Raw genomic sequence first — 57,671 nt, 5'->3', positions numbered from 1 at the left:
CGATAATAATCTTTTTTAGATATATAGTGGTAAAAGCTCCATTTTAATTTAGTTAAAGCTGTAAAATTTTTACTAAGTGGGCCTAAATAGTCTAGTTCAATAGATTCATCTATTAAGTGTTTTGATATATGGTAGCCTGCGGCACAAACTCCTTGAACATCTTTTGACCAAGAGTTTTGATTTAAAATATCATTTACAGTGGTGTAAGCAATTTTCATAATTTATTGTATAAGTTTTATTTAAATTTATAAACTCTTTTCACTTCATTTCTGTTTTGATATAACCAAAAAAAGTACTAACATCAGATATTTTGGGAAATTTATCAAGCAATAGTTTAGCTATTTGCTTAGGCAATATACTCATAATTATTAGTTTAATGATAGCTTTATAAATAATCATTTTTTTTAGAATAGTGCTGTCATTGATGATAATCATCCATAAAAAACGAGCAGTATGAAAAGTTTTTTGTTGTCCTGGCTCTACTGTAAGAGCTTTGTAGCTAAGATATTTATAAAGGTTAGCAACTCTATAAGGCTTTAACTGCTTGAATGTATGAGGTACATTATTAAATACTTTGTTAATAATTCTTAAATTTGATGCTTCAGAGCCTAAAATATTGGAAGACTTAGAGTTAGTAGATATTCGATAAAGAATTTGAACTTTTTTGATAGGAATAAAATTATAATTAGCAGCTAATCTTAACCACATATCAGTGTCTTCTGCATTAGTTAGTAATTCATCAAATTCACCAACTTCTCTAAAAGCTTGTCTACGCACCATCACATTAGAACCGCTACCAATAAAGTCATCTAGTAATAGTTGTGCATAAACGTTACCTATCCAAGTGGCGTGGCTGCATTTCCGTAAAAAATTATCATTTTCATCAATTGCATCAGTAAAACTATAAGCCACAGTAGCATCGTTATTTTCTTGTAATGCCTGATATTGTGACTTCAGTTTATCTGGTTTCCATAGATCATCAGCATCTAAAAAGCTAACAAATTCAGTAGTAGTATGTAATAATCCACGGTTACGATTTACAGCCGCGTTCGCTTGAGGATAGGTAAAGAATTTGATGCGAGAGTCATGAAAACTAGAAATCTGATTTAATGTTGAGTCGGAGGAAGAAGAATTAATTATAATTAATTCAAAATCAGGTAAACTTTGCTCTAAAACAGATTTAATGGTTTTTTGAATTGTTTTCTCAGCATTATAAACAGGAATTATGACAGATACTAGTGGCATAATATGAGCTAGTAATTTGGATATATTTACTTGTTTTTGACATTGACAATAACTTTCTGCATTTTTAGTCTCCAGATATAAACAGGACTAATTAGAGTACTCATGAGTCTTTCCATTTCACAAGCTGCGACAATATCAGTAGATATAATTTGTCGATAAAAGATGAAATGCAATATTACTTTACGGGTATCGTTCAACAAATATGCAAAAAAAGCAAAAGGTCTTTGCCAAGTTTGAAGTAACAACATTCTTAAGTAATATCGAGTTAAACCAATTCCACGCATAAGCGATAAAAGGTAGCCTTTTTCTAAGCGCCAAGCAGGAATGATATGATCTACTTCCATTGCTGGGTTATACCAAATTTCCCAACCGGCTTTTTGAATATAAAATAAGGCTTCAGCATCTTCACCACCTAACATAGATGAACCAATTCTTCCGACCAGGAAAAGTTGCTGAGGAACATTTTCTTTCCACGCATTTCTTCTAACTACTAAGCCGGCTGTGGGAGGGAAACCTTGACGATGAGGATAATACTGATGAGATGTTTCACCTCTTTCAGTAATTGCTAAGTAAAATAAGATTGGTTTAAGATGTTCTGGTGGTTTTACTTCAAAACAACCATGAATTTGACTAGCGTAAGCTCCAGCTTGCTGATGAGTTTGTGCAAATTTATAAGCTTCTATAATCCAGTTAGCATCTGGTAAATTATCATCATCTAAAAAACCGACAAGTTCACTTTTGGCTTCAATAATTGCTCTATTTCTAGCAAAAGCTGCTCCTTGTTCGGCTTCAAATGTATATCTTAAAGGAAATGGTTGTTGCCAGTTTTGTTGATAATTATAAATTAGTTTTGCTGTACAATCCTTACTATTATTATCAATAATAATAATTTCCCAAGTAAGATTTTCAATACCAACCTGATTTTGTAATCTCTCTAATACTTGAGGTAAACGTCTCTCGCCATTGTAAGTAGGAATGGCTACAGTAAAATCAATAGACATAGCGAAACAAGTCTTAAATTAATACATCTGATATCAAAAGAATTGACGACAGGTGTGATACAGACAAATCATTTTTTGAAAGTTTTTGCCGTAATTTATAATCAATTCAGAAATTAATTTTCATGAATAAGTTTTTGCTAAGGCATAAAATTTCATGCTCCTAGTCTCACTTGTTTATTACATTCTTTTTTGCAACTAACAAAATTTATATAGTTGTGTTAATTGTCAATTTGAATCACAACAATTTAACATATTAGATATTAGAGAAATAAGCAGTGAAATTACCTAAATCTAGTTCTCTTAATAGATATTTATGCAGTGGGCAATTTTATCTCAAACATAACCCCTAACCCTTTCCTTACAAGGGAAGGGAAGAATTAAAGCCTCTAACGCCACTTTCTACAACGTGACGGCACTTCCTTCAACGGGGGAAACCGCACAACACGGTGGCTCATCCTGGTAGGGGAGAGGCTTAGAGAGAGGTTTTAAGAATAAGTCGCATATCGTGTTATTTAAATTAACTGAATAAATTTTCATTCATTCTTTGTTCTAGTAAATCCAACAAACCATCGACATCTTTACCAATTTGGGCAAAACAATCAGGTGGTGATGGTTCTGGTGCAAACTGAATTAACTTAACTTCCCCTTTGCCAATTCCAATCATCAACACTTCTACTTCTGGTTGATGATGTTCAATGATTCCCAGAATTTCTTGCAGGCGATTTTCAACGTTATCATTTAATTTTTCTATCGCTTCTTGTGGACAATATACAAAGTGGGGAGTTGGTTGTAAATCGATGCCGATAGTACCCTGGCTATTGCCATGTTCTAACCATAATGCCCAAGATAGCGCTGCCAGTTCTGGTTGATTTGCTTTAACAAATTTATCTAACTGACTACGCCACTTACTATCTGCTGATTCCGGCTGGGTACTACCAAACATCATAATTAATTCGTAATTCGTAATTCGTAATTCGTAATTAAGGCACGAATGTCTCTCCGCGCCTTTGCGCCTACTCTACCCTTCGGGAACGGCTTCGCCGAACGAGAAGCCGCTACCGCGTCTATGCGTGAGGCTACCTCAAACCCGACTGCACGCGCCATAAACTAGCGTAAACTCCATTTTTCTCCAGCAATTCCTCATGGGTTCCCGATTCTACTAATTGTCCATATTCCATGACATAAATACAATCGGCATTGCGGATAGTGGAAAGACGATGAGCGATCGCAATTGTGGTTCTATTTACTGTAATCTTTTCTAGCGATCGCTGGATAGCAGCTTCGGTTTCATTATCTACGGCTGAGGTAGCTTCATCTAAAATCAAAATAGGAGGATTTTTTAACACTGCACGCGCGATCGCAATTCTTTGGCGTTGTCCACCAGATAGCTTTTGTCCGCGTTCTCCGACAATTGTCTCATAACCTTGGGGCAGATTTTCAATAAATTCATGGGCTTCTGCCACTTTAGCCGCTGTAATGATTTCTTCTTGTGTAGCAGCAAAAGTCCCATAAGCAATATTTTCTGCTACAGTGCCGTGAAAGAGAAATACATCCTGGCTAACTAAGCCTATACAACGGCGCAAATCACGCAAATTTAAGTCTTGGATATTAATTCCATCTACTGTAATTTTGCCAGTTTCCACCTCATAAAACCGTAATAATAGCTTGACGAGGGTGCTTTTACCGGAACCTGTAGAACCGACAATGGCGATCGTTTTGCCAGCGGGAATTTGCAAAGATAGATTTGTAATTACCGCAAATCTATCTTTATAAGCAAAGGTGACATTTTTAAATTCCACTTCACCGCGTACTTTATCCACAGGTAAGGCTACATTTCCTGGATGAATTGTAAGTGGTGTATCCAATAAATTCATTACTCGTTTAGTAGAAGCCATCGCCCGCTGGTATTGGTCAAAAGTATCTCCTAATCTAGTTAAAGGCCATAATAACCGTTGGATTAAAAACACCAACACACTGTATGTACCGACCGTCATTTTTCCCGCAACAGCAGCCATTCCACCATATAATAATAATGCAGTAAACCCAACTAAAATCAGCATCCGAATTAGGGGAACAAATGCAGCCGAAAGTTTAATTGCTTTAGAGTTACTTTTTTTATAAGCTTCGCTATCTTGGGCTAAACGGTAACTTTCATAATCTTCGGCGGTAAAACTTTTAATCGTAGTAATACCGCTTAAATTATTTACCAGTCGCCCATTTAAATAGCCGACTTTTTCTCTGACATCAGCATAACGTGGTGCAAGCAGCTTTTGAAAAGCAAAGGAACCCCAGAGAATAAAGGGCATCGGCGACATCGCCATCCACGCTACACTAGGAGCCAATATAAAGAAAGCTCCACCGATAATGATTACCGTCGTGGCAACCTGGATAATGTCATTTGCTCCCACATCCAAAAAACGCTCTAGTTGGTTGATATCATCACTGAGGATGGACATCAAACCACCAGTGCTGCGTTCTTCAAAATAAGCTAATTCCAAATCTTGTAGATGGTTGTAAGCATCCAGTCGCAGGTTATGCTGAATATTCTGCGCTAAATTGCGCCACAGTTTAGAGTATGCGTACTCAAAAACCGACTCTAGTATCCAAATGATGGCAGTGAGTAGAGAAAGAATTAAAAATTGTCCAAAGACATCTTTTACACCCAACTGAGCAATGATAGAATCCTGCTGCTTTACTACTACGTCTACCGCCACACCAATTAATCCCGGTGGTGCTAAATCAAAAAGTTTGTTGAGAATCGAACAACCAATTGCTAACCAAATTTGCTTACGATACTGGTGTCCGTAGTCAAGCAGGCGGTGGAGGGGATGCACTGAATGTCTACGCTTGTTTAATATCTGACGAGAATTAAATGCTATAGCCACAGTCGTTTACAATTGTGTGCATTTGATAATAACACGGAGAGGAAGTATCTGACTTTTGTAGATTTGAGCCAGCCTCAGCAGGCAAATGACCAATAATCTATTGATGGTACAATCCCCCAGAGCTACTTGTGGTATCAAGCGAAAATCTCCAGCCCCTAAATTTATTTATGAAGCTAATTCAAAATCCAAAATCCAAAATTTAAAATTGCTTGACGTGTCACCATAATACAGGAGTTGCCGGAAAAGCTAAAAGGAGATACAACCTTGAAAAGTCAGCAATTGGGAAATTGGCAAACTACAGTTTTAGGAATTTTGTTAGGACTACTGGTGATTGTCGGACTAAATGCCTTTATTATTATCAACCCAGGACAAGCAGCGGTGATTAGCATTTTAGGTAAAGCTAGAGATGGTGCTTTATTGGAGGGTATTCACTTGAAACCGCCCTTTATTTCCGTGATAGATGTGTATGATTTAACAGTGCAGAAATTTGAAGTGCCAGCAGAAAGTTCGACAAAGGATCTGCAAAATTTATCGGCAAGATTTGCGATTAACTTTCGTCTTGATGCCTCACAAGTAGTTCAGGTGAGAAGAAAACAAGGAACCTTAGAAAATATAGTATCAAAAATCATTGCTCCCCAAACCCAAGAAGCATTTAAAATAGCAGCTGCTAGAAGAACAGTAGAAGAGGCCATTACCAAACGCAGTGAATTAAAAGAAGACTTTGATAATGCTTTAGGCGATCGCTTAGACAAATACGGAATAATTGTGTTAGATACTAGTGTGGTTGATTTAACTTTCTCACCCGAATTTGCTAGAGCAGTAGAAGAAAAACAAATTGCTGAACAACGCGCCCAAAGAGCAGTTTATGTAGCACGAGAAGCTGAACAAGAAGCCCAGGCAGAAATTAATCGTGCTAAAGGTAAAGCCGAAGCACAAAGGCTTTTAGCTGAGACTCTCAAAGCCCAAGGCGGGCAGTTAGTTCTGCAAAAAGAAGCAATTGAAGCATGGAAAACAGGTGGCGCGCAAATGCCTAAAGTTTTGGTTATGGGTGATAAATCACAAAGTACTGTACCTTTTATTTTCAACCTGGGGAATGTTCCCAACCAACAATAATTCAGGTAAATTAATCAAGTAAATTTGACCTTGCCAATTTTAGATTTTTTGTTCATACGGGAAACTTATCTACCCCAATTGTTTCTTTTTAGAGACAGGATCAGTCCAAAATATAAAATTAATTGGCTGTGTTCACCTTACACACAAAGCAAATCCTAGAAAACCATGATTAAATCTATGCCAAATTCCAATCAACTTCCTCTGACTGTCGCTGAAGCTAGAAAATTCCTCAACAAATTCAACTGTTTAGATATTGCACCAGTCCTTGATGCTTCCGAAAAAGCCTTGGTACGCCAAGCTTTAATCCTAGTTACTAAACTTTCTGATTATCAAATATTGGGAATTTGTGCCGACACAGCCGAAGAAGCACTACTAGCAATGAAAACTTATTCGCGGGCTTTGGGTTATGGAGTACCAACTGATTTACCCGCAACTGATGGCCCAGTTTATATCAAATTAAACGGCAAAAATGGTCTATGCTATCTTGATTCCTACGCCGGACATCATCGCGGTGTATTAGTATCTTGCCAATCTTATGATGAAAGAGGAATCAACGAAATGTATGGACATCTACCCCTCGATTTATTTGCTTAAAACTGGGAAAATGTAGGTGAGGCAATAACCTGACCTACTAACTCTCACAAATAATAAGTCACCATATATCATGAGTATTATTACACTCCAATCTATTAAAAAAGATTTTGGCATCAAAGAAATATTAAAAGACGCTAATTTTAGCATTGATGCTAATGATAAAGTTGGTTTAATTGGTACTAATGGTTCTGGTAAATCAACTCTATTAAAAATGATTGCCGGACTAGAACCAGTTGATAGTGGGCAAATTATCACTAGCTCTGGTGCTAAAATCATCTACTTACCTCAGCAACCCGATTTAGATGAAAATCGCACAGTTTTAGAGCAAGTTTTTGCTGATAGTGGCGAACAAATGAAACTTGTGCGTGAGTATGAAGAATTATCAGATCAACTCGCTCATGATCCCGAAGATACTCAGTTAATGTCTCGTCTATCTACAATTATGCAACGGATGGACGCAACAGGCGCATGGGAACTCGAAACCAACGCTAAAATAATTCTCACAAAATTGGGAATTGCCGATTTTGATGCACCCATAGCCACTTTATCTGGAGGATACCGCAAACGCATTGCCTTAGCAACAGCATTACTATCAGAACCAGATGTTTTGCTCATGGATGAGCCGACAAACCATCTTGATGCGCTATCTGTAGAATGGTTGCAAAGTTATTTAAATCGCTTTCGCGGCGCATTATTATTAATTACTCACGATCGCTATTTCTTAGATAAAGTCACCAATCGCATCATCGAAATTGACAGAGGTGACATCTATACCTATACAGGTAACTACTCATATTACCTCGAAAAGAAAGCCTTAGCTGAAGAATCTGCCGCCAGTACTCAACGCAAACATCAAGGAGTATTGCGACGAGAATTAGAATGGTTAAAGCGTGGCCCTAAAGCCAGAAGTACAAAACAAAAAGCCAGAATTCAGCGTGTCCAAGCTATGCGCGAAACTGAGTTTAAACAAGGTTTAGGCAAAGTAGATATTTCGACAGTCAGCCGTCGCATTGGTAAAAAGGTAATTGACTTGAAGAATATCTCTAAAGCTTATAATGACAAAACTCTGATTAAAGATTTTACTTACGAATTCAGTCCAGAAGACCGCATTGGTATTATTGGCGGTAACGGTGCTGGTAAGTCCACCTTAATGAATATTATTACCGGGCGAGTACAACCGGATGCAGGTAACGTAGAGATTGGTGGTACGATTCACATTGGTTATTTTGACCAACATTCTGAAGAATTACTCACGGCTTTGAATGAAGATCAGCGTGTGATTGACTACATCAAAGAAGAAGGTGAATTTGTACAAATTGCTGATGGGACGAAAATAACTGCTTCACAAATGTTAGAGAGGTTTTTATTCCCTGGAAACCAGCAGTATGCACCAATTCATAAACTTTCTGGGGGAGAAAAACGCCGTTTATTTTTGCTACGCATATTAATAAGTGCGCCCAATGTCCTAATTTTAGACGAACCTACCAATGATTTAGATGTGCAGACATTGGCAGTGTTAGAAGATTATTTAGAAGATTTCTCTGGGAGTGTAATAGCAGTTTCTCACGATCGCTACTTTTTAGATCGCACTGTTGACACAATTTTTGCTTTAGAGGAAGGTGGTAATCTTCGTCAATATCCTGGTAATTATTCTGTTTATCTCGACTATAAAAAAGCTGAAGAAGCAGCACAACAAGAAACAGTTAAAAATAACGATAAACCGAAAAACTCTGAAGTTCAATCAGCCACACAACCTAAAGATTTTGAAAGCAAAAAACGCCGCCGACTATCTAATTGGGAAAAGCGTGAATTTGAACAATTAGAAGCTAAAATTTCTCAATTAGAAGCTGAAAAATTTGAAGCAGAAACAGCTATGAATAAAGTTTCTCCCGGAAATTATAGCCAAGTACAAAAACTTTATGAGCAGGTAGAAACTCTCAAAAAAGCAATTGATACAGCTACCGAACGTTGGTTAGAATTAGCCGAAATGGAATCTTGAAATTAATGAAGCTTTGTTGAAGTTTCTCCAATTCTCTGTTGTGGAGAGCGTAACCCCTTGCCCTTTGGTAAGGGCATTTTTATGATTAGATTAGAATTCCGCTATCCAGAGATTGTTTACTTACAATGTTGAGTCAATAATTTATCTTATGCTTCAGCGAGTAAGCCTTAAACTATTGTGTCTTCCATGCCAATTAGTTGAATTGTTTCGATACAGTCAAATCAAAATGACTTTTTCCCTAAGTGCTTGGTGATAGTTTACAGCCTATCTTACCGTTCAACCTAGCTCAATACCATGTTAAGTTCTCCAGTTGTTCTGTCTTTGATTGTCACCCTGATTGCTCTGGGTGCTGGAATCATGGGACTATCTATTCTTAGAACACGAAAAATTCTCACATTTTTCAAGACAGAACCAGATAAACTCAGTTGGCGAATTATGTTTTCGCTCATGGTTTTTTTTCTGGGTGGTTATTCGTTATGTATTTATTTAACAATTACGAGACTGTTTGAATGGATACCATTACTGACTGGTATGGTTTTCTTTTTTGGCGCATTATTTGTTTTGTTTAGCGTTACTATTTACTACCAAACACTAAAAAGATTGTTTCTAGTACAGGAGCAATATCGTATAGCCAAAGAAAACGCAGAATCAGCTTTATCTCAATTAAAAGCAACTCAACAATCTCAAATGCAATTAATTCAACGCGAGACTATGTTAGCTTTGGGAAAAATGGTAGCTGGAGTTGCTCATGAAATTAATAATCCAGTCAGTTTTATTCATGGCAATTTAGGATATCTTCGTCAATATACTAATGACTTACTCAATCTTTTAACAACTTATGCTTCTGTATATCCGAATCCAGATATCAAAATCGTCAAAGCTCTTGCTAAAAGCGACCTGAATTTTATCCATCTCGATTTGCCAAAGCTGCTGGAATCAATGGAGAATGGTACAAATCGAATTAGTGAAATTGTAGAATCACTTTCTAGTTTCTCACGTTTGAATGAATCTGACTATAAAAAAGCTGACATTCATCAATGTATTGATAGCACACTTGTCATTTTGCAGCATAGGCTTAACCGTTATGTGAGTCATAGTGAACCTATTTCAGTAATTAAAGATTATGGCAAAATACCTCAGATTTATTGTAATCCTCGCCTTTTAAATCAAGTATTTCTCAATATAATTAATAATGCGCTTGATGCTTTAATTCAAAAAGAAGCTAATCTTGATAAAAATAAAGCTGAAACATTAACTATTTGGATTCGGACAATTCAATCTCAGGATAATCAAATTACAGTTTCATTCACTGATAATGGTTGTGGTATGAATGAAAATATTTGCCAAAGTATTTTTCAACCTTTTTTTACTACTAAGCCTGTTGGTCAAGGAACAGGTTTAGGCTTATCTATTTGCCATCAAATTATTGTCGAGCAACATGGTGGCTCAATTAAATGTGTTTCTTTGATTAACCAAGGTACTACAATCGATATAATACTGCCGATAAAAAGATAAGTAGGTCGTCGTGAATATTTATCGTCAAGATAAGGCAGGAGGTAGAAGGCAGGAGTGAAGAGGTTTTTAGCTTAGTTAATCTTTCGTAACATAGTTAAATTTTTTCTCACCGACTTACTTATTCATCACTATTGATATTAGATATAATGATTAACTTAACAACTCAAGAATTACAAAAAACTGCAATTCAGTTTTTAGAACAAAATCCTAAACAACGGCTACAAACTCTCAAATTGTTAGGAATATGTCGTTATAAATTTTTGACTAAAGTTAAATTGAATGAAGCAAATATAGTTTGTATAATGAGATTTTTTCAAAATCCTCAACAGCTAAAATTTCCTAATTTAGTTGGTGCTGATTTGTCTGATTTGGTATTAGATGAGGTAAATTTCATTAGAGCTAATTTAACTTATGCTAATCTACAATGTAGCAGTTTAGTTAATGCTGACTTGCTCTTTGCTAATTTTACTAAAGCTGACTTACGCAATGCTGATTTAACAGGTGCAACACTGAATGAAACAATTTGGCTAGATGCTTTAGTGGAAGGTTGTCAATTTGGTCAAGGTATCGGTTTAACTCAGCTACAGTCTCAAGATTTAAAACTACGGGGAGCTAAGTTTACTCATCCAAATAATGAGAATTGAAATCCGAAAAATTATAAGATGATGATACTGAAATTTTTCTGGATAAATTGATGAGTAATTCTATTAAGTTACCTAAAAAACTGATGCTGTTGGGTTCAGGCGAACTCGGCAAGGAATTTGTAATTGCTGCTCAACGTCTAGGTAACTATGTAATTGCTGTTGACCGTTATGTTAATGCTCCGGCTATGCAGGTTGCTGATTGTGCAGAAGTCATTTCAATGCTGAGTGCTGATGATTTAGAAGCGGTAGTTACAAAATATCAGCCTGATTTGATAATACCAGAAATTGAAGCAATTAGAACAGAAAAACTGCTGGAATTTGAGCAACGGGGAATTACAATTATTCCCACTGCGGCGGCGACTAACTACACAATGAACCGCGACAGAATTCGAGAACTAGCACACAAAGACTTAGGCATTAGAACAGCTAAATATGGTTATGCTGTAACGCTGGAAGAATTCATATCAATTTCTGATAAAATTGGCTTTCCAAATGTTGTAAAACCTGTGATGTCATCTTCAGGAAAAGGACAATCTGTAGTAGCAAATAAAGATGAAGTTGAAAAGGCTTGGAATTATGCGATCGCTAATTCCAGAGGTGACAGTCAAAAAGTCATTGTTGAGGAATTTATTAACTTTGAAATCGAGATTACATTACTGACAATTAAGCAATGGAATGACCAGACAATTTTCTGTTCGCCTATTGGTCATCGCCAAGAAAGAGGCGATTATCAAGAGTCTTGGCAACCAGCAAACATATCTGAAGACAAAATATTACAATCTCAAGCAATAGCTAAAAAAGTCACTGATGCTTTAGGCGGTGCAGGCATTTTCGGCGTGGAATTTTTCATCACCAAAGATGAAGTAATTTTTTCTGAACTTTCACCTCGACCCCATGACACGGGTATGGTGACATTAATTTCCCAAAACCTAAATGAATTTGAATTACATTTAAGGGCTGTTTTAGGCTTACCAATTCCTCATATTGAACAACTTGGCCCTTCAGCTAGTGCAGTAATTTTAGCTTCTGAAAAATCAGATTCAATTTCTTTTATCGGAGTTGCTGAAGCTTTAGCTGAAAAAGATGTCGATATTAAATTATTTGGTAAACCTTCGGCTCATCCTTATCGACGGATGGGTGTGGCCTTAGCAAAAGCTGAGACAGTTCAACAAGCAAGAGATAAAGCGATAACAGCCGCTAATAAAGTGCGAATAATCTCGACTTAAAGAATAGAGAATACTTCAGTGATAGGGTTTATATATTGAGTCATATTTGATTTCTCAAAATTGGCGAATCAGATCCCTGGCTTTTCAAATAAGTCAGGGATTTTTTATTTACGAATATTTTTCACAAAATATGTAAATTTATTAAATTACTATAATAAACTCATTTCAACGTAGTTTTTTGTTAGTTTTCCAAATTTTTAGGGAATTCTGGATCTCAAGTAGATTTGTGGATGACCCCAGTCCAGTTCCCAATATAAAACCACACATTAAAGAGTGGATTCCCCTCAGAAAACTTGCAAGAGAATAAGTAATCAAAAAGCATGAGCGAAATATCAGAGCAAACCAACCCCCAAAACGCTCAACCTTATCAGGGGATTGGAGCAGAAACTGAGAGAAATTCCAATCTATTAGAACAAGCTCTACATCAATCAATTGAATATGCCCCGATAGGAATTGTCATATTTGATTGCGATATGCGTTATCTAGCTGTAAGTCATAAATGGCTAGAAGACTATAACTTAAGCAAAGATATTATTGGACACTCCCATTACGAGATTTTTCCTGATGTCCCCCCAGAATGGAAACAAATTCACCAGCAGTGTTTAGCAGGTGCGATCGCTCAACGTGAACAAGACCCCTATCCCCGCGCTGATGGTTCTGTAGAATGGGTAAGCTGGTCAATTCGTCCTTGGCATCTCGCCAACGGTGAAATTGGCGGCATTATCATGTTTACCCAAAACATCACTCAGCGCAAACAAACTGAAATCGCACTCCAACACAGTGAAGAACGCTATCGATATCTCAGCACTGCCACTTCTGAGATGATTTGGACAGTTCCATTAGATGGTGTTACAACCTACGAAAATCAAGCTTGGAATAAATTTACTGGTCAAACCGCTGCTGAATCTCAAGATTGGGGATGGTTAGATGCGATTCATCCTGATGATCGCCCAACGACAACACAAGCATGGGAAAGTGCGATGAAAACACGCACTATCTATCAACAAGAATTTCGACTGCGTCGGCATGATGGCGAGTATCGTTACATCTTGACGCGAGGTGTTCCCATATTAGCGGCTGATGGTAGTGTCCGAGAATGGATTGGCACTTGCAGTGATATTCATGACCGCAAACAAGCCGAAGAAGAGTTGCGCGAAAGCAACATACTACTGAATTCGATTTTAGAAAGCACTCCCGATTTTATCGTTGTCAAAGATTGCCAAGGTCGTCATGTCGCTCTTAACACTAATTTAGCCAATTACATAGGTAGACCAATTGAGGAGATTATTGGCAAAGACGATACGGAAGTTTTGCCATTAGATGCGGCCCTAGCCATCATGGCAAAAGACCGTGAGATTATTGCTACAGGCAAACCACAGAGTTATGAGGAAGAGATTGTTAAAGATGGAATCTTCAGCACATTCCTCACCTCTAAAGCTCCGTGGCGAGATGCTCACGGGAATATTCTCGGCATTATTGCCACAACACGCAATATTAGCGATGTCTACGACGAGCTTCGCTTACGCAAACAAGCAGAAGAAGACTTGCACGAAAGCAATATACTACTGCGCTCAATTTTAGAAAGCACACCTGACTTTATTGTTGTCAAAGATGATCGGGGAATTTATTTTACCCTCAACTCTAGTTCTGCAAATTTTCTGGGTAGAACTGTTGAAGAAGTCATTGGTAAAGACGATACGGCAGTTTTTCCCCCTGAAGTTGCTTGTGAAATCATGGCAAAAGACCGCCAGATTATTGAAACAGGTATTGGTACAACTTACGAAGAAGAACTATCGAATGGGAAAAGTGGAGGAACTTATTTAACATCCAAGGCTCCTTGGCGGGATGATCAGGGCAACATCCTTGGTATCATTGCCATAACACGCAATATTAGCGATCGCAAACAAGCTGAAATCGCCCTTGCTCAAGCTAAAGAAGCCGCAGAAGCCGCCAGCTATGCTAAAAGCGAATTCCTCGCCAACATGAGCCACGAGTTACGCACACCGCTGAACGGTATTCTTGGCTATGCCCAAATATTACAGCGTGCCAAACATCTCAACGAAGAAGAGCGATCGCGCATTGATGTCATTTATCAGTGCGGTTCTCATTTGCTCACCTTAATCAACGACATTCTTGATTTGTCCAAAATCGAAGCCCAAAAAGTGGAATTGATGAGTAGTGATTTCCACTTTCCCGCCTTCTTGCAAGGTGTCGCCGAAATGTGTCGTATTCGTGCAGAACTCAAAGGGATTCAATTTAGTTATCAATTTGCTAGTGAATTACCAATTGGTATCCGTGCTGATGAAAAACGGCTGCGACAAGTATTAATTAACCTTCTGAGCAATGCCATCAAATTTACCGATGCAGGTCAAGTCACCTTTACCATCAGCTATGCTTTTGAAGGCAAAATCCGCTTTGAAGTCCGCGACAGTGGAATTGGTATCCCGCCAGAAAAACTCCAAACCATTTTTCTACCCTTTGAGCAAGCAGGCGACAGGCGGCGACAAATCGAAGGTACAGGATTAGGATTAGCCATTAGCCAAAGAATTGCTGAATTAATGGACAGCACCATTCACGTTCAAAGCGAGATTGGAGTTGGCAGTATTTTCTGGTTTGATGTTGACTTACCAGAAGCTCAAGAGTGGGTAAAAACTTCTCAAGCTGATGATTATGGGCAAATTATTGGTATTAAAGACCGTCAGCCCAAGATTTTAGTTGTTGATGATAAATGGGAAAATCGCTCCGTAATTCATAATTTGCTCAGTCCCATCGGTTTTGAAGTGACGGAAGCCAATGATGGTGAAGAAGGTTGGCAAAAAATCACAGAATTTCAGCCAGATTTAGTCATTACTGACTTGCTGATGCCAAAACTTGATGGTTTTGAGTTAATTCACCGCATTCGTCAGTCAGCAGCTTTTAAACACATCATCATTATTGTTTCTTCAGCCAGCGTGTTTGAAAGCGATCAACATCGCAGCATCGAAGCTGGCGGGAATGATTTTCTGCCTAAACCTATACAGGCGATCGCGCTATTTCAAAAATTGCGGAAATATCTCGATTTAGAGTGGCTGTATGAAGAGCAAACAAGCGAAAACCATTTAATTATAGATAATGCTGAACTAGTCTTACCACCTCAAAATGAGATAGAAACTCTCTATGAGTTAGTAATGAAAGGTAATTTTAAGGGAATCATAAAACAAGCAGCCTTAATATCACAAATTGATCAAAAATATATTCCCTTTACCAAACAGCTGCATCAACTGGCACAAGGTTTTCAAGACCAAGAAATTCTGGCATTAATTCACTCTCACAAGTAAGCGTTATGAGCTTTAAAGTCGAACAAACGGCAACAGTTTTAATTGTTGATGATAATTCTGCTAATTTAGGTGTCTTATCTGATGCTTTAGATCAAGCAGGTCTGGAAGTATGGGTAGCAAAATCGGGAAAAGTCGCCCTAGAGCGAGTCAAATATGCTCTACCCAATTTAATTTTGTTGGATGTCATGATGCCAGAAATAGATGGATTTGAAACCTGTCGTCTATTAAAAGCAGACCCAAAAACTCAAGATATTCCCGTTATCTTTATGACGGCACTATCTGATACAACCAACAAAATCACAGGTTTTAAAGTTGGTGCAGTAGACTATATCACCAAACCTTTTCAACAAGAAGAAGTCTTATCACGAGTAAAACTGCACTTACAATTGCATGATTTAGCTGTAAAATTAGAACATAAAAATGTCTTATTAGAGCAGAAAGTTACTGAAGTTAGTCAAGCTTATGATGAACTGAAAAAAGTCCAAATTCAGTTAATTCAAAGTGAGAAACTCTCTAGCTTAGGACAGATGGTAGCGGGAATTGCCCATGAGATTAATAACCCTGTAAACTTCATTTATGGCAATCTCGTTCATGCCAATGAATATACTCAAGAAGTTCTCAACATCCTACATTTATATCAATCTGAATATCCTAATCCTACACCTCGCATTCAAGCAGAATTAGAATTAACAGACTTAGAATTTCTCGAAAGTGATTTGTTAAAGTTGCTCAACTCAATGAATTTTGGCGCACGGCGAATTCGAGAAATTGTCAAATCTATGCGAATTTTCTCGCGTACAGACGATGCTACCCTCACTGAGACAGATATTCATGAATGTCTTGATGGCACGCTAACAATTTTAAATTATCGTCTGAAACAAAAAACAGACAGTTTCAAAATCGAAGTAATTAAAGATTATGGTCTGTTACCACCGGTGGAATGCTATGCGGTGCAAATTAACCAAGTTTTTATGAATCTTTTATCTAACGCTATTGATGCCTTAGATGAATACGACCAACAGCGTTCTTTGGCAGAAATTCACCAAAAACCCAGCCGCATTGAAATTCATACAAACATGATTAGTGATGAATGGGTTGCTATTCATATTACTGACAACGGCCCAGGAATTTCGCCAGAAGTTCAAGCAAAATTATTTGAACCTTTCTTTACAACTAAACCTACGGGTAAAGGCACGGGATTAGGTTTGTCTATCAGCCACCAAATTGTTGTAGACAAGCACGGCGGTAATATTACCTGCAAATCCATTCCTGGAAATGGCACAGAATTTATAGTCAAAATTCCCATCCAACAACGTGTGTCTCAAGTTGCCTGAGTTTAGAGTGCTGTTAGCGGTAGCGGGGCGTTCAGCCCGTGCTGAGTCAGAATATAGCAGGTGAGAGTGAACAGGCAACAAATGACCATTGACCATTGACTATTAAGCAATTCCCAAATCTACAGCGATGCGATGAGCGCAAGCAAAACCAGAAAAAGCGACAGCATTCAACCCTTGACCAGGAAAAGTGCTATCACCAACACAATAAAGTCCCTGAATAGCTGTGCGATTAAATGGCATTCCTAACAATCCCCACAATTTACGCCGGGGAATTGGCCCATAAGTGCCATCTTCTCGTCCTAAGAAACGACGATGAGTGCGGGGTGTGCCTACGGCTAGATAATCTAACCCTGCATCTAACCCAGGAAAAATATTTTCTAGTCGCTCAATAATTCGCCAAGCTGCGGCTTCTTTCTTCGCTTCATATCTATTTGCCGACAGACCTAGCCAACCATCAATCCAGTGAGGTGTAAAGGCATGAATGATATGATGTCCCTCTGGTGCTAAATCTGGGTCAAGTAATGTGGGAATTGAAACAAAAATTGTGCCTTCTGCTGTTGTCATTTTCGCCCAATCTTCTAACAAAATATGATGGCATTCTGTGTCATTGGGTAAAATTGAACTTTTGACACCTATATGTAAACTCAAAAAACTGGGTGATTTTTCATAACTTTGTTGCCATATTTTCTCATTATTGGGTATTTTATCTACAGGAATTAATTTACCAAAGGTATCCCAACGTGTAGCGTTAGAAACTATGCGTTTACCTCGATAAATTTGACCGTTAGCTAGTTCTACGCCGACAGCACATCCCTTTTCTATAATAATTTTTTTGACTCTAGCTTGATACTGAATCTGACCGCCAACTTTTTTTAAACCCTCTACTAGTTTTTGAGCAATTATTCCTACTCCGCCTTGAGGATAATTGACACCACCATAATGTCTATCAGAAAAGACCATACCTGCATTAATCATTGGTGTCATGTTCGCTGGCACTACTGACCAGCAATAACATTCCATATCAATAAATTTTAATAATAGGGGGTCTTTAATATAACGTCGCGCTACATCTCCGACATTTTTTGGTAGATACTTAAGTAAACCAAGACACGCTAAAGGATGCTGGAAAAACATCCGCATGAGATACTGAGGTTCTTCTAGCGACAATAAATCCATACTGTTCAGGCAATTAAAAACTTGCCAACATTCGTTATAAAAGCGCCGAATGCCTCTTGCTTCTTGAGGAAAGTAAGCAGTAAGATTTTGCAAAAATTTCTCATAATCCCGGTCAACTTTAATGTCTAATTTATCGGGAAGATGATAATGAATCTGTACTGGGTCGGGTATTGTTTTTAGATCAACATTTACAGCATCCAGGGCGCGAGTTAACAAGTTAGTTGTGCCGTTTTTCCCCAAGCCGAAAATCATTGAAGCTCCGACATCAAAGCGATAACCGTGATTTTCAAAATAGCCCGCACTACCACCGGGAATCAGATAACGTTCTAGTACCAAGACTTTAGCGCCTTTGGCTGCTAGTTGAGTGGCTGTTACCAAACCCCCCATTCCCGAACCAATGATAATTGCGTCAAACACAAAATTGTCATTTGTCATTGGTCATTTGTCCTTTTTTATCGGTTATTGGTGTGACAAAATACAAAATAGCCTAATTTCCGTTGAGAAAGTTTAATCTTTTTACTTATATCTGGAATAGGCTGTGTTTCTATGCCTAAAACCCTAACAAAGTACCAATAAATAACGACTAATAACCAATACACAAAAAAAGAGGGACAAGCCTGCTACTGCTGGCTAATCCCGTCTGCCGATCCTTAAAGAGAGGAGAACACTGATTAATAATATAACTGTGATTGAGAATCTATGTCAACTATTAATGAAAAAGATTTTCAATAATTTTTGGTGTGTTGATTTTGGCTATCAGCCATACGCAGGAAAGAGTATGATGAGGTTTCAGTTCCTATAAAATCAAAAGTGCTAATTTCCAGCTATGACGGTACAACTGCGTGTTTACGTTCCTCCCCATCCCTTAATTAAGCACTGGTTGGCAGTTGCCCGTGATGCTGCTACACCTTCAGTATTATTTCGTAGTGCGATAACTGAGTTAGGTAGATGGCTAACTTACGAAGCGGCGCGAGAGTGGCTACCGACGATAGAGGCGACGGTGCAAAGTCCTTTAGACTCTTGTCCAGCAACTTTTATTAATCCCGAAGTGCCTGTGGCTGTGGTGCCGATTCTACGGGCGGGATTAGGATTATTAGAAGGCGCACAAACTTTGCTACCTTTGGCTTCGATTTATCATTTAGGCTTAGTGCGGGATGAAGAGACGCTGGAAGCTCGATGTTACTTGAACAAATTGCCAGAAAAATTTGATCCACAAACAAGAGTGTTAATCACAGACCCGATGTTAGCAACAGGTGGCTCGATTATGAGGGCAATGGCAGAATTAACACAACGGGGGATTGATCCGGCGTTGACGCGAATTGTCAGTGTGGTAGCGGCTCCACCAGCATTGCAGAAACTGAGTGCGGCTTATCCAAGTTTAATAATTTACACTGCAACTATTGATGAAACAGTGAATGATCGCGGTTTTATTGTACCGGGATTAGGAGATGCTGGCGATCGCATTTTTGGTACTTAAGCTACTATGCAGCTAGGCAAAGAAAATCGCTCAACACAATATTAAAGATTGTAAGGTTGCTTCAAGGCGGTAAAGTTATGAGTCAGCGTGATGGTTTTGCTAGTGGTTTTTTAGCAGGGGCGCTTTTTGGTGGCTTAGTTGGGGGCGTTTTAGGGGCTGTAATTACTTCTCGCCTCGACCTCGAATCAACAGAAGAAGAAACTGAACTGAGCAATGGTGCAGTAGAACCGAAAAAAAACTCCACAAAACGGCGGATGAGAGCCTCAGAAACTGGTGATTTGGAAATGGAAACGGCTAGGAGATCGCTAGAAGATAAAATTGCTCAGTTAAATGCCACAATTGATGAGGTGAGAAAACAATTGGGCGATGTTAACGGTAATGCTAGTCAAGGTGTAAGCGATCGCTCCTCAATACAAGAGTAAGCTTTCCTCAAGTTAGTTTTCGCTTTCAGACTCATCGGAAATTCCGGTAACTGCTAGTCGTGGTCAAAATAGACACTGATTCGCAGACAGTATGACAACGACTAAACTAAAATCAACTATAAGACCGCTTGTGAAACTTAGCAGGAAACCGAAAAATCCATGTATTTACTGATTAGCACTCTCAATACCTTCATACAGCTTTATACTGCTCTACTATTCATTAGAGTTCTCTTGACTTGGTTCCCCACCATCAATTGGTACAATCAGCCTTTTTCTGCTTTAAGCCAAATTACTGACCCATATCTCAATGTATTCCGTTCTATCATCCCCCCCTTGGGCGGTATTGATATTTCTCCTATGTTGGCGATTTTATTGCTGCAAGTAGTAGGCCAAGTAGTAGGTAGTCTGGCTGGTGGTCTGCAAGTCTTTGCGTAACTATCAGTTAGAAGTTACTAGTTTGAAGTCTGGGTTCACCGACCCAGACTTTTTATTTTTAGCCGTAGTTACTCAGCACTCATCTTCGGACTTGGCTACTAAATCCCGATGCTTTAAATTGCTTGAGCTGCAAAGGTAATGGCTGATTTGCAGGTACAGAAATTCTGAGTTCAAAATCGCTAGTCCCTGGTGGAACTTCGGCTATAGAACCAAGACGGGTGCGATTTTGCATTACAGAGTCGTTGTTAGCATCATAGATCCGACCATAGATATCTGCATCATATACAGTTTTGTAAGTGCCATTTTCTGCTTTACCTGTGACAATAAAGCAATTAGCCGCGGCGCTACCACTACTAGTCACCGCCCCCTGAGCCAATTCTGGGGGACAATCTTTATAAGAAATGTCAAATAGTCTAATCTGTGTTAAAGCTTCGGCGTTGGGAGTTATCACCCATGATAGAAACGTGATTAGACAGAAAGTAAAAATTATCTGAATCAGTTTTGAGTAGTGCTGCATAACCAAAGTTGGGAAATTCAATAAAAATGCTTTGCTGTGTTGTTTTTGCATATTTCACAAAGGTAACAAATTACGCTGAGTGAACTTAGCGCCAAAGAGTTCTTGTCATCACTTAACACTCAGCACTATTTTTAACCTCAGCTTACCTGAATTTCATAACCAAGAGATTGCAGACTTTAATTTATCGTTAGAGAACCCATCAACTTTTTTTGATGAATTTTTGTATTATTCAGTTGACAACAACCCAATACATCAAGTTTTCTTGATATGAAAGATAGTATTTTGATGGGAAAGCAGAAATGAATCTAACAATTGGTGAATTGTTGCGGAAAGAATCCAAGTTTTAGGCATTTAGTTTAATTTTAGGTGTAGTTTAATGGCTCATAATTCGCAAGCTAGTACGAACCGAATACAAGCAGGAAGCAATCTCAGCTTTTTTGAAAAGTACCTCACTGTTTGGGTATTTTTATGTATCTTTGGCGGAATTGTTTTGGGTCGATTATTTCCAGGAGTGGCGGTAGCACTGGATGCCATGAGTGTATATCAAGTGTCTATTCCCATTGCTATCTGTTTATTTTTCATGATGTATCCCATCATGGTGAAAATTGACTTCACGCAAGCTACAAATGCTATCCGCGCTCCCAAACCAGTAATGCTCACCTTGGTCGTGAATTGGTTGATTAAACCTTTCACTATGGTGGTATTCGCTCAATTTTTCTTAGGATGGTTATTTCGTCCTTTGATTGTCGGAAGTGAAATTATTCGCGGTGGGGAAGTCACACTGGCAAATTCTTACATTGCCGGCACGATTTTATTAGGAATTGCGCCTTGTACAGCAATGGTGCTGATGTGGGGATATCTTTCTTACGGCAATCAGGGACACACCTTAATCATGGTGGCTGTAAATTCTTTGGCTATGCTGTTTTTGTATGCACCTTTGGGTAGGTGGTTACTAGCGGCGAATAATTTAACCGTACCTTGGCAAACTATTGTTTTTTCAGTACTAATTTATGTTGGTTTACCGCTAATAGCGGGAATGTATAGCCGTTACTGGATTTTTAAATATAAAGGTAGAGAGTGGTTTGAAAGGCGATTTCTCAATTATTTGACTCCCGTGGCGATTACGGCTTTGCTATTAACTTTAGTACTGCTGTTTGCCTTTAAGGGTGAACTAATTGTGAATAATCCCTTGCATATTTTGTTAATTGCTGTACCACTATTTATTCAAACTAATTTCATTTTTTTGATTAGTTATGTAGCAGCATTGAAGCTGAATTTAGCTTACGAAGATGCCGCACCAGCAGCATTAATTGGCGCGAGTAATCATTTTGAAGTGGCAATCGCCACGGCTGTGATTTTATTTGGCTTAAGTTCTGGTGCCGCACTGGCTACGGTGGTGGGGGTTTTAATTGAAGTGCCAGTTATGTTAATGCTGGTTGAGTTTTGTAAGCGCACAGCAAGTTGGTTTCCGAGAGAACCGGAGAAAGCAACCTTGCTAGATCCGCGTTGTTTTGGGGATTGCAAATAATTACAACTATCAGGAATAAAAAAAGGGGTTATCTATGAAACGTGTTATGTTTGTCTGCAAAAAAAATTCTGCTCGTTCGCAAATGGCGGAAGGTTTTGCTAAAACCCTAGGTAAAGGAAAAATAGCCGTAACTAGTTCGGGGTTAGAGGCGAGTCAGGTTAAACCAGAAGCGATCGCAGTTATGCAAGAAATTGGTATTGATATTACCGATCAAAATTCCAAACCACTAAGTGATTTTCAAGCTGAAGATTTTGATGTGGTGATTTCTCTGTGTGGTTGTGGTGTGAATTTACCGGCGGAATGGGTTGTGCGCGAAGTATTTGAAGATTGGCAGTTAGATGATCCGGCTGAACAACCTGAAATTTTCCCCAGAGTGCGCGATGAGATTAAAGAACGGGTGGCGCAATTAATTGAATCAGTAAATCAAGCATAATCTTATTTATTTCCATCTATGACAACATTCGACCATCCCCCCAGAATTTTATTTTTATATGGCTCTTTGCGCGATCGCTCCTACAGTCGCCTGTTAGCCGAAGAAGCCGCACGCATCATTGCAGAGTTTGGTGCAGAGGTGAAGTTTTTCGACCCCAGAGAACTCCCAATTTATGGTAGTGTCCCTGACACCCATCCCAAGGTGCAGGAATTGCGGGAATTAAGTATGTGGTCAGAAGGCCAAGTTTGGTCTAGCCCAGAGTTGCACGGTCAGATTTCTGGAATTATGAAAAACCAAATTGATTGGATTCCTCTGAATATCGGTGCGGTTCGTCCGACTCAAGGTAGAACTTTGGCTGTAATGCAGGTAAGCGGTGGTTCCCAATCTTTCAACGCCGTGAATACATTAAGAATTTTGGGGCGATGGATGCGGATGTTTACAATTCCCAATCAATCATCAGTGGCGAAAGCATATCAAGAGTTTAACGAAGATGGCACAATGAAAGACTCGCCCTATCGCGATCGCGTTGTGGATGTGATGGAAGAACTGTATAAGTTTACTTTGTTGTTGCGAGACAAGGTAGATTATCTGACTGATCGCTACAGTGAACGTAAGGAAAAAGCTGCAAAAGAACTAATTGAAGTGGCGAACAAAGTCTTGAAAGTTAATTAAAATCAAATTTTGGCGATCGCATCTCTGTTATGAGAGAATTCACAATTAAATAAGCAATAGGGAATAAGACTATTGCCGTTTACTGCCTAACTAGGGATTTTGTAATAATTATAGACATAACCCCCAAATTGCTATTGACGACCTATGAACCCAGATGAGATTAAAACAGCATTGCAAACAGCCTTTAAGCGTTGTGATGTAGCCAGCTGTCCTCTCTCTGAGACGCAGAAACAAATATTACTGCAAGTAGTCAAGCAAATTCCTCAAGATTCCACATCCGATATTGCTAACCCTTTAGACGAATTAGACTCAGAGGAACTATTAGCATTTTTAAAGTTTGTCAAAACGGAAGAACAACAAAACCGCACTTGGAAAGTGCAATTGTTAAATGATTGGCTACATAACCAAGACTCAGGTACAGTCCAATTCATCCGAGATCGCTATGGTTTGCAATGGTTGAACCGCGTTGAGTCATATCATTTTGACAAATATGCTGACTTTGAAGATGCACTGAAGTTAAGAGTAGGCGATCGCATTGAGGTTTCTAATGCACTATGGGAATGGGTACAAGAAGATGGCCCTTGTAAACGGGAATGGATTCTCTGCATAGTGATTCAGGTCGATGAAATCAGCAATGCTAACAAATCTCCTCAAAATTGCATTATTCGTTTTTCTAACGGGTCTGAATTTGAAATTCAAGGTATCTACGACTGGAACCGCTACAATTGGCGCTGGCCTCAAACTCAAAAATATTAATAGTATAGATTTTGCATTGTAGTTATCGAATACAGAGGAATTTTGCCACCCTACTTATTGCCATAATACTTATTTCTTGAGGTAGACGGAAAAGCAGGTAGGTCTTAATAAGATACTGGCATAATCTTTGCAAAACTAATTATGAATATTATTGCTTGGATCATCCTCGGTCTGATTGCTGGAGCCATAGCTAAAGCTATTTATCCTGGTCGTCAAGGTGGTGGCATTCTGGCAACTATGGTTTTAGGAATCATCGGTGCTTTAATTGGCGGAACTATCGTTACCCTCTTAGAAACAGGCAGGTTACAATTCACAGCAGCAACCCTGAGCATTCCGGGAATAATTGTTGCCATTATTGGTGCAATTATCGCTATTTTTATCTGGAGTTTGCTAACTAATCGCGCTAGTTATTAGTTGAATAAAAATTATGGTTAGGCTGATTTTATTGTTACTATTGCCCATAAATATAAATACTCCACTTTGAATAAAAGTGGAGTATTCTGTATAAAGATATAACCTTGAGGCTACAGTTATAGTTAGTCTATTTTGTGAGAGTTTTATAACTAATCTATAGCTTTTTTAAGTTCATCTTTGATGTTTTCTGTAGTGTGAATTACTTGAGCTTCAGCTTGTTTAGCTTTACCTTCAGCTTTATCTGAGGGATTCCCTGTAACTTCACCAACTACTTCTTGCACCTTGCCTTCAATATTTTTTGCAGTAGCTTCTACTCTATTTTCAATACTCATATTTTTTACCTCGACTATTTCTAAACTAAGGAAAAACATACCAGGATCACCTAGGTTGATTTATCTATCAATAGAGATAACAGTTAATTATTATGGATATCTTTAGACAGATATATACAGAAGTACTGATATAGAATAGAAAAAAAGATACAGGTCATACGATTTCACTTGATGAGTGATACAAACACAGATGTAAGGGCGTAAATAATTTTGCATAACAATTAGGACAGTTTTATAAAACTTGATTTTAAAGTACGATCGCTTGTGAGAAAATCATCAGACATTTATGCTGAATGATGCGATCGCATTGTGGGGAATTTTCCGTTAAACTTCTGCACAGATGAATATCAGAGGATTAGTTCTCAGCTTGCACTGACAGAAAGTAGCTGAAAGTGAAATACTTATCCTGCTGATGTCTTATGGCTAAAGGCAGATGAAACACCTAAAATCGCGATCGCAAGACCTGCGGAGTTTGTTTGAAAACAACATTACAATCGAATATGTGGCAGAACCTCTCAAAGCTGTGTCATCCCAAGCTGAGGTAGCAGAGGTATTACAGTGGATGCAGGCAAAAGATTTTGATGTTGTCGGCATTGAAACGGAAGACAATATCACTGGTTATGTTGAACGCTCTAGTTTAATCCAGGTAAAATCCGGCAGATGCGGTGATTATCAACGGGTGTTTCATTCCCAAGAACTGATAGCCATTTCTACCCCACTTATGAAGTTGCTGCCTATTTTGCGACAAACTCCTCGCTTATTTGTCTTAGATTGCAATCAAGTTAGTGGAATCGTGACTTGTGGCGACTTACAAAAAGCACCAGTGCGAATGCTTCTGTTTGGTTTGGTGACACTGCTAGAAATGAATCTCCTACGGCTAGTGAGACTGTATTATCCTCAAGATTCTTGGCAGAAATTCCTCAAACCAGAACGGATAGAAATTGCTAAACATCTGTGGCGAGAAAGTCAAGAAAGAAACGAAGCCACAGATTTATTAGATTATCTCCAGTTTTGTGACAAACGAGAATTAGTTTTAAACCAACCAGAACTACTTCAGCAACTAGAATTAAAGTCAAAGCGGTTTGGCGAACGCTTCTTAAAATCTGCTGAACAGTTACGCAACCGATTAGCGCACGCGCAAAATTTAGTCACTGGTTCTTCTTGGATAGATTTAATTTCTCTTGCAGAAGCGATGGAAACCTTGTTGATTCGCTGTGAAGAAATCGAGTAATCTCAAACTCAAATTAATTATTTCACACCAAAAAACTCCGCGTACCTCCGCGTACCTTTGCGTTGAAAAAAACTATGATTTGGAACAGCCTCACAAATAAACTGTGAAAGTAGAGACACACAATAGCGCATCTCTACTTCTAAACTCAGCTGTTAGTTATCTATCTGCAAGTAAATTTTCAACGCTTCATTGACTACTTCCGTCATAGATTTACCTTGACTCGTAGCAGTTTCCTTCAACTTGCTGTAAACCTCGTCATAAAGACTAATCCGAGGACGTGATCTACTTGGTGCAGCTTTCTTTTTAGTTGTGACTACTTGAAGTGGTGTTTCTGGTGTAGTGACGGCGACAGCTTCCGGCTGGTACTGAGCCGCAAATTCTCGAATAGCATCAAAACCAACCCGTGAACAAAAATCCCCAAAGCTTTCATCTGCTTCCCGTGACTTCTGGAAGTAAACAAAAATCGGCTCTAGGAAACTTTCTATGTCATTGTCGTGCAACTTTTCTACAATGGGTTGCGCCAATCTTGTTTGGTCTGGTGAACCTCCCAACCACACTTGATAAGATTCTGGGCCACTACCCACAAAACCCAATTCTGCCATGTAAGGACGAGCGCAGCCGTTGGGACAGCCTGTCATTCTTACCACAAAATGTTCATTTTGTAAACCAACTTGATCTAACAGCGCCCGAATGCGTTGTAAAATTCCTGGTATTGCCCGTTCTGATTCGGTGATAGCCAAACCGCAGGTAGGCAAAGCTGGGCAAGCCATTGCATAACGAACTAAAGGTTCGATTTCATCAGGGTTAGAAACGACACCACAACGGTCAAGAATCTCTTGAATGGCTGATTTGTTTTTTGGGTCAATATCGCAGAAAATCAGGTTTTGGTGGGGTGTCAGGCGGATAGGTAGGTGAAATTTTTCGACAATTTCCCGCAAGGCGGTTTTGAGTTGTAAAGAACCTTCATTCTTGACGCGACCATTGTCGATGGAAATACCTAAAAATAACTTGCCATCGCCTTGTTCTTGCCAGCCGAGGAAATCCTCATATTTAAATTCTGGCAATGGTTTGAAGGGGGCGACTGGTTTACCAAAATATTCTTCAACTTTGGCGCGGAATCGATCTACACCCCAATCATTGATTAAGTATTTTAAACGAGCGTGACGGCGGTCAGTGCGATCGCCATAATCTCTTTGAGTAGCGACAATTGCTTTGACGATTTCGTAAACATCGGCTTTGTCTACATAGCAAATCGGGTCTGCTAATCTGGCAAAGGTTTCTTCTTTATTGTGGGTTCTACCTAAACCACCGCCTGCAAAAACATCAAATCCTTCTAGTTCCCCTAGAGAATTAGTAATCACTACCAAAGTCAAGTCTTGGGAATATAAATCAATGGAATTATCTCCCGGTACTGTCACAGAAACTTTGAATTTCCGGGGCATATAGTAAGTACCATACAGCGGTTCTTCGCTGTCATGAACAATCGTGCCAGTACCATTACTTTGCCGCGCCGCCTTCACCGCTGGATCTTCTTCTGCACTAATGGCTTTTTCCCCATCCAGCCAAATTTCGTAATAAGCACCAGTTTGGGGTGAGAGCAAATCAGCAATATTTTGGGCATATTCCCAAGCATATTGGTAATCAGGGCGATTTTTGAAGGGAACTGGTGGAGCCATAACGTTACGATTAATGTCACCACAAGCGCCCAAAGTCGAACCGAGATTTTTGACAATAGTCGCAATGGCGGCTTTGAGATTCTTCTTTAAAATTCCATGCACTTGGAAACCCTGACGGGTAGTCGCCCTTAATGTATGGTTGCCATATTCATCAGCCAGCTGATCTAAAGCCAAATATAGTTGCGGCGGTACGAACCCACCAGGATTCTTTGTCCGCAGCATAAATTGGTAATCTTTCTCCTGTCCCTTCACGCGATTATCGCGGTTATCCTGCTGGTAGGAGCCATGAAACTTGAGGATTTGGATCGCGTCTTCAGTAAAATGAGTAGTATCCTCAAGGATCTGCGTTGCTACAGGTTCACGCAAAAAATTACTATGTTCTTTGATGCCTTCTACTTTTGAGGGCTTACGGCTGGCAGGTGAGGGAGGAGCAGATTTAACCATGAGAGTTGTATAGTATTCTCAATAAAGCAAGGATGAAAGCCAAAGCTAAGTTGTTGGCTCAGTTATTCCCGGTAATCCGGTCGGAAATATGAGGAATACGACAATTGTAACACGGCAAAAAGCCGGCTTTGTCGATAGTTTTACACTTAACAAAACCAGCATATATAAGTAGGTGGTATAAATCAACTTAAAGTTTGTTGGTTTTCGTTGACTTTTACCGATAAAGTCTGATCTTCCATCAACATTCAAAGTTCAACAACACCATTCATCATATTGGGCTGGAATTCCATCAATTTACTTCATAGTTAATCAACAAAAGGCAAAAGAATTACAAATTATTATCTTTACCTGTTGATAACTTTTGATTGCCGAACATCTAAAAATGTGAGAATTAATCAGAAAAATTGTGCCTACGTAAAAATTAAATTCTAACTTGTGACAGAGCAAGTTATTTAAAGCGATAACCAATACCACCATTGATGCTAACAGCAGAAGCCGGACTATTTTGATAAGCACGTAGTCCAACTTTGGCATTTGTATAGATGAGGAAGTTATTAGCAACTTCTGATTCCACACCAGCACCTACTACTACGGCATCTCTATTACCTAAAGGACTAGGTGAACCATCTTTATCCAGAAAAGAATAGCCACCAGTGATAAAGGCGTTAGTTCTATTAGCAATTGGCACGTCTAAAGAAACTTCTGGGATGATAGTACTCGTCTTATCATTCCAGAGAACATTACCGCGTGCAGAAATCGGGAGGCTGCCTAATTTCACTTTACCTGTGAGATTACCGCCAAAATTAGCAGCATCATTGTTGAGTCCGCCGTTGGTAACGCCAGCTGCAACACCCGCACCAATATAACTAGCATCAGTACCTTTTTTCTGTTCAGCAGCAGCTTGACCAGCGTTCATTACAAGAGGCGCAATCACTAAAGAAGACAATGTAGAAATTGCCACGAAAGACTGAAGTAAACGTTTCATATTTTTGCCAATCTTTTGAATTTTTGCTGTTATATCCTAGGTCGAAAGTTGTGTAAAAAGGTTCCAGATAATTTTCAATATCTATGAAGTTATTGTTGTTATTGATGCCGAAGAGTTGATAGTAAATTTACTCTTTGATTTTGCATAAAATTTTCAGATATACGCAGCAATTTTGATCTAAACCGGACATTTATCTAGAGTATGCGCTTGAAGAACTGTCACATTCTAGGGATAAAAATTGATTTTTTTTAGCATGAATTATGCAAATTTGATGATTTGGAAATTTTAACTAAGACATGACAATTGCCTGTAACGGTAATAGCAATAAGCTATGGCAGAAATATATAAAGTTAATTAATCAGAATTCAGTCCCTATTGGGCTAACTGTATTCTGGCTGTGAAATTTTGGCGTTTTTCGTGGAGATGGCATAATGCTAACCGCTACACAAACGTTGTCTGGTTTGATGGGTTTATGTGTCGGTGATGCCTTGGGTGTCCCTGTGGAGTTTACTAGCCGCGCTGAACGAATGAAATTCCCAGTCACGAAGATGCTTGGTTACGGCACATGGCATCAACCGCCTGGAACTTGGTCAGATGATAGCTCCTTAACGTTTTGTTTGGCAGAAAATCTTTGCCGCGGATATTCCTTAGATGATATAGCTTTGTCGTTCTGGCGGTGGTACAAGCAAGCTTACTGGACTCCTAGGGGGGAAATCTTTGGTATTGGTCAGAGTACCCATGCAGCTATTATGCGGATTAACCAGGGAGTGCCACCTTTAGAAGCTGGGGGAACCAGCGAAATGAGTAATGGTAATGGTTCTTTGATGAGAATTTTACCAATGGCTTATTGCTATAAAACCTTAGATTTCCCGGAATTGATTTCACGAGTGCATCAGGTGTCTTGTATTACCCATGCTCATGTGCGATCGCAAATGGCCTGCGGCATTTATACTAGTATCGCCATTGAACTACTGCAAGGTGCTGACTTGCCCACAGCTTACACTCAAGGTTTAGAGAAAATTCAACCTATTTATTCTGCACCGCAATTCCTAGAAGAAATGCCCTATTTTGCAAGAGTATTTAGTGGTGAAATAGCCAGCTTACCAATTGAAGAGATTAAATCTGGTGGCTATGTCATTGACACATTAGAAGCATCGTTATGGTGTTTGTTAAATAGCGCGTCTTATGCAGAAGCAGTATTAAAAGCTGTTAATTTAGGTGGACACACAGATACAACTGCGGCTGTGACTGGTGGGTTAGCAGGAATTTATTACGGTATTGAGGGTATACCTCAACTATGGGTGAATCAAGTTGCTCGCAAACAAGACATCGTGAATTTAGCCAAGCGGTTTAATTTAGCTGTGTACACTCACAATTAGGGTACAGGGAACAGGAAACAGGGAATAGTAAATAATGTTCATTACCTTCTGGAGACACTTGCGTGGGCGGGTTCCCCGACTTGAGCAAAGTGTCGTCCTCCTGCTTCCTGCCTTTTAGTTAAAGGGCAGACAAAGAGTAAACTTGACCATCAATTAACAGTCTGGTAATGCCTTTGGCTTGGAGATGAGTCCGAGCCTTATGGAGCATTCTACTATCAGGAACTTTAATCACGCGATCGCGCTTTGTTGAAAAACGCTTGGCCACGCGGTGGTTATCAAAGATTGGTAAAGTTCTTTGCTGAGTTTCTAAAGTCGGAATTTGCCCCAAATCACCAAAGTCCTTGAGTGGCCGGGTAATTAGCTCTGCTGAACGGTCAATTACCAAATAACAAGTTCTTGGCAAATTGGCTGCCGACAATGGTAAAACTTGAACTGGTGCTTCACCTAACCTGCGTCTAGTAACTAAAGGTCTTGACTCTTCAAAGTCATCTTCATCCTCCTCATAATCTTCATCATCTAAATCGTCGTCATCTAAATCATCTAAATCATCTAAATCTTCAGAGTCATCCAGCAATTCTTCGCCCAGCATCTCGGCGAAAGCAGCAACTTTTGGCCGTTCCTCATCCAATATTGGACTAGGAATACTAGGAATTTCCGGCGGTTGTTCTGGCGGAATGTCTATTTTTCTGACTAATCGTGGCTTTGGTTTTTCTGTTGGTGCTGAAGAACGTCGCCGTACTCTTCTAATAGCGGAATTTGAGTCCTCTGAATCTTCGTCTGGTTCTGGTTCTGCCTCAATGATGGTCTCCTGTAATTTGAGCTTGGGCAACTCTAAAGGTTTGCTTTCGCTTTGAGGAGGTTCTATTTCCGGCTCTTTGTTAATCAACAAAGGCAACTGCTCATAGTTTACCTGCGCCCTACCTTCAGGAGTGCGAGCTGCCCGTTTCAAAGAAACCAGGTATTCGTACTCATCTTCTGGCAAGGTACTTTTGAGCAAGCGACTAATTGTTGAGTTACTCACGTCATAGCGTTCTGCTAAAGTCGAGGTCGTTTCAGCAGTTTCTCGATATAACTTAAGAATTTCTTGTTTATCTGAATCTGTTAGTTTTCTCACGGTAGACACCAAATCTAAGCTCGTTTACGTCCACGCTCCCGGCGAGTCCGGCTCAATGATGCGTCATGTTCTAGGACTGCGCCCATACCGAATAACACTCCACTAAATACCCAAAACACTTCTAATATGTCTCCACTTTGGTAACTAGGCCCTTGAGCGAATTTAAACCACATATCTGCAATGTAAAGCGAAAAGGCCGCCGCTGCAATCATTCGCCAAGATTGAGCCACCCGTCCTCCCCAAAAAGCTAAGAGTAAGGTTGTAGCAATAATCAGCAGCACTACATCACTAACTACATAAAACCAATTCAAAATCGCAGCGAGTAATTCTGTTGGTGTTGTTTGTTGCATCGAAATCCACCATGCCACCAAACTGCCGAACACTCCTATTGCTGATACAATCAGCCATTGCCATTTTTCGAGATTAATGCGTCTTGATGCCACAGCTAAAATCATGCCTACGCCCAGGGAAATATAAGTCAATACAAAAAACACATCGCCAATCGATACATCTGGTTCTTCTTTTAAAATTATTTCTGTATAGCCAAAAAATATCCCTCCCAGGAAATAAGAAAGCATACCAATGGCAATTGCCAACCACACATTTCGACTGCTGACGATTTGGGGGCTACGCCAATTCCTTAAGCATAAAATACCAGCACCCAAGTAAGCTAACGCTTCAAAAATATTTGTGCCAATCACATACCATTCGGCACGACTTTCTACGCCGTTGGCTCCTGGAATTTTAGCACTAAATAGCAAAAAATATAATAGTGCAGCTACAGCCCAGGCAATCCCGGCCAAAATGATATTGCGATTACTGAAGATGGATTTAGAACTTAGAGAATTATTGTTGTATGAGCTACTCATAAGAATTGACTATGTATATGCACGCTGGAAGTCTGAAGTCTGAAGTTTGAAGTATGAAGTCTGAAGGACGGGGTGAAAATTTATTGGTATAGCCTTGCTGACCAGTGGGACGAACAAAGCAGATTTTTTTGATATACAGGATTTTTCAGACTTCATAATTCATCCTTTTCATGCTATTGCCACAATTTACTCAGTGAAGATTGGTTTAACCAAGAGATAAATAGCGATCGCTCGCCATCTGCCATATCCTGTAACCTATCTGCTACTTTGTTGGCAAAATTGGCATTACCAAAATAGGTTTTCCCTAGCTTGTGCAGTTCTTGTAAAAAAGTTGTTACATGATTTTCTTGCCAAGCAGGAAGTTTCGTTCCTTCTAGGGGATCTATTGTCACTAAGTGTTTAACTGATTCGGGGGAAGAAGTTTCGGGAAATTTCTGCTGTCGCAAAACTTCGCCCAGATCTTTTTCAAATAATGTTAGTTGTTTAGCGCCTAAAAACTCTTCAATATCTAAATGAACAGCTTGCAGCAGCAAAATACTGGCTTGAATGAGTATTCCTGTCTTGTTATGACCACCAGTATCACCATCTAGCTGTTCTAAGCGGATTTTACCCCAGATGCTAAAACGATCTGGTTCTTCTAACAAGACACAAGCTTTGCCGCGATTATCTGTCAAATCTCTCCACAAGGCGCGAGCTTCTTCTTCTTGATTAGCTTTAAATAAACTAATCAGCCGAAAGGTTTGCCCCTGATAATGGAGGATCGGCACTTGCTGATCCCTTTTTGGGTGCTGAATGCTCGATATTTCAACATCCTGCCGTTTGAGAATAAACATGGCACTAGCAAATAACTCCTCACAGGGGCTTTGTGGATATGCGATCTATAATCTGATTTAGTAACATCGCCAAGAGTGCGATTACTTAGCATATTTTTGGGGTAAGCTGTGCGATCGCTCTTTAGCCACCTTAGTGTAAGCTACCCAAGGGATATCTCCACTAAAATGCCAATAACCAGCCTCGACCACCCAATATAGCTAATCAATGATTGATTTGCTTTGTTCGACTAGCATCTTAGCTTTGCCATAGCAAATCTGCAATTTTTGATTGCTTATCGCTGGCGATAACGATATAATTGTATAGATGACTCTTTTCAGAGCCATAATTTTAGCTTGGGCGCGTAGCTCAGTGGATAGAGCAATTGCCTTCTAAGCAATCGGTCGCAGGTTCGAGCCCTGCCGCGCTCGTTTTAAGTTAAAGAAAAAAATCTTAAGTCAAGTAATAACATTAACACTTAAGTGTATAGTGTATCTATTTAATGTGACTCGTAAGATTTCCTTACTTCTTTATCTGTTACGCATAATTTATTCAGTATTGAGACACTGGGTTATTCTTAACCAGGGCTATACAGAGAATTTGGCAAAATGAATTAACCATTTTTACCGTTATTTTATTTACCTTTAAATGCCTATAATTTAAAGTAAAATTGCTGAATCTAATCCTGATTAAATTACATTTGTCTCAATTCTAAGTATATCTTTACAAAAAGAAATAACATATAAATAAAATTTTTAGAGACTATTAATAAGCTAAATATCATAAATTACTAATATTAAATTTAGAGAAAATAAAGGTTATTACAGTATAAATATCCAATAACTATCATTATTTTCATAAATACTTTCCCTAAACTTAAATTACTAAGAATATATAAGTCTGGCAATCTATTTTAATTTTATAAATAAAAATATTTTTGAAACAAAAAAATATTTGGTAATTATTCTCTGCTTTATTATAAAATGAGGGCAAACAAAAATTGTAGCGATATTCGCCTGCATATTATAGGCTAAAAACGCTGGTAATCCAGTCATATCTACTGATTTTACAGTAGTTTAGGGTTAGCAGCACAAGCAAAGCTTGGGTGAAAAGCTAGTCAAATATAAGGCAAGTGTAATTCATCACCATTTAGCCGTATACCTCAACAGAGTTGAGGAAAATTTTTTGCATCTATCTGGTCATTTTATCAAGATTAATGACCTAGTTCATTGTGCTTGATTCAGGCTTCTGAATTTTAATTCATTTTAGCTTCATCCTGCTATTTGGATGCTAATTTCAAAGTTTACAAATATCAATTTGTAAACTATTTGCACACATTTACTCCGAAATTAAATATTATGAATGACTTTCAGTTTATCCGGACTGTCTGCATCTTAGCGGTAGCCTATCTATCGAGTATTTACTTGTGGTTAGCATTTTACCAACACACAAATGAATAACAAGACTACGGCAACAGGCAATCTAATAATGAGCAAGGTCTAATTAACTTTAGGCCTTGTGCCACTACAATAGTCAACCTCAATTCTTGATATGAATGTAGTCACTGTTAACTTACTTATTAAAATTATGATGATTTTAGTGCCGGAAATTATGACAGAGAAAGAAATACAAATTGGATTATTTGGTCTGTTTTTTGGAGTTTGTATATTGTTTGTAGGTCTGTCAAGTTTATCGTTAATTAGGCTATTTTTACATAAGTTGAATTTTATTCAAATTGATGATATATATCAAAAGTTATTTAAACCCAATAAAAGTTTATTAATTGTTGTATCTTTAATTGTAATTAGCGAGCTTTTTGCCTTATTACTGCCGAATAATTATTGGACAAACTCATTAGAAATTATTTTTAGTTTAAGTTTAGCGATCGCAGGTAGTTGGTTAGCAGCACAGATATTTAAAAACTTCTTTGATTTTTATTTACTAAATGCTGCATTTAAGAGTGGGCAAAAAATCAGTAGTGAGTTACTCATTCTTTTAAGATGGGTAGCTAATATTGTCATTATTGTGACAGCAACTCTAATTTATGCTCAAACGCATAAAATTAATATATTAGGGTTATTAGCAAGTTTAGGAATTGGTGGTTTAGCAGTAGCCTTTGCAGCGCAAACAACTTTAGAACAAATTCTCGGTGGTATTGTTCTTTATCTTGACCGTCCATTTGTAATTGAAGATTATATTGGACTACCCGACGGTACTTTTGGCAGAGTTGAATCTATCGGATTAAGATCCACACGCATTAGAACTTCTGGTAAAGGTACTGTGATGATAGTTCCTAATAGTGCTTTAACTCAATTGAATATTGAAAACTTCACTGGTGCGAAGAAAGTCATGTCTATACTTTATTTGACCTTCTATCGAGCGATTAGCAGTGAAGAACGCGCTTTAATCCGTCAAGTAATTCTCGATAGTACTAATGATATTTTTGGTATTGATTCACGGAATACAGAAGTAACATTTAAGAATGTTAATCATTCAGGAGAACTAGAAAAGACTCAAGCACAAGTCACTTTCTTTATTTTGGGTTCTGGCGATGTTTCAATGGAATTACGCCGTCAGCTTTTAGATTTAGCTACTCAAACTATGACTCAATTTTTGAAAGAATATGGTATTGCTTTTGATATAGAAGAACCAACAATTTATGTAGACTCGCCGATTACGATTTAGAGATAATGACAAATATTTCCCAATTTATTTTGAGCTTTTTTCAGCGTGAAACCACAATATTAGCCTTATCTAAGTTTGGCATATTTCTAGGGCTTATTTTTCTGTCTTTGTTGGCAGGAAGATATACTCCAACATTCGTCAGAATCATTACTCAAAGGTTTGCACCCCAACAAGTAGCCAGCATTTATAATAATCTCGTCGAACCTCTAAGAAACTTATTTAGAATTGCTGGGACTTTAATTTTAATTTCATTATCTCTAGCATGGATCGAAGATTATCAATCAATCTATAATTTATTATCTCCAATTATTGATTTATCTGTAGTTATTAGCCTTGCATGGCTATCTTCTAAATTATTTCGCCAATTTCTTCGTTCTTATGGTATTGAAATAGTCAGAAAATTTGGTCGTGAAGTAGATGAATTACTTTTAGTATTTGAAACTTTGGCAAATGTTATTATTGGATTTATTGCTGTTTTAGCTTTTGCTCAAAGTCAACAATTTAATTTAATTGGTTTATTGACTGGCTTAGGAATTGGTGGTTTAGCTGTGGCTTTTGCAGCCCAAAAAACCTTAGAACAGTTACTGGGAACTATTGTTTTGTATTTGGATAGACCCTTTGTTCCTGGAGAATATATTCGTTTACAAAAATCTAACCAAATTCCCGAAGGTTTGTTTGGCAGAGTAGAGTCAATTGGAATTAGATCAAGCAAGATACGTACTGCGGCTAAGAGTACATTATTTATTATTCCTAATTCCATATTGGCAAACTTAGAAATCGAAAATATTACTCGTGGTAAAAAAGTGATGGTATTACTTTACCTCGATTTTTTACATATCCTGCAAGAAAAAGAACAAGCTTTAGTGCAGCAGGTAATTGTTGAGAGTACTAATTCTCTGTTTGGGATTGACCCAGGAAGTACTAGTATTACTTTTTTAAATCATCAAGATGAGCAGCAGTTCACACGCACAAGAGTAACATTTTTTATTTTGGGTTCCAGTGAAAATTCTCTGCAATTGCGTAAACGGCTGTTAGAGTTAGCCAATGAAAAAATCTCTAAAAAACTATTTAATCATGGTATTGAATTCAAGCTGCAAGAGCCAACAATTTATGTGGAATCACCTGTGACTATTTAATTACAGAGAAACACAGATAAATTATCTGTGTTTCCTGTAGTTTTATGTTCTCTTAAACCTACTGTGGTGCTTGCTCCTCATAGGAGCGAATCTGTGGTAGTAACGTTTTGTAACTATTATTGCAACGCAGAAATTTCAGTTAAAACGCTATCTAATTCAATAGTATTTGCCCAAGCAGGAACAGCAACTTCTGGTGTACCTACAACCATCGTGGTTTCTTGACGCAAGTCGAAGTCATACCAATCATTGCGCCATTGCAAGCGAAACTTGAGGCGTGTCCAACTAGGCGGGAGGTTAGGACAAGCTACAGGGCCAAATTGTGTCATCCGCACACCGCCAAAGCCATAGACGACAGACTGCCAAACTCCTCCAGCACTAGCGGCGTGAATGCCTTCTGCTGCATTGCGTCTGACATCTTCCAAGTCTACTAATGCTGCTCGTAAAAAGTGAGTGTAGGCTTCAGTTGGTTGATTCAAATCACAGGCTAAAATGGCGTGAATTGCGGGGCCGAGGGAAGAACCATAGGAATGGTCGGTACGTTGGCTGTAATATTCCCAGTTGCTTGCCAAAGTGTTATGGTCGTAGCGTTGACGCAGCAAGTACAGCAACATCAACACATCTGGCTGCTTAAGAATTTGTTTTTGGCTAGTGGCTTCAATTCCTAACAGACCTTGCAGAGACTTGGTGCGGGGTTCGTAGTCAGCCAGGTTGACATCTTCTAGCCCAAAAAAGCCTTCAAATTGTTCAATTAAACCTGTGGCTGTATCTTGGTTAACAAATATGCGTTCTTGAATTTCTGCCCAACGATGCAGACGTTCTGTAGTTAAGTTTAGTTGTTGTACTAACTCAGAAGATTTTTCCGGATAAGCTTGCTTGAACCAGTCCCATAGCGCCAATGCAGATTGCAAATGCCACTGTACCATGAGGTTGGTAAAGGCGTTATTATCCACGCGATCGTGATTTTCATCAGGGCCGATGACATCTAAGATATCGTAGCTGTGGCGTTCTTCGTTCCACTGCACGCGACTTTCCCAGAAAACTGCCGTATCAAGAATAATTTCTGCGCCATAGTCACGCATCCATTCATCATCGTCGGTAATTTGCCAATAGTGCCAAACTGCATAGGCGACATCAGCAGTAATATGCACTTCAATATCACCGCACCAAATACGCACTAACTCACCGTTAGCACCAGGAACCCACCGAGGAGTTACTTCATCTCCGGTTGTGGCACTTTCCCAGGCAAACATAGCTCCTTGATAGCCGGCTTCTTGGGCTTTACGCCTTGCTCCTGGTAAAGTGTGATAGCGGTAGGTGAGTAGGTTACGGGCTAAGACTGGTTGAGTGAAGGTGAGAAAAGGCAGAATGAAAATTTCCGTATCCCAAAAGATGTGACCACGATAGGCAAAACCAGAGAGGGTTTTTGGTGGGATGCTGACTCGGTTATCGTGTCTGGGTGCAACAGCTAAGATTTGAAAAAGATTATAGCGGACAGCTAACTGCGCTTGGCGATCGCCCTCAATAATAATATCGCTGTCTTGCCAAACTTCTTCCCAAGCGGCAATGTGTGCTGCTAATAAGGTACTATACCTTGGTTCATCGGCTAGTCTATATAAAGCTGAAGCTATGGGAAGCTTACATTCTCTGGAAGTAAACACAGTAACAATCTTTTCTATTGTCACCGTTTGATGTGGCGCACACTCTAGAGTTGTTGTTAAAACTGGTGAACCAGAAGCATTTTCGACAAAAATAGGTGCATTATCATCACCATCGACAACCAACTTAGCAGCCATCCCCAGGTTAATATTTGAGTGCAGAGTTTTGCTTTGCTGCCAAATTATTTGATCTAACCCACCTTGGTGTACAGTTTGCCAATGGGGAACACCTGTGGTTCTTGGTTCAGCATCAAATCCCGCTGTGACGGTAATTTCCCCAGTAAAATCAATAGATGTGATTTGACAACGAATAGCCAAAACATGTTGATCTGCTAAACCGGCAAAACGCTCAAAATGTAAATCTAGGGTATGACCTTGAGGACTACGCCAACGCACATCACGACTCAGCAAACCTAAACGCAAGTCTAGCCGACGCTCATATTGCAGAATCTCTCCAGAATCCATACTAAAGCGATCGCCTGCCACAGTCACCACCAATGGCAACCAGTTAGGACAGTTAACCAGTTCTGTATAAGCAATATTTACATCATCATAAACACCATTAATTAGCGTTGCTGCGCTATCTTGTGTATATCCTTCTTCAAAGCTTCCCCGCGTTCCTAAATAGCCATTACTGAGGGTAAAAACTGTTTCTTTGTGATGTAGCTGTTTTGGCTCAAATTTTGTTTCAATAACGTTCCAGTTATTAGCGTCAAGCAGTTGCTGAGTATCTATCGAATTACCAAGAGATTCGCCGTCGAGCATGAGTAATTAAACCTACAATTCCAATGGTGGTTGTCAATCAGATGAAATCTATTTCTAGGAGGTAAAATTATTTGGCTACTTCTCTTCAAAGCAGATGTTTGAATTTGGTTTCACCAGCAAAGATTGACATTCATTATATAATAATGTTCTTTATTTCATCCCTCTCTAGCTAGATTTTATTAATAGCTCAGATTTATGCCAAAAGATTAAGACACCACATTAATTGATACATTTATTTATTTAAAGCGTAAATATAAATTGTTTTAGTAAACAAGTTTAATTATTAATTAATAGTATGTATTTAACTGATTAACATCACATTTATATATCTAAATAAAGCTATCTAGACATTACATTTTTGTCTAAACACTGCCATACATTTTTTAGCAGTTTGTTCAATATCTTCATACTTGGTCTGTTCATAGAATTACAGCACTAAAATTTAAACCTGCAAGTTCACCACGTTAAAGTGATTTCTCTTTGATGGTGGTGTCCACAGCTATAAGTTTTTACCAGAAACTCAAGAAAACTTAATCTAAAATGCCTAGCATTAAATTTTGCTATCTGTTAGCCAGCATAAATCATTTACTTAAGCGTACATTTACTGAGGTTTTGCCGATTTAATCGTTATTAATATATATGTAATATTCAGGGTATTTAAAATGACAAATCTGCCTATTCAGTGTGCAAATTTAAAAGAGCAAGTAGAATTAATTTTACAACTTTTACAGCAAGAACCTGCTTTACGTTCTCAAGATATCACACCTGTACAAACTTCTTTAGGCAAGGCAATATCTCCGAAATTTGAAATTGTGTTTGCAGGTGCATTTAGTGCAGGTAAATCTATGCTGATTAATGCACTACTAGAGAGAGAATTACTTTATAGTGCTGAGGGACATGCTACAGGTACAGAATGCAAAATTGAGTATGCAGAAGTTGATCAAGAAAGGGTAGTTCTCACATTTTTAAGTGAAGCTGAAATTCGGGAACAGGCAAGTTTTTTGTGTCAACAACTAGGATTTGTCACAGCAGCGAATATCAATCAAAGTGAAGTCAATAATTTACTAAATCAAGGCTGTGAAGCAATTATTCAGCAAGAAGGTGGTGAAAGTAGATCTGAACGAGCCAAACAAGCTAAAGCATTAATTTTATTACTAACAGGATATAAAGAGAATTATGAGCATATTCACACAGTTAATAATGCCACATATTCAATGGAAAAATTTAACTTTTCCAATTTGAAAGAAGCTGCGGGATATGCACGTCGTGGAAGCAATAGTGCGGTTTTAAAGCGAATTGAATATTATTGTAACCACCCTCTATTAGAAGATGGTAACGTTATTATTGATACACCAGGAATTGATGCACCAGTAGAGAAAGATGCACAGTTAACCTATAGTAAAATTCAACATCCAGATACATCAGCCGTAGTGTGTGTGCTGAAACCTGCATCGGCTGGCGATATGACCAAAGAAGAAACGACTATGTTAGAAACAATGCGGGGAAATGGAGGAATCCGCGATCGCGTCTTTTATGTTTTCAATCGCATTGACGAAACTTGGTACAATACCCAATTAAGGCAGCGATTGGATGATTTAATTAGCAGTCAATTTCGGGATACCAGCAGAGTTTATAAAACTAGTGGTTTACTTGGTTTTTACGGTAGTCAAATTAAACAGACAAGTTTACAGAATAGGTTTGGCTTAGATTCTATTTTTGCCGAAAGTGTTAAAGGTTTAAATGACCAGGAAGAAACACCACAATTTGTTTACGCATTTAATAATTACTGTGTAACTTCTGGTAAGCTTTCTCATACCAATTTTCGGATTTCCCTCAATGGTTTTGAAACGCCAAATGAAAATTATCTGCGGATTTTGTCTCAGCAAGGTATACCTTTAATTAATCAGCTAATTCTTGATAGTGGAATTGAAGAATTTCGGGCAGCAATTACCCGCTATCTTACAGAAGAAAAGCGTCCACTGCTGTTTCAAAATCTAGCTGATGATTTAGAAGATATTTGTATTAAGTTGAAAAAAAATTATCAGTCAGATTATCGAGATTTAGACAGTCAACCACGAGAAATTGAAGCGATGAAGTCGCAAGAATTACAGCGGCTTAATCAACAGCTACAACAAATAGGTAAAGAGTTTAACCAGCATTTGATAGAAGAAGTTAACCAAATAAATAATCAGGCTTGTGATGCTTTTGAAACAGACTTTCGCCAATTGCAATCACGCATGATTAGACGGTTAGATGAATTGCTAGATACTTTTTCTGTAGCTGATGCTTATCGACGTGCTACTCTCAGTCATTTGCGTAATGCAACCGCACCATTAATTGCAATTTTAGTAGAGGCATTTTATTATTTATCTAATCAATTAGAAGATATTTTAGTAAATTCCTCTGAACAATTAGTGGCGAATTTATTCCAAAGGTTGATGGAAACAATTCGGAAGACAGAATACTATCGTCAGTTATATCGCTTGTTGGGTAATGATGGTGGGATTGAACAAAAGATAAAAGCTATTGAAAAACAGGTATCATTAGCTTTAGTCAGTGCAGCGAGTGTAGAATGCGATCGCTTCGTTCGAGAAAGTCCTAGATTTTATGATGAAGGTACTTTTTCGATTTATCAGTTTCGTCAAACTTTGCAGCAAACTTCGCAGAGTTATGACAGTGAAAGTATGGTAGAAGCTGAACCAGCAATTAGGCAATTACTAAAGTTAGATTTTGAACCAAAAGTTTCCCATACAATTCGCAAATCTTTCCGCCAAACTATCAATCAGATTCTAAGAGTGCAGTTGTTACCAATGGCGGAAAAACAAGCTGATGAAATTTTACAGCAGTATCCCCAAGCGCGTGTTTATTTAGAACAGACTTTGCAACACGAAGCTGAAGAGAAAATTTCGCAGAATCGCCGCTTACTCAGTACTTTAGAACAAAAAATTGAGAGTTATAACGCCGCAGTATCTGGAATTAATAGTTGTTTGCAGGCTATGCAATTATATGATTATTTACTGCCAGTTATCAATCTTAGTGAATTAGATGTGGTTGAAAAGATTGCGGCTAGTAATGGTGTGATAATTTCTGATGGTTTATTAGATGGTGTGGCACAAATGTAGGCTTGGTTAGCCGCAGATGGACGCAGATAAATATAGGGTGAATTATTAGATATGCCATTACTAATTTATTTGTGAATAAAAAAGATCCCCGACTTCTTTAAAAAGTCGGGGATCTGAGCATATTGAAATAGTAATATCTATTATTCAGTAAAAAGTTTTACCAATTAATATGGAAGATAACTTTAATCTAGAAAATTGCCATCCTGATGATGCTTTATCGGTAAGAGATAAGGTGTTTAAAATTATTCAAATCAAAGAAGGGATTACAAAAGTATTTTGTGGAGACTTACCTACTACGATTTACAACTCATTAAATTCTAATGGAATACAAATTGAGCCAGGTGGATATTTGATTGGTAGTAAATATTACAAACAGTACCAAAAATGGTTTACTGAAGGTATAGACTGTGAAATACTTAAGCTTGGAGCAAAAGCTTGGCAAGCAGGAAAAATAAGAATCAAAGTTACTTTAGAATTTATTCCTGATGAACCAGAAATTATTGAACCTGAATCGCCTCTTGATGATTTACGCCGCTTGATTCACGAGGATAATTTATGAATAAAACGCCACGTATTCGCATTCCACCAGAAGTGAGACAATATGTATTTCAACATGATAAATATCAATGTCAAAGCTGCGGTAAGACGGCGGAAGAAACTAATTTGACTATTGACCATATCATTCCTTTGGCGCAGGGTGGTCAAAACGATATCAGCAATTTGCATACTCTTTGCTTGACTTGTAATCAAGCAAAATCAGACAAAACAGATCAGCGTTTTCGACGACGTTTTCAAAGTTAGGCTAACCTAGAATAGGCTGTTAGTTTTTAATTTGTATGTCTCGAAAAGTCAACAGCAATTCCCGTAGATTTGCTAAACTTGGAACCACAGTATTTTATTTTTTAGCGGCGATCGCAATTTTAGCCTCAGCCTTTCCTAAGCTATATGAAATTAAGACGAAAGCTGGAATTAACATATCAAGTAGGTATCACGCAGGCTCTTTCTTAGAGAAGCACACTCTTGGGTTATTTCGGTGTGAATGGCTTTATCCGTATCACTGCGATCGCCACAATGGAAAGGTTTAACGGTTAAAGTATAATATTCTTAAATCAAAATACCCGAATTATTGAATAATTCGGGTATCTGAGTAAAAAATTTACTGACAAATTTAAAATTATTTTTTTTCTAAACAGCGCCACTTTTTCTATTAAATAAAATAGCAACAGTTTTAAAAATTAACTTTAAATCGTACAGCAAACTCCAATTTTTTTGATATTGCAAATCGAGTCGAATGACATCTTCAAAGCTGCGGACTGTAGACCGCCCATTAACTTGCCATTCTCCAGTCATTCCTGGCTTCACATCTAAACGTTGCCACTCTGGTACTTCATAACGTTCAACTTCATCAGGTGTTGGTGGTCTAGTGCCTACTAAACTCATATCACCTTTTAAAACGTTCCAAAATTGTGGCAATTCATCTAAACTGGTGCGGCGTAAAAATCGCCCTACCTTGGTAATTCTGGGGTCGTTTTCATTTTTAAAAAATGCACCCTGTACTTGATTTTTCACTAAAGCTTTTTTGGCTTCCGCATCTACACACATAGAGCGAAATTTCCAAATCTTAAACCGTTTACCCATCCAGCCACAGCGGGTTTGACTAAATAAAATCGGGCCAGGATCATCCATAGTAATAGCAACCACAATGGGAATTAATAAAACTCCTGTAATTACTAAACCCACTAATGAGCCAACTATATCTATCAAGCGTTTCATCCACGAGGCTATGGAGGGATGAGTGGTGGGAAGTGGCTCTGGTTTACGAGAACTATTTTTAGGCGCTTCTATGACGCTTTTCGCTTCGATCAATGCTGCGTCGCTACTAGACTCTATCGGAAAAACTTGATCTAATCCTGTCAGGGTTAGCACCGCCATTACTTGAGGGGTAACATTCCGCAGAATTATCGTAATTCCTTTTTCTTGAGCAGTTTTGTAATTACTGACCAGAGCGCCTAAACCACTACTATCCATAAAAATAGTTTGCTGAAAATCAATAATGATTTTCTGGGGATATGGGTTTGCTTGGGTTAAGTCTTGGCAGGTTTGCTTAAAGCCGACTGCTTCCAGCACGCTTAACCGCGGAGATACCTGCACTATCGCCGTTTCATTTAGGGAAGTAACTGGGAAATTTACCTCTGTGGGTTGGCTAGTCATGAAGCTCTGCACTTTCGTTGCCATGTAAATTTAATCTGCCAAACATGATTGTGTCCTAGAAAATTAATTCACCTCATATTTACAGGGTAAGCATAAAGACTGATTGTTAGTTATGTGGGGTGAGCGCCGAGATTGCCAAGGACGATTCACAATAGAACAAGAACTAAAAAATGTACTTGTTTTTGTATCGCCACAGTGCGATCGCTTTGCCACTAGCCCATGACTGCTAACATTACAGTTGAACCTACCGCGCGTCTGATTGAGGTCTTTTCTGCTATTCAAGGGGAAGGATTGAATGTCGGGACACGTCAAATTTTTATTCGCTTTGCTTTGTGTGACTTGCGCTGTCATTTTTGCGATAGCTCCCACACATGGAATGCACCCACTACCTGTAAGGTAGAACGATCACCTGGATTACGAGACTTTGAAATTCACTCTAATCCCGTCCCCTTAACCATATTACTCGAATGGATTAAACGTCAAAATCTACCGTTGCTACACGATAGCATTAGCGTAACTGGCGGCGAACCCCTTCTACATGCCCCTTTTTTGCATGAATTTCTGCCCCAAGTGCGATCGCTTACTGGTCTACCTATATACCTAGAAACTGGTGGACATCGCCCAGATCAACTGGCTATGATTTTGCCTTATCTAGACTCTGTTGGTATGGATTGGAAACTACCCAGTGTCAGCGGTGAGACTTATTGGCAAGCTCATGCAAAATTTCTCCAATTATGCCACAACAACCCATCTGTGGATGTTTTTATCAAGATAATTATTTCGCAAAGTACAAATCCAGATGAGTTAAAACAAGCTGCTTTATTGATAGCAGATATCAATCCAAATATCCCTGTCTTTTTACAACCTGTCACACCTTTACCCGTTTCGGAACAATTTACTCCTACACCCATACTTGCCCCAAATCCTGATCAAGTGCTGATGTGGCAAGTGTTGATGAAAAAGTTTGTGCCTCATGTCCGGGTTGTGCCGCAAACTCATAAAATGCTCAATCAGCTATAAAGATTGCTGCGTTTTCCGTAGTGTAAAACTTTGATGAAGATTTCCCCGAATCAACACCGTATTTTATTAAGTAACTATGTGATATTAACTACCTTAATTTTTCGTTAATCTTTCTTTAATCTAGAAGTCCAAAGCTGAAAAAACTGTGTCTTTTTGGGAAATGTACATGATTTCAGTAAAGCATTGGATTTCTGGATTCAGCCTTTCGCTGATAACTGCCGTGGTTAGTATTACAGGCTCGGCAACCACGGCTCACGCTCTTTCTCTGGTTAATGGCATCACAATTCCGGCAAATAGTACAGATTTATCTTCATCTAATACCAATAGTGCCAACACTAATCGCCTAGGGTTTTTCTCTGACTTGTACTACGATCACTACAACAATGTGTATTACAGCCTAGCCGACCGCGGCCCTGGTGGTGGTGTAATCAGCTACAACCCAAGGGTACAAAAATTTTCTCTAGATGTTGACCAAAACACAGGTGCAATCAGTAATTTCCAGTTATTAGACACTATTCTCTTCACCCAAAATGGTCAAAACTTTAACGGTTTAAATCCTGGAATACTGAATGGAAATGCTAGTGTTCTTGGCCGCAGTTTTGACTCAGAAGGATTTGCGATCGCACCGAACGGGAATTTCTACGTTTCGGATGAATATGGCCCTTCTATATACGAATTTAGCCCAACGGGTTCCTTTATTCGGGCATTTAACACCCCTAGCAATCTGATCCCCAGACAAAGTGATGGCACAATTAACTACGTTGATGGTCGTCCAACCATTTCCACTGGTCGCCAAGACAATCGCGGCTTTGAAGGCGTAACCCTCAGCCCAGATGGTAGTAGACTATTTGCTATGCTGCAAGACCCGTTAGTTAACGAAGGTTCCCCAGATGGACGGCGCAGCCGCAATTTACGGATAGTCGAATTTGACACCAACACTGGTAATAGTACGGCTCAATACCTCTATCAGTTGGAAAGTTTGGCAGATATTAATGCCCGTGTCCCTGATAATACTTTTGGAGCTAATTCTCAAGGTCGCAATATTGGTATTAGTTCCATTACTGCCTTAAACAACAATGAATTTTTAATTCTGGAACGCGATAATCGCGGTATAGGTGTAGAAGATCCCACAGGTGCAATACCAGTCGCCAGCAAACGCATCTACAAAATCGACCTGACTGCTGCAACCAATGTGGCTGATATTAGCTTGACAGGTACAAATAATTTACCGGATGGAGTTACACCTGTTAGTAAGACTTTGTTTGCGGATATTGCCGAATTTCTAAGAAATGCTGGACAACCCATTCCCGAAAAATTTGAAGGTTTAGCGATCGGGCCGCAACTTGTTGATGGTTCTTACGCCTTAATAGTAGGTACAGATAATGACTTCAGCGTCACTCAAAATGGTGATAATGTGCAATTTGATGTTTGTACAGATGGGACTAACTTCTCTCAAGTCCCCATTGACAGCGGTTGTCCCACAGGACAATCTCTAATTCCTACTTTTGTTTACGCTTTTAAAGGCAGTCCACAGGAATTAGCTGGATTTGTACCACCACAAAGAGTCCCAGAACCAACCACAACTGCTGCACTAGTTTTAATGGCTGCTAGTAGTTTCTTTGTGAAGCGACAGTTTAAATCTATGCAAAAGTAAATAAATTCTTGTTTGGGTGGGTATTGCCCACCCAAGATAATTCTCTGCGGCTACATTTCGCTGTCTTCTGGAGAGCGAGATTTAGCTTTTGCCTTGTTGGCACTACGTTTGAGGGCAGAAAGTCGTGCTTCATAACGAGACCGTTGGCGTTTGCTGGGAGTAGTATCAATTAAACTTTTCAAAGCACTACCAAGACTTTTGTAGGCATTAGGTAGACTGTAACCAAAGCGAGTTGCTAGTGCGATCGCTTTTTCATCAGCATCCAGCAATTCTCGCATTTGCTTTTCGCCATTATTCTTTTGATAAAGTCGCCAACCAGAAACGCCACATAGCGCCAAAGCTAACACCAGCAACAATCCATCTTGTACCCACAACTCACCTACAGCACCGCCTAAACCAATAGCTAATGCTGCCATTTCCCAACCATCTTTGGGAATTGTGTCCATTTGAATGCGGGCAACTTCATGCCAGAACAGCAGATTACGCTGATCCATTGCGAGAGCATCCCATTTCACCAAGTCAATTTGAATTTCTACTTGGTCTTTACCAATTTCTTCGCTGCGGATCAGGGGTGGATTGACCTCAGTTGTGCCTTCAACTGTGACCCAGCTTTGTAATTCTGGTGGTAGTAAGCCTTTTAATCGCCGGAGTTCACTCATTTCTGCTTTGGCAGAGGAGGTTGCATAGGATGTCATAAAATCCAGCCCTAGAAAATTTCAGTATATAGTGAGGGTATCACTTTGGAGTATAGCTATTTAAGTGGTGATTCGCCTCAGTCACTTGGAAAAGTCCCCCGCTTTTTTCTAGCTTCCATTGCCTTTTCCAAAAGTTCTAGTAAACCGGGCGCTTCTTCCTGAATACTGAGTAACATTCTTTCGCCAATCTCGATATTCCCTGGATCTTCCCCTGTAGCCATGACTTCTTTCAATCTAGGGATAGCTATGCCATCAACAATCTGAATCAACCCACTTAAACAGCGTTGAAATTGCTTTTCTGTCAAAATTGAGTCTTCCAGAGGAAATTCAATAATGGCACGGATTTCACCATCAGCTGGGTCATATTCCCATTGCAGCATTTTGGTTTCCCAAGAAATGGCTAACATTGTCTGGAGAATTGCCGCTTTGTGAGGATGGTCTTGTACTCCTGCCAAAACTTGAGGCGCAAAAATGCGGAAAAATTTTCCCTCCTCATCTAATTGAACAACTATGAGAAAATCTTCTAGGTTATCAGCTTCCACCCCTGTGATAATTCGGTCTTCTTCATCATCAAAGCGGTAGTCCCAACCTAGTTTGTCTAAGTAATCGGCAATCTGTCCGAGATTTGCTCCCATAAAAGCCTCATAAGAAATGGTGGAGCGGCTGTCACCAAAACTAGTGTAACCTGCTAGGGGTCTATGTTTAGGTTGATGTGGCTACTTCTACTTGCTGAGAATTATGCAATGAGTTTCTGCATCATAAATTCTATGAAATAGGAAAATCATGTTTTAGGAAGTACTCATAAGGACAAAATATCTAGCAATCTTTGTATCTCAAGAATCAATATTTAAGTAATAGTTAAAAACAGCAATAACCTATTTTTGAAAATAGCAGTCTTAAATTATTAGTTAAAAACTAGATGCCCGACTTGTGTAATAAGTTGGGCATCTGAGACTCTCGATTTTAAAAATCTACAAAAAGCTTTATATTACAAACATCGACTGATTTTTTACCAAAATCTTGTAGTCGTCAACACATTTTTCAGCGTTTAATATTTACGAAGTTTATGCGGAAATCAGCTTTCATCTTCGCGATCGCACCCTTAATTTTTACTGTCGCTGCCTGTAGTGGAGAATCAGGACAAACAACAAATACAGCTAATCCTCCTATTAGTAGTTCCGCAAACCAAGCAACTCGAAATCGTTGGGATACTATTAAAAGCCGTGGTCAATTGATTTGTGGCGTTAGTGGAGAAGTACCAGGATTTAGTTTTGTGGGAACTGACGGTAAATACAGTGGGATCGATGTAGATATTTGCCGAGGTGTAGCTGCTGCTTTGTTTGATAACCCAGATGCAGTAGAATTTCGCAATCTCAATGCTAAAGAGCGATTTACAGCCTTACAAACAGGAGAAGTCGATATTCTCAGTCGCAACACCACTTGGACACTCAGCCGTGATACCTCTGTTGGTTTAGAATTTGCGCCTGTCGTTTTTTATGATGGTCAAGCCATCATGGTTCGCAAAAACAGCAACATTAAGTCCTTAGCAGAATTAAAAGATAAAGCAATTTGCGTGCAAACTGGTACAACTACCGAACAGAACCTAGCAGACCAAATGCGGAAACGGGGAATAGCATACAAACCCGTTGTTTTTGAAGATGTAAATATTACCTTTGCGACCTATGCTGAAGGACGTTGTGATGGAATTACCGCTGACCGTTCGGCTTTAGTGTCGCGGCGTTCACTCCTACCCAAGCCGGAAGATAACGTAATTCTGGATGAAGTTATCTCCTCAGAACCTCTAGCACCAGCAGTCGCTAAAGGTGATACTAAATGGGGTGATATTGTCAAATGGGTAGTTTATTCTCTAGTCAAAGCCGAAGAATTGGGTATTAATTCCCAAAATTTGGATCAATTTGCCAATAGTAATGATCCTGACATCAAACGCTTTTTAGGCACAGAAGGCAACTTAGGTGAAGGACTCGGTTTAACCAACGATTTTGCAGCCAGAATCGTTAAACATGTTGGTAATTACGCCGAAGTATACGATCGCAACCTTGGCCCTAAAACCAAACTCAACCTCGCCCGTGGTCAAAATCAACTCTGGTCAAAAGGCGGATTACTTTATTCCCCACCATTTAGATGAAGTATGAAGTGTGAAGTTTTATAATCAGGACTTACACAAAAGTATGAGGAAACAAAGCACAAAGGACACGAATTTATAAGAGTTTGAGAGATTTCTTGCGTAAGTCCTAATAATTTAACCTTTTATTTTTTGACCAATGACCAATGACTAATGACCAATAATAATCGTTTTTGGCAAATCACAGCACAATTGATTGCTATATTTATGGCAGCAATTTTAGTAACAATACTTGGGAGTAACCTGAATCGTAACTTACAGCAATTAGGTATTCAATTCGGATTTGATTTTCTCAAGCAGCAAGCATCTTTTGATATTGGGGAAACGCCAATTGCTTACAAAGCTACTGATACATATATTCGTGCTTTATATGTGGGTTTAGTTAACTCTTTGCGGGTGGCGATCTCTGGCATTTTCTTCACCACAATTGTTGGCATAACCGCCGGAATAGCCCGTTTATCTGATAACTGGTTAGTGCGGAATCTCAGCTTAATTTATGTAGAAATTTTCCGCAATACACCTTTACTACTGCAATTACTATTTTGGTATTTTGCTGTTTTTTTGAGTTTTCCCAAAGTAGACAATAAAATGTCTCTTTGGGGTTTGATAAGTTTCAGTCAAAATGGCATAGAAACACCTTGGGTTAATTTTTCTCCAGAGTTTTCGGCTTTACTGCTGGGATTGATTTTTTACACAGGTGCGTTTATTGCAGAAGTTGTCCGAGGTGGGATTCAATCAGTACCTAAAGGACAATGGGAAGCAGCGCGATCACTCGGCTTAAAACCAGGATTAGTGATGCGGCTGGTAGTTTTTCCCCAAGCTTTGCGGGTAATTATTCCGCCATTAACTAGTCAGTATCTCAATTTGACGAAAAATTCCAGTTTAGCGATCGCTATTGGTTATCCAGATGTTTACTTCGTCGCTTCTACCACCTTCAACCAAACCGGGAGAGCAGTAGAAGTAATGTTACTACTTATGCTCACTTATCTTACCTTGAGCTTAACTATCTCCATCATCATGAATTTGCTGAATCGTACCGTGCAAATTAAAGAGAGATAACAGGGGTAAAAAATCAGAAATGACGAATTATCAATTAACTTGGCTGCGGAAAAACTTATTTAACACTTGGTACAATAGCTTACTAACTATTGTCTGTTTAGTATTTTTATTTTGGGCATTGCAGGGAGTGATAACTTGGGTAACGACTAAAGCACAATGGACAGTTATTCAAGTTAATTTGCGTTTATTCTTCGTTGGCAGATTTCCGCAAATCCTATATTGGCGAGCTTGGATTGTTTTGGCGATCGCTACTAGTTTATCATCTATAAGTTGCGGAGTTTTCTTTAACAAACAACAGTTTACCAAGCTGAGAATCGCTATTTTTGCTTTGATTACCAGTCTATTATTAATTTTTTTACCACTCGATTTAACATCACGTATCTGGTTACTATTTAATGCCTTTTTACTGTTAGCAGGTTCTTGGCTTGGTAAAACATTTAATCAAGTAATATCTCCTTGGCTATCTCTAATCTGGGTATTATCTTTCCCGCTAATTCTGTGGCTAATTGGTGGAGGATTTAGCTTACAATCTGTATCTACAAATTTATGGAATGGTTTATTACTAACTGTACTGATGGCTTTAGTCAGTATTATACTTTCTTTCCCCATAGGAGTTTTATTAGCTTTGGGGCGTACGAGTAAACTGCCTATATTACGTTGGTTTTCTATCTTATATATCGAGATTGTACGAGGATTACCGCTGATTGGAGTTTTATTTCTGGCTCAGGTAATGTTACCTTTGTTCCTGCCAACAGACTGGCGTTTAGATAGAGTAATTAGAGGAATTGCGGGATTAGTTTTATTTAGCGCTGCTTACATGGCAGAAAACGTTCGTGGTGGGCTGCAATCCATTCCCCGTGGTCAAATTGAAGCAGCCAAAGCATTAGGATTAAAAACTTCTTTAGTGATGTTATTAATTGTGCTTCCTCAAGCTTTACGTGCCGTTATTCCAGCAATTGTTGGTCAATTTATTGGCTTGTTTAAAGATACCTCACTTTTATCTTTAGTAGGTTTAGTTGAATTAACTGGCATTGCTCGTTCCGTATTAGCACAGCCACAATTTATCGGTCGCTATGCAGAAGTATATTTATTTATCGGATTAATTTATTGGATATTTTGTTATTCAATGTCTTTAGTGTCTCAGCATTTAGAGAGACAGTTCAAGTAATTATGCAACTAAATTGAATTACTTGATGAATAAATTTTTGAAAATTCAAAATTATTCACTATCTCTTTCATTAGATAAGAATTTCATAAATTCTGCCAAAGAACCCACAGCTATAGCCACATCCATCAGATTTTCTAACTGTTCTAAACTTGCACTTTCCAAATTTGTGGCGACTGAAAGTGGAACTTCGCCAAATCGTCGTTGTAATACTCGTATTAATTGCCGTCGCGCACCTTGTTCTAAGCCTTGTTCTAAGCCTTGTTCCAAACCTTGTTCTAAGCCTTGTTGAAGACCCAATTCTTTACCTTCAGTCAGAATTTCTTGATACCAAGGTGATTCTCTTAATACTGTCATATCCCACCTCATAATTTGCTGTACTAAAGGTGTCTCTAACACAAAACTAGCAAAAAAAGCCAGCAATGATTCTAGCTGATTTAACTCGTCATCTGCTCGTAGTACCTGTAGTGCGCGTTGTACAACAGATGTATCTCCTCCGCCTCGCAATATCGGCACAAATGGTAATAAAGATGGAATTGGTTGTTGAAACACTATCTCAGCATCCACTTCCCACAAATTAATTACGCGATAGTCTTGGATAGCGCGTAATCCTAAAAATTCTTGCTCGTAACTACTGATAACTGTTACTGTCGTTGGCGGTGGCAAAATATTGATTAAGACTGGATAAGTTGGCAGTTGATAACGTTCCTGTGCCAGAGCCGCATAAGCTCTCATTCGTAAAGGCATTTTGGTGGTGTATCGTAACTGCAATTCGTTGAGTATCAAAAAATCTCCATGAGTGTCGCTGTATGCTTTTACTAACACATCTGTTTCGCGGCTAATCCACTGAAACTCAGAACCCAAAATTTCTTTCGCTACAACTTCTGGGCGTTGAGTTACCCATTTTACCCAGGCATCGGGAGCGAGACTAATTAATCGTTTACCACCTGTATCTGCTGCTTTCGGCACAGAATTTTTTGTAACAGTACTAGGATCTAATAATACATCAATCGCAAATTTTCAGGGCAGTCAAAGTTGATAAAATCCAAGCAATATTTTTATTGACTAGATGTTATTGAAAATACAATCCAGGGCTAAAAATTCATGATGACAGAAACAAAATCAATCATTATTGCTGAAAATGTTCATAAGTGGTATGGAAAATTTCATGTTCTTCAAGGTGTAAGTCTAAGTGTTAATCGGGGAGAAGTTGTTGTGATTATGGGGCCTTCCGGTTCAGGCAAATCAACATTTATCCGCACATTTAATGCTTTAGAAGAATATCAAAAAGGAACAATTATTATTGACGGTATTACTCTCAGCCATGACTTGCGGAATATTGATGCAATTCGGCAAGAAGTGGGAATGGTTTTTCAACAATTTAATTTGTTTCCCCATCTCACCGTATTGCAAAATATTACGTTAGCGCCAATTTGGGTACGTCGTTGGTCAAAAGTTAAAGCTGAAGAATTGGCAATGCAACTGTTAGAAAGAGTAGGAATTTTAGAACAGGCTCAGAAATATCCCGGACAGTTATCTGGGGGACAACAACAACGGGTGGCGATCGCTCGTGCATTGGCTATGCAGCCTAAAATTATGCTATTCGACGAACCTACATCAGCTTTAGACCCAGAAATGGTACGCGAAGTGTTAGATGTGATGCGCGGTCTGGCGCGTGATGGAATGACAATGGTTGTAGTTACCCACGAAGTCGGATTTGCTCGTGAGGTTGCTGACAGAGTAATTCTCATGGATAGTGGTTCTCTCGTAGAGTCAGCAACACCTGATATATTTTTTACCAACCCTCAAGAAGACAGAACTCGCCAATTTTTATCTCAAATTCTCTAGCCTAGAATTCTTATCCATTGTTTGTTTTCTTTGCGTTCGCTGTTTATCCAAAATCAGAAAGTAACGACTAAGTACGCAGCTGCACTGGCATGGCTAAATAAGTCATCTTCAAGCCGCCAAGGGGGGTAAAAATGACTGGCGTAAGGTTTTGATTAATGTGCATTTGGATTTCTGAAGATGGCAAAGCTTTTAAGCCTTCCATTAAATACTTCACATTAAAGGCAATTTCGATATCTTCGCCAGATATTTCCGCAGGCATTGATTCTCTACCACTGCCCATTTCTTGAGCTTCACAAGATAATGTCAATTCTTGGGAGGCATGATCAATAGTGAGTTTAACTATATTATTTTTTTGATCTGCTAATACTGCAATACGTTCGAGAGTGCTTAAAAATTGTTTGCGATCAACAGTAATTTGTCGCTCAAATTGGCGGGGAATGAGTTGTCGATATGCGGGATATTGCCCTTCTAAAGTGCGGCTAGTCAAGCGTTGATTTTGCCACTCGAAGATAACTTGACCTTGATCTAAATATAAGGCGATCGCATCGTCAGCAGCATGATGCGCCAACATCCGTTCTAGTTCTCGTAAGGCTTTGCTGGGTACTGTCACTTCCAATTCACCACTTCCACCCAAAGGACTTTCGTTGGTAGTTTCTACCACTGCAAGCCGATGTCCGTCAGTCGCACCAAATTCTAGAGTGTCTTGTTTTACACTCAAATGTACGCCTGTGAGAACTTGCTTGGTTTCATCAGCACTAGTAGCAAATAATGAACCCCTCAACCCTTCAATTAAGGCGGCGGCTGTTAAATGAATTGGTTCTGCATCTTCAATGATTGGGAGTTCGGGAAAGTCTTCCGCACTCATAGCGCGTAATTGGTAACAGCCGCTTTTGGGTGTGAGAGTGACAATTAAACCTTCTCCTGTCGCTGCAACTGATGCTTCATCATCTAAGGTGATTTCGCCTTCTGGCAAACGCGAGGTAATATCTAGCAAAAGTTTAGCAGGTAGGGCGATCGCTCCTCCTTGCCAAACTTCTGCACTAAAGCTAGTACGAATACCCAAGCTCAAATCAAAGGCGGTTAAACTGACTTGGTTAGTTTCTGCATCCGCTTGTAAAAGTATATTTGCCAACACCGGATGATTTGGTCGTGAAGGTACAGCACGACTAACAAGGGAGAGGTTAGTACTGAGGTCGCTTTGAGAGCAAAGTAATTTCATGAGTTAAGAACTAGAGGCTAGGGTTAGAGATTAAAGGTCGGGATTAGTATTTTTTACTTTAGTCAATACTCACATTTTCCAGCGATTTCCCCACAGGGAATAATGCCTAGAATCAGACCATGAAAATTTCTCTAGCCTTTAACCTCTGAATAAACAGTTTTAATACCTGTGGAAAACTTGTGGAAAACATGAGGAGTTTTCCACAAGGTAATTGTACTTGATGAAGTTTTCCACAGAATTGTTGGTTTTTTTCCACAGAGAGATTTAATTTTAATCATTTTTTATACTTAACTTAATATTTTAAATTGATTTCTGAAGCATTTATATCAATGAGTAGTTTGCAGGCTGTGGAAAACTCCAGATTAATTCCTTGATGATTTTTGAGAACGACTAGTCATGTTAATGCGATCGCTCAGTTGGCGGAGGGTGTTTCCTAAATTGCGATCGCTTTCTTTGAGTTGAGTAATTTTCTCACAACTATACAGCACAGTTGTATGATCTTTGCCACCAAACTCTTCCCCAATTCTCGGCAGACTCAAATCAGTGTGTTGACGCATTAAATACATCCCAATTTGACGCGCCCAGCTAATTTCCCGCCGTCGTGAGTTACTTTTGAGGTCTTCAATTGAGACATCAAAATTCTCAGCAATAGCCGCTAAAATTACCTCTGGAGTAGCAGCTAATTTTTCGCTGGGTGTTTCTAAAACAGGGGTAATATTTTCTACCGTCATTGGCAAACCCCAAATCGAAATATAGGCTAAAGCTCTGATTAATGCTCCTTCCAATTCCCGAATATTCGATTTGTAGTTAGTTGCGATATACTCAATCACATCTCTCGGCAAAGGGATATTTTCATACTCGGCTTTTTTTTGTAAAATCGCCATTCTTGTTTCTAAATCAGGCGGTTGAATATCAGCAATTAACCCCATAGAAAACCGTGAAGACAGCCTTTCTTGCAGTTGAGGAATTTGGTTGGGTGGACGGTCAGAAGCAATCACAACTTGCTTACCAGCTTCATGTAATGTATTAAAAGTATGGAAAAACTCTTCTTGGGTATACTCTTTACCTTCAATAAACTGAATATCATCAACTAACAGTACATCCGCAGCCCGATAATGCTCTCGGAAACTTTGCATACTATCATTACGGATGGCGGTAATTAAGTCATTTGTAAATTGCTCAGTAGAAACGTAAAATATTTTAGAATTTGGGCAAATTTCCCAACGATAATGACCGATCGCTTGCATCAGGTGAGTTTTTCCTAAACCAACACCACCACACAAAAATAAAGGATTAAACTCCCTACCCGGAGATTCTGCAACGGCCAAGGATGCTGCGTGCGCCATTCGGTTATTTGCGCCCACCACAAACCGCGAAAACACGTATTTTGAGTTTAATTCTGCATTCATCTGAGTTTTTTGCGTCAGGTTTTCAGACACAAAACTGGAATTAGGGAATTTCTCAGCAGTTTCTCGCTTGTCTATGGGCGTAACTTCATCACCTTGAGCAACGGTAATATAAATCTCCACCGGATAACCCAAAATACTCTGCACGACATTCGCAATGGTATTAATGTAATACTTCTGCAACCAATTACGGGCAAAGGGGTTCGGCGTAATAATGACTAAACAATTATTTTCTAACCGCTCCGCATTAGCAGTTTTAATCCAAGTTTCAAAGGTTGGACGGGATAATTCTAGCTGTAGGCGCTCTAGCACCTGAGACCACAGACTGTCAAGGGAAATTTCCAT

Annotated in this window: 51 protein-coding genes and 1 tRNA gene (1 of these 52 running past the window's edge); 31 read left to right on the top strand and 21 right to left on the bottom strand. The window is 38.9% G+C overall.

From position 1 onward, the window contains the following. The 6 genes from AC504W_RS00260 to AC504W_RS00235 all read right to left on the bottom strand — a co-directional run. Positions 1 to 218, bottom strand: the start of a protein-coding gene (locus tag AC504W_RS00260; RefSeq protein ID WP_494875621.1) for a glycosyltransferase family 4 protein. The gene continues 952 nt to the left of window position 1, outside the view; the window shows 218 of its 1,170 coding nt (coding positions 1-218); its start codon is at positions 216 to 218; its stop codon lies off the left edge, out of view. 40 nt (positions 219 to 258) lie between these two features. Next, complete coding sequence (locus tag AC504W_RS00255; RefSeq protein ID WP_494875620.1) at positions 259 to 1,245, bottom strand: glycosyltransferase; 987 nt, start codon at positions 1,243 to 1,245, stop codon at positions 259 to 261. A gap of 26 nt (positions 1,246 to 1,271) precedes the next feature. Next, on the bottom strand, positions 1,272 to 2,246 hold the full coding sequence (hpsE, locus tag AC504W_RS00250) for a hormogonium polysaccharide biosynthesis glycosyltransferase HpsE (protein ID WP_494875619.1): 975 nt from the start codon (positions 2,244 to 2,246) through the stop codon (positions 1,272 to 1,274). 517 nt (positions 2,247 to 2,763) lie between these two features. Beyond that, positions 2,764 to 3,192: a beta-carboxysome assembly chaperone CcmS gene (gene ccmS / locus AC504W_RS00245; RefSeq protein ID WP_494875617.1), complete on the bottom strand. Its 429-nt coding sequence runs from the start codon at positions 3,190 to 3,192 to the stop codon at positions 2,764 to 2,766. 2 nt (positions 3,193 to 3,194) lie between these two features. Then, the gene (locus tag AC504W_RS00240; RefSeq protein ID WP_494875616.1) at positions 3,195 to 3,350 is read right to left on the bottom strand and encodes a hypothetical protein; all 156 of its coding nucleotides are present in this window, start codon (positions 3,348 to 3,350) and stop codon (positions 3,195 to 3,197) included. After that, a complete protein-coding gene (locus AC504W_RS00235; RefSeq protein ID WP_494875614.1) occupies positions 3,323 to 5,131 on the bottom strand; it encodes an ABC transporter ATP-binding protein in 1,809 nt (602 codons plus the stop codon). Before AC504W_RS00235 ends, AC504W_RS00240 begins: the two co-directional genes overlap by 28 nt. A 264-nt stretch (positions 5,132 to 5,395) precedes the next feature. On the opposite strand from AC504W_RS00235, the gene AC504W_RS00230 reads away from it, so the two are divergent. The 8 genes from AC504W_RS00230 (at position 5,396) to AC504W_RS00195 (ending at position 16,873) form a co-directional block, all read left to right on the top strand. Next, positions 5,396 to 6,244 carry a prohibitin family protein gene (locus AC504W_RS00230; RefSeq protein ID WP_494875613.1) on the top strand — a complete coding sequence of 283 codons (849 nt, stop codon included), beginning with the start codon at positions 5,396 to 5,398 and terminating at the stop codon, positions 6,242 to 6,244. Positions 6,245 to 6,421: 177 nt separating this feature from the next. After that, the gene (locus AC504W_RS00225; protein ID WP_096585492.1) at positions 6,422 to 6,838 is read left to right on the top strand and encodes a DUF1824 family protein; all 417 of its coding nucleotides are present in this window, start codon (positions 6,422 to 6,424) and stop codon (positions 6,836 to 6,838) included. A gap of 70 nt (positions 6,839 to 6,908) precedes the next feature. Continuing rightward, a complete protein-coding gene (locus tag AC504W_RS00220) occupies positions 6,909 to 8,837 on the top strand; it encodes an ABC-F family ATP-binding cassette domain-containing protein (protein ID WP_494875612.1) in 1,929 nt (642 codons plus the stop codon). A 294-nt stretch (positions 8,838 to 9,131) separates the two neighbouring features. After that, complete coding sequence (locus tag AC504W_RS00215; protein WP_494875610.1) at positions 9,132 to 10,352, top strand: sensor histidine kinase; 1,221 nt, start codon at positions 9,132 to 9,134, stop codon at positions 10,350 to 10,352. A 146-nt stretch (positions 10,353 to 10,498) separates the two neighbouring features. Beyond that, positions 10,499 to 10,996, top strand: coding sequence for a pentapeptide repeat-containing protein (locus AC504W_RS00210; RefSeq protein ID WP_494875608.1), 498 nt, complete (start codon positions 10,499 to 10,501; stop codon positions 10,994 to 10,996). Positions 10,997 to 11,046: 50 nt separating this feature from the next. Then, a complete protein-coding gene (gene purT, locus AC504W_RS00205) occupies positions 11,047 to 12,222 on the top strand; it encodes a formate-dependent phosphoribosylglycinamide formyltransferase (protein WP_494875607.1) in 1,176 nt (391 codons plus the stop codon). Between the two features lie 320 nt (positions 12,223 to 12,542). Further along, a complete protein-coding gene (locus AC504W_RS00200; protein WP_494875606.1) occupies positions 12,543 to 15,539 on the top strand; it encodes a PAS domain S-box protein in 2,997 nt (998 codons plus the stop codon). A gap of 5 nt (positions 15,540 to 15,544) precedes the next feature. Continuing rightward, positions 15,545 to 16,873, top strand: a complete 1,329-nt coding sequence (locus AC504W_RS00195; RefSeq protein WP_494875604.1) for a sensor histidine kinase — start codon at positions 15,545 to 15,547, stop codon at positions 16,871 to 16,873. 102 nt (positions 16,874 to 16,975) lie between these two features. Here AC504W_RS00195 and crtH read toward each other — a convergent pair whose 3' ends face one another. Beyond that, positions 16,976 to 18,484, bottom strand: a complete 1,509-nt coding sequence (gene crtH, locus AC504W_RS00190; RefSeq protein WP_494875602.1) for a carotenoid isomerase — start codon at positions 18,482 to 18,484, stop codon at positions 16,976 to 16,978. A 391-nt stretch (positions 18,485 to 18,875) separates the two neighbouring features. Here crtH and upp point away from each other — a divergent pair, with 391 nt between their 5' ends. From upp to AC504W_RS00175, 3 genes are all read left to right on the top strand, one after another. After that, positions 18,876 to 19,526 (top strand): uracil phosphoribosyltransferase, encoded by a 651-nt coding sequence (gene upp, locus AC504W_RS00185; protein ID WP_096582073.1) that lies wholly within the window; start codon positions 18,876 to 18,878, stop codon positions 19,524 to 19,526. Positions 19,527 to 19,603: 77 nt separating this feature from the next. Further along, the gene (locus AC504W_RS00180) at positions 19,604 to 19,948 is read left to right on the top strand and encodes a ssl2009 family thylakoid membrane protein (RefSeq protein WP_494875601.1); all 345 of its coding nucleotides are present in this window, start codon (positions 19,604 to 19,606) and stop codon (positions 19,946 to 19,948) included. A 159-nt stretch (positions 19,949 to 20,107) separates the two neighbouring features. Next, entirely contained in the window at positions 20,108 to 20,383 is a 276-nt protein-coding gene (locus AC504W_RS00175; protein WP_096582069.1) for a YggT family protein, read from the top strand. 79 nt (positions 20,384 to 20,462) lie between these two features. Here the strand turns inward: AC504W_RS00175 and AC504W_RS00170 are convergent, their stop codons facing one another. Beyond that, entirely contained in the window at positions 20,463 to 20,900 is a 438-nt protein-coding gene (locus AC504W_RS00170; protein ID WP_494875600.1) for a biotin carboxylase, read from the bottom strand. A 376-nt stretch (positions 20,901 to 21,276) separates the two neighbouring features. Between AC504W_RS00170 and arsB the strand changes: the two genes are divergently transcribed. From arsB to AC504W_RS00145, 5 genes are all read left to right on the top strand, one after another. Then, a complete protein-coding gene (gene arsB / locus AC504W_RS00165) occupies positions 21,277 to 22,428 on the top strand; it encodes an ACR3 family arsenite efflux transporter (RefSeq protein WP_494875598.1) in 1,152 nt (383 codons plus the stop codon). Between the two features lie 34 nt (positions 22,429 to 22,462). Then, complete coding sequence (arsC, locus tag AC504W_RS00160; protein WP_494879503.1) at positions 22,463 to 22,861, top strand: arsenate reductase, glutathione/glutaredoxin type; 399 nt, start codon at positions 22,463 to 22,465, stop codon at positions 22,859 to 22,861. Between the two features lie 18 nt (positions 22,862 to 22,879). After that, positions 22,880 to 23,533 carry an arsenical resistance protein ArsH gene (gene arsH, locus AC504W_RS00155; protein WP_494875595.1) on the top strand — a complete coding sequence of 218 codons (654 nt, stop codon included), beginning with the start codon at positions 22,880 to 22,882 and terminating at the stop codon, positions 23,531 to 23,533. Between the two features lie 144 nt (positions 23,534 to 23,677). After that, the gene (locus AC504W_RS00150; RefSeq protein ID WP_494875594.1) at positions 23,678 to 24,289 is read left to right on the top strand and encodes a hypothetical protein; all 612 of its coding nucleotides are present in this window, start codon (positions 23,678 to 23,680) and stop codon (positions 24,287 to 24,289) included. A 141-nt stretch (positions 24,290 to 24,430) separates the two neighbouring features. Continuing rightward, positions 24,431 to 24,703 carry a GlsB/YeaQ/YmgE family stress response membrane protein gene (locus AC504W_RS00145; protein WP_096582059.1) on the top strand — a complete coding sequence of 91 codons (273 nt, stop codon included), beginning with the start codon at positions 24,431 to 24,433 and terminating at the stop codon, positions 24,701 to 24,703. Between the two features lie 149 nt (positions 24,704 to 24,852). On the opposite strand, the gene AC504W_RS00140 is transcribed toward AC504W_RS00145, so the two are convergent. Continuing rightward, on the bottom strand, positions 24,853 to 25,035 hold the full coding sequence (locus AC504W_RS00140; protein WP_494875593.1) for a CsbD family protein: 183 nt from the start codon (positions 25,033 to 25,035) through the stop codon (positions 24,853 to 24,855). 433 nt (positions 25,036 to 25,468) lie between these two features. On the opposite strand from AC504W_RS00140, the gene AC504W_RS00135 reads away from it, so the two are divergent. After that, positions 25,469 to 26,266, top strand: a complete 798-nt coding sequence (locus tag AC504W_RS00135; RefSeq protein ID WP_096582055.1) for a hypothetical protein — start codon at positions 25,469 to 25,471, stop codon at positions 26,264 to 26,266. Between the two features lie 152 nt (positions 26,267 to 26,418). Here the strand turns inward: AC504W_RS00135 and sir are convergent, their stop codons facing one another. Continuing rightward, complete coding sequence (sir, locus tag AC504W_RS00130; protein ID WP_494875591.1) at positions 26,419 to 28,386, bottom strand: sulfite reductase, ferredoxin dependent; 1,968 nt, start codon at positions 28,384 to 28,386, stop codon at positions 26,419 to 26,421. A gap of 448 nt (positions 28,387 to 28,834) precedes the next feature. Beyond that, a complete protein-coding gene (locus tag AC504W_RS00125) occupies positions 28,835 to 29,371 on the bottom strand; it encodes a hypothetical protein (RefSeq protein WP_494875589.1) in 537 nt (178 codons plus the stop codon). Between the two features lie 431 nt (positions 29,372 to 29,802). Here AC504W_RS00125 and AC504W_RS00120 point away from each other — a divergent pair, with 431 nt between their 5' ends. Continuing rightward, complete coding sequence (locus AC504W_RS00120; RefSeq protein WP_494875588.1) at positions 29,803 to 30,750, top strand: ADP-ribosylglycohydrolase family protein; 948 nt, start codon at positions 29,803 to 29,805, stop codon at positions 30,748 to 30,750. A gap of 118 nt (positions 30,751 to 30,868) precedes the next feature. Here AC504W_RS00120 and AC504W_RS00115 read toward each other — a convergent pair whose 3' ends face one another. The 3 genes from AC504W_RS00115 to AC504W_RS00105 all read right to left on the bottom strand — a co-directional run bounded on the left by AC504W_RS00115 (position 30,869) and on the right by AC504W_RS00105 (position 33,566). After that, positions 30,869 to 31,864 (bottom strand): transposase, encoded by a 996-nt coding sequence (locus AC504W_RS00115; protein WP_494875587.1) that lies wholly within the window; start codon positions 31,862 to 31,864, stop codon positions 30,869 to 30,871. A gap of 14 nt (positions 31,865 to 31,878) precedes the next feature. After that, a complete protein-coding gene (locus tag AC504W_RS00110; protein ID WP_103123443.1) occupies positions 31,879 to 32,733 on the bottom strand; it encodes a hypothetical protein in 855 nt (284 codons plus the stop codon). Between the two features lie 173 nt (positions 32,734 to 32,906). After that, a complete protein-coding gene (locus AC504W_RS00105; RefSeq protein WP_096582039.1) occupies positions 32,907 to 33,566 on the bottom strand; it encodes an Npun_F0813 family protein in 660 nt (219 codons plus the stop codon). Positions 33,567 to 33,901: 335 nt separating this feature from the next. On the opposite strand from AC504W_RS00105, the gene AC504W_RS00100 reads away from it, so the two are divergent. The 3 genes from AC504W_RS00100 to AC504W_RS00090 all read left to right on the top strand — a co-directional run bounded on the left by AC504W_RS00100 (position 33,902) and on the right by AC504W_RS00090 (position 37,364). Beyond that, a tRNA-Arg gene (locus AC504W_RS00100) sits at positions 33,902 to 33,974 on the top strand. Between the two features lie 1,156 nt (positions 33,975 to 35,130). Next, positions 35,131 to 36,228, top strand: coding sequence for a mechanosensitive ion channel family protein (locus tag AC504W_RS00095; protein WP_494875585.1), 1,098 nt, complete (start codon positions 35,131 to 35,133; stop codon positions 36,226 to 36,228). A gap of 5 nt (positions 36,229 to 36,233) precedes the next feature. After that, positions 36,234 to 37,364, top strand: coding sequence for a mechanosensitive ion channel family protein (locus AC504W_RS00090; RefSeq protein WP_494875584.1), 1,131 nt, complete (start codon positions 36,234 to 36,236; stop codon positions 37,362 to 37,364). Between the two features lie 116 nt (positions 37,365 to 37,480). Here the strand turns inward: AC504W_RS00090 and AC504W_RS00085 are convergent, their stop codons facing one another. After that, a complete protein-coding gene (locus AC504W_RS00085) occupies positions 37,481 to 39,784 on the bottom strand; it encodes a glycoside hydrolase family 65 protein (protein ID WP_494875583.1) in 2,304 nt (767 codons plus the stop codon). Between the two features lie 662 nt (positions 39,785 to 40,446). Between AC504W_RS00085 and AC504W_RS00080 the strand changes: the two genes are divergently transcribed. The 4 genes from AC504W_RS00080 (at position 40,447) to AC504W_RS00065 (ending at position 43,991) form a co-directional block, all read left to right on the top strand. Then, positions 40,447 to 42,906, top strand: coding sequence for a dynamin family protein (locus tag AC504W_RS00080; RefSeq protein ID WP_494875582.1), 2,460 nt, complete (start codon positions 40,447 to 40,449; stop codon positions 42,904 to 42,906). A gap of 169 nt (positions 42,907 to 43,075) precedes the next feature. Further along, positions 43,076 to 43,465: a KGK domain-containing protein gene (locus AC504W_RS00075; protein WP_494875581.1), complete on the top strand. Its 390-nt coding sequence runs from the start codon at positions 43,076 to 43,078 to the stop codon at positions 43,463 to 43,465. Then, the gene (locus tag AC504W_RS00070) at positions 43,462 to 43,707 is read left to right on the top strand and encodes an HNH endonuclease (RefSeq protein ID WP_494875579.1); all 246 of its coding nucleotides are present in this window, start codon (positions 43,462 to 43,464) and stop codon (positions 43,705 to 43,707) included. Before AC504W_RS00075 ends, AC504W_RS00070 begins: the two co-directional genes overlap by 4 nt. 35 nt (positions 43,708 to 43,742) lie before the next feature. Then, a complete protein-coding gene (locus AC504W_RS00065; protein WP_494875578.1) occupies positions 43,743 to 43,991 on the top strand; it encodes a hypothetical protein in 249 nt (82 codons plus the stop codon). Positions 43,992 to 44,091: 100 nt separating this feature from the next. Here the strand turns inward: AC504W_RS00065 and AC504W_RS00060 are convergent, their stop codons facing one another. Further along, the gene (locus AC504W_RS00060; RefSeq protein WP_494875577.1) at positions 44,092 to 45,141 is read right to left on the bottom strand and encodes an anti-sigma factor antagonist; all 1,050 of its coding nucleotides are present in this window, start codon (positions 45,139 to 45,141) and stop codon (positions 44,092 to 44,094) included. A gap of 195 nt (positions 45,142 to 45,336) precedes the next feature. Between AC504W_RS00060 and AC504W_RS00055 the strand changes: the two genes are divergently transcribed. Then, positions 45,337 to 46,137 carry a 7-carboxy-7-deazaguanine synthase QueE gene (locus AC504W_RS00055; RefSeq protein ID WP_103123451.1) on the top strand — a complete coding sequence of 267 codons (801 nt, stop codon included), beginning with the start codon at positions 45,337 to 45,339 and terminating at the stop codon, positions 46,135 to 46,137. 166 nt (positions 46,138 to 46,303) lie between these two features. Then, entirely contained in the window at positions 46,304 to 47,791 is a 1,488-nt protein-coding gene (locus AC504W_RS00050; protein ID WP_494875576.1) for an esterase-like activity of phytase family protein, read from the top strand. A gap of 50 nt (positions 47,792 to 47,841) precedes the next feature. Here the strand turns inward: AC504W_RS00050 and AC504W_RS00045 are convergent, their stop codons facing one another. Continuing rightward, complete coding sequence (locus AC504W_RS00045; RefSeq protein ID WP_096582016.1) at positions 47,842 to 48,486, bottom strand: DUF3318 domain-containing protein; 645 nt, start codon at positions 48,484 to 48,486, stop codon at positions 47,842 to 47,844. Between the two features lie 77 nt (positions 48,487 to 48,563). Further along, complete coding sequence (locus AC504W_RS00040) at positions 48,564 to 49,121, bottom strand: type III secretion system chaperone family protein (RefSeq protein WP_096582014.1); 558 nt, start codon at positions 49,119 to 49,121, stop codon at positions 48,564 to 48,566. A gap of 431 nt (positions 49,122 to 49,552) precedes the next feature. On the opposite strand from AC504W_RS00040, the gene AC504W_RS00035 reads away from it, so the two are divergent. From AC504W_RS00035 to AC504W_RS00025, 3 genes are all read left to right on the top strand, one after another. Continuing rightward, positions 49,553 to 50,632 (top strand): amino acid ABC transporter substrate-binding protein, encoded by a 1,080-nt coding sequence (locus AC504W_RS00035; RefSeq protein WP_494875575.1) that lies wholly within the window; start codon positions 49,553 to 49,555, stop codon positions 50,630 to 50,632. A gap of 150 nt (positions 50,633 to 50,782) precedes the next feature. Beyond that, positions 50,783 to 51,688, top strand: coding sequence for an amino acid ABC transporter permease (locus AC504W_RS00030; protein WP_494875574.1), 906 nt, complete (start codon positions 50,783 to 50,785; stop codon positions 51,686 to 51,688). Between the two features lie 19 nt (positions 51,689 to 51,707). Then, complete coding sequence (locus AC504W_RS00025) at positions 51,708 to 52,856, top strand: amino acid ABC transporter permease (RefSeq protein WP_494875573.1); 1,149 nt, start codon at positions 51,708 to 51,710, stop codon at positions 52,854 to 52,856. 51 nt (positions 52,857 to 52,907) lie between these two features. Here the strand turns inward: AC504W_RS00025 and AC504W_RS00020 are convergent, their stop codons facing one another. Beyond that, entirely contained in the window at positions 52,908 to 53,822 is a 915-nt protein-coding gene (locus AC504W_RS00020) for an Rpn family recombination-promoting nuclease/putative transposase (RefSeq protein ID WP_494875571.1), read from the bottom strand. Positions 53,823 to 53,960: 138 nt separating this feature from the next. On the opposite strand from AC504W_RS00020, the gene AC504W_RS00015 reads away from it, so the two are divergent. Continuing rightward, a complete protein-coding gene (locus AC504W_RS00015; RefSeq protein WP_494878797.1) occupies positions 53,961 to 54,701 on the top strand; it encodes an amino acid ABC transporter ATP-binding protein in 741 nt (246 codons plus the stop codon). Positions 54,702 to 54,768: 67 nt separating this feature from the next. On the opposite strand, the gene dnaN is transcribed toward AC504W_RS00015, so the two are convergent. Continuing rightward, the gene (dnaN, locus tag AC504W_RS00010) at positions 54,769 to 55,920 is read right to left on the bottom strand and encodes a DNA polymerase III subunit beta (RefSeq protein WP_494875570.1); all 1,152 of its coding nucleotides are present in this window, start codon (positions 55,918 to 55,920) and stop codon (positions 54,769 to 54,771) included. Positions 55,921 to 56,282: 362 nt separating this feature from the next. After that, positions 56,283 to 57,671, bottom strand: a complete 1,389-nt coding sequence (gene dnaA, locus AC504W_RS00005) for a chromosomal replication initiator protein DnaA (RefSeq protein ID WP_494875569.1) — start codon at positions 57,669 to 57,671, stop codon at positions 56,283 to 56,285.

The organism is Nostoc sp. C96 (genome assembly GCF_059384975.1).
The sequence above is the reverse complement of the archived record's forward strand: the minus strand, read 5'-3'. Positions and strand labels throughout refer to the sequence as shown.

Excerpts from the sequence above, each read along its gene's own strand:
- AC504W_RS00255 (WP_494875620.1), bottom strand. The coding sequence starts at position 1,245 with ATGCCACTAGTATCTGTCATAATTCCTGTTTATAATGCTGAGAAAACA.
- hpsE (WP_494875619.1), bottom strand. The coding sequence starts at position 2,246 with ATGTCTATTGATTTTACTGTAGCCATTCCTACTTACAATGGCGAGAGA.
- ccmS (WP_494875617.1), bottom strand. The coding sequence starts at position 3,192 with ATGATGTTTGGTAGTACCCAGCCGGAATCAGCAGATAGTAAGTGGCGT.
- AC504W_RS00240 (WP_494875616.1), bottom strand. The coding sequence starts at position 3,350 with ATGGCGCGTGCAGTCGGGTTTGAGGTAGCCTCACGCATAGACGCGGTA.
- AC504W_RS00225 (WP_096585492.1), top strand. The coding sequence starts at position 6,422 with ATGCCAAATTCCAATCAACTTCCTCTGACTGTCGCTGAAGCTAGAAAA.
- AC504W_RS00220 (WP_494875612.1), top strand. The coding sequence starts at position 6,909 with ATGAGTATTATTACACTCCAATCTATTAAAAAAGATTTTGGCATCAAA.
- AC504W_RS00215 (WP_494875610.1), top strand. The coding sequence starts at position 9,132 with ATGTTAAGTTCTCCAGTTGTTCTGTCTTTGATTGTCACCCTGATTGCT.
- AC504W_RS00210 (WP_494875608.1), top strand. The coding sequence starts at position 10,499 with ATGATTAACTTAACAACTCAAGAATTACAAAAAACTGCAATTCAGTTT.
- purT (WP_494875607.1), top strand. The coding sequence starts at position 11,047 with ATGAGTAATTCTATTAAGTTACCTAAAAAACTGATGCTGTTGGGTTCA.
- AC504W_RS00200 (WP_494875606.1), top strand. The coding sequence starts at position 12,543 with ATGAGCGAAATATCAGAGCAAACCAACCCCCAAAACGCTCAACCTTAT.
- AC504W_RS00195 (WP_494875604.1), top strand. The coding sequence starts at position 15,545 with ATGAGCTTTAAAGTCGAACAAACGGCAACAGTTTTAATTGTTGATGAT.
- crtH (WP_494875602.1), bottom strand. The coding sequence starts at position 18,484 with ATGACAAATGACAATTTTGTGTTTGACGCAATTATCATTGGTTCGGGA.
- upp (WP_096582073.1), top strand. The coding sequence starts at position 18,876 with ATGACGGTACAACTGCGTGTTTACGTTCCTCCCCATCCCTTAATTAAG.
- AC504W_RS00180 (WP_494875601.1), top strand. The coding sequence starts at position 19,604 with ATGAGTCAGCGTGATGGTTTTGCTAGTGGTTTTTTAGCAGGGGCGCTT.
- AC504W_RS00175 (WP_096582069.1), top strand. The coding sequence starts at position 20,108 with ATGTATTTACTGATTAGCACTCTCAATACCTTCATACAGCTTTATACT.
- AC504W_RS00170 (WP_494875600.1), bottom strand. The coding sequence starts at position 20,900 with ATGCAGCACTACTCAAAACTGATTCAGATAATTTTTACTTTCTGTCTA.
- arsB (WP_494875598.1), top strand. The coding sequence starts at position 21,277 with ATGGCTCATAATTCGCAAGCTAGTACGAACCGAATACAAGCAGGAAGC.
- arsC (WP_494879503.1), top strand. The coding sequence starts at position 22,463 with ATGAAACGTGTTATGTTTGTCTGCAAAAAAAATTCTGCTCGTTCGCAA.
- arsH (WP_494875595.1), top strand. The coding sequence starts at position 22,880 with ATGACAACATTCGACCATCCCCCCAGAATTTTATTTTTATATGGCTCT.
- AC504W_RS00150 (WP_494875594.1), top strand. The coding sequence starts at position 23,678 with ATGAACCCAGATGAGATTAAAACAGCATTGCAAACAGCCTTTAAGCGT.
- AC504W_RS00145 (WP_096582059.1), top strand. The coding sequence starts at position 24,431 with ATGAATATTATTGCTTGGATCATCCTCGGTCTGATTGCTGGAGCCATA.
- AC504W_RS00140 (WP_494875593.1), bottom strand. The coding sequence starts at position 25,035 with ATGAGTATTGAAAATAGAGTAGAAGCTACTGCAAAAAATATTGAAGGC.
- AC504W_RS00135 (WP_096582055.1), top strand. The coding sequence starts at position 25,469 with ATGAAACACCTAAAATCGCGATCGCAAGACCTGCGGAGTTTGTTTGAA.
- sir (WP_494875591.1), bottom strand. The coding sequence starts at position 28,386 with ATGGTTAAATCTGCTCCTCCCTCACCTGCCAGCCGTAAGCCCTCAAAA.
- AC504W_RS00125 (WP_494875589.1), bottom strand. The coding sequence starts at position 29,371 with ATGAAACGTTTACTTCAGTCTTTCGTGGCAATTTCTACATTGTCTTCT.
- AC504W_RS00120 (WP_494875588.1), top strand. The coding sequence starts at position 29,803 with ATGCTAACCGCTACACAAACGTTGTCTGGTTTGATGGGTTTATGTGTC.
- AC504W_RS00110 (WP_103123443.1), bottom strand. The coding sequence starts at position 32,733 with ATGAGTAGCTCATACAACAATAATTCTCTAAGTTCTAAATCCATCTTC.
- AC504W_RS00105 (WP_096582039.1), bottom strand. The coding sequence starts at position 33,566 with ATGTTTATTCTCAAACGGCAGGATGTTGAAATATCGAGCATTCAGCAC.
- AC504W_RS00095 (WP_494875585.1), top strand. The coding sequence starts at position 35,131 with ATGATGATTTTAGTGCCGGAAATTATGACAGAGAAAGAAATACAAATT.
- AC504W_RS00090 (WP_494875584.1), top strand. The coding sequence starts at position 36,234 with ATGACAAATATTTCCCAATTTATTTTGAGCTTTTTTCAGCGTGAAACC.
- AC504W_RS00085 (WP_494875583.1), bottom strand. The coding sequence starts at position 39,784 with ATGCTCGACGGCGAATCTCTTGGTAATTCGATAGATACTCAGCAACTG.
- AC504W_RS00080 (WP_494875582.1), top strand. The coding sequence starts at position 40,447 with ATGACAAATCTGCCTATTCAGTGTGCAAATTTAAAAGAGCAAGTAGAA.
- AC504W_RS00075 (WP_494875581.1), top strand. The coding sequence starts at position 43,076 with ATGGAAGATAACTTTAATCTAGAAAATTGCCATCCTGATGATGCTTTA.
- AC504W_RS00070 (WP_494875579.1), top strand. The coding sequence starts at position 43,462 with ATGAATAAAACGCCACGTATTCGCATTCCACCAGAAGTGAGACAATAT.
- AC504W_RS00065 (WP_494875578.1), top strand. The coding sequence starts at position 43,743 with ATGTCTCGAAAAGTCAACAGCAATTCCCGTAGATTTGCTAAACTTGGA.
- AC504W_RS00060 (WP_494875577.1), bottom strand. The coding sequence starts at position 45,141 with ATGGCAACGAAAGTGCAGAGCTTCATGACTAGCCAACCCACAGAGGTA.
- AC504W_RS00055 (WP_103123451.1), top strand. The coding sequence starts at position 45,337 with ATGACTGCTAACATTACAGTTGAACCTACCGCGCGTCTGATTGAGGTC.
- AC504W_RS00050 (WP_494875576.1), top strand. The coding sequence starts at position 46,304 with ATGATTTCAGTAAAGCATTGGATTTCTGGATTCAGCCTTTCGCTGATA.
- AC504W_RS00045 (WP_096582016.1), bottom strand. The coding sequence starts at position 48,486 with ATGACATCCTATGCAACCTCCTCTGCCAAAGCAGAAATGAGTGAACTC.
- AC504W_RS00040 (WP_096582014.1), bottom strand. The coding sequence starts at position 49,121 with ATGGGAGCAAATCTCGGACAGATTGCCGATTACTTAGACAAACTAGGT.
- AC504W_RS00035 (WP_494875575.1), top strand. The coding sequence starts at position 49,553 with ATGCGGAAATCAGCTTTCATCTTCGCGATCGCACCCTTAATTTTTACT.
- AC504W_RS00030 (WP_494875574.1), top strand. The coding sequence starts at position 50,783 with ATGACCAATAATAATCGTTTTTGGCAAATCACAGCACAATTGATTGCT.
- AC504W_RS00025 (WP_494875573.1), top strand. The coding sequence starts at position 51,708 with ATGACGAATTATCAATTAACTTGGCTGCGGAAAAACTTATTTAACACT.
- AC504W_RS00015 (WP_494878797.1), top strand. The coding sequence starts at position 53,961 with ATGACAGAAACAAAATCAATCATTATTGCTGAAAATGTTCATAAGTGG.
- dnaN (WP_494875570.1), bottom strand. The coding sequence starts at position 55,920 with ATGAAATTACTTTGCTCTCAAAGCGACCTCAGTACTAACCTCTCCCTT.
- dnaA (WP_494875569.1), bottom strand. The coding sequence starts at position 57,671 with ATGGAAATTTCCCTTGACAGTCTGTGGTCTCAGGTGCTAGAGCGCCTA.